We start from the raw sequence: 57,076 nt of genomic DNA, 5'->3' as shown, positions 1-57,076 counted from the left end.
TGCCCAATGCCGTCTCCACGCCGGAATTGAACCTGAAGATGGCCAAGGAAGGCGAAAATCACTCGCTGATCGCCAAACTGCAGGAAACCGCCCAGTTCGACGGCGCCGAGGAAGTCAACACGCTGGACGGCCTGCGCGTGGAATACAAAGACGGCTTCGGCCTGGCGCGCGCCTCCAACACCACGCCGGTGATCGTGCTGCGCTTCGAGGCCGATAACGAAGAAGCGCTGGAGCGCATCAAGGGCGACTTCCGCCGCGTGCTGGCCACCGCCACCGACGCCAAGCTGCCGTTCTGATTCAGCGCCGCCGCTGCGCCGGATTGTGTTAGCTACGCAGACGGCCTCAGGCCGCTGAATGAAGCGATCAGGGGACATGGGCCATCCATGTCCCCGTTGTATTGAAAGGACTTTCATGTACCAACTGGCCGCAAGCCACTTCTCCACCGTGCGCGACTTGCTGCGCTTCGCCGTGTCGCGTTTCAACGAAGCCGAGCTGACCTACGGCCACGGCACCCATAACGCGCACGACGAAGCGGTCTATCTGATCCTGTCCGCGCTGCAGCTGCCGATCGACACCCTGGAGCCGTATCTGGACGCCAAGCTGCTGCCGGAAGAAGTGGAACGCACGCTGGAACTGATCCGCCGCCGCGCCGAAGACAAAGTGCCGGTTGCCTACCTGACCAACGAAGCCTGGCAGGGCGAGTTCAATTTCTACGTCGACGAACGCGTGCTGGTGCCGCGCTCCTTCATCTACGAGCTGCTGGGCGAACCGCTGGCGCCGTGGATCGAACACCCGGAACTGGTGCACCGCGCGCTGGACCTGTGCACCGGCTCCGGCTGCCTGGCCATCCAGCTGGCTCATCACTACCCGGACGCCGAGATCGACGCCGTCGACATTTCGCTGGACGCGCTGGAAGTGGCGGCGATCAACGTTGAGCACTACGGTCTGGAAGACCGGATCAATCTGATCCACACCGACATGTTCGAAGGGCTGGAAGACAAATACGACCTGATCATCTCCAACCCGCCATACGTCGACGCCGAATCGGTGGACGCGCTGCCTGAAGAGTACCTGCACGAACCGGAAATCGCCCTAGGCTCTGGCGAAGACGGCCTGGACGCCACCCGCGAAATCCTGCGCCGCGCGCCGGATTTCCTGAACGAGCGCGGCGTGCTGATGGTGGAAATCGGCCACAACCGCGACATGCTGGAAGAATGCTTCCCCACCCTGCCCTTCATGTGGATGGAAACGCAGAGCGGCGACGGCTTTGTTTTCCTGCTGACGCGCGAAGATTTGGTTTCGGCCAAAATCTAAACAGACCGCAAAGCCGCCAAACTAAAGGGTTTGGCGGCTTTTTTCATTCCATCCCGGTTCGGGCTGGAACAGTGACAACCCAGCTCCCGGCAGATTCCGGCAACGCCGCGCACGATGGCTTGACTAGCCTTGCGCGTGGCGATGTGGCGCACCAGTTTCATGTCCAACTTGATGATGCCCAGCTGGAAATCCGCCAACAGGTTCAAGCCGGCATAACCCGCGCCGAAGTCATCAATGGCGGTCATGAAGCCGATTCGCTGGTATTCACGGAACACCTCGGCCAACCATTTGCCGTCATCCACCCTCTCCCCTTCCACTGTCTCAAAAACGATTCTGTCGATGGGAAAGCCGTACTGCTTGGCTGCCTTCAGGGTAGTGCTGATGCACACCTCTAACCGGTAGATGGCGTTGGGCAGGAAGTTGATGGAAACCTTGCTGGCAATCCCCTGCCTTGCGGCCAGCTCGATAGCCTTCATCCGGCAGGCCTGATCGAACTGGTATCGGTTGGCGGAAATGACCTGGTCCAGCACAAACCTGGCACCCTGGCCCTGAGGGCCGCGGATCAGCGCCTCGCGGGCGAACAGCCGCCTGGCGCGGATGTCGATGATGGGCTGGAAGGCGTAGCTGAACGCGAAGTCAAGCGAATTGCCATTCCGACATGCCCCACAGGCTGGCTCAGCAACCAGATGCTGCGCGTGCCGCCCCTTGTTGATCGCGTCCATCCGTGATCCCGCCATTTGCCAATTGAGCCTTCAGACTGATTTACTGTTTATCATAGGAGGCTCTATTGCACAAAACCGCCCGCGCTGGAACTTGGCAAGACATCGCCATGGGGCAAACCAGCTTCAAAAGCGTAACAAGCAAGCAGCTGGCCGGCCTACAGCAAGCTCAGATCCAGCACGTGATCCGGCCAAATCCGATCACATCGCCAGGAAAGACTGCTCCAGCTGGCGATCGCGCTGCAGGCGCCGCCGGATTCCAGCCAAATAATCGGCCCGGCACTGCCGCAGCATGTAATCACGATAATTATCGCGGCGCAAATCTCCCCAGGCTTGCGCGCGGGATTTCAAGGAGCGGATTTCCGCCGCTTTGATCAACTCATCATTCAAAGGCAGCTGCGCGGCGGTCAGCAAGGTATAGCCGTAGCGTTCCATATAGTCGCGGCACGCGGTTTCGATGATTTCGATCTCGCGCATCGATAATTGCTGCTTGTACTTGTCGGCATGGGCGGCAATCGGCGGGAAATGGTTGGATGACCACAACGATGATAGCTGCGCAATCCTTGCCGCCTCGGTCGAACTGCCGACGTCCAGCATCTGCGGCAAAAAGGCGATGCCGAAGAAATCGCATACTTGGCGCAGCACCGTTTGCTGATCCAGCAGAAAGTCTTCGTAGCGTATCGTCAACACCTTGTCCGGATGCTCAGCCAATAGGCGATCCGCCGCCTTGTACGCCGACAACCAGGTGCGCACATTGAGTTCTGTATCGAAATCGTGAATGATCGCCCGATTGATCGACGCGATCTGGGCGCGCGGATCGCGCACCACGTTCAAGAAACGCATATTCGGAAACAGGCGCAACAGTTCATCAGCGTAGCGGACGCAATCCAGCGACTTATCCATCACCACCCTCGCCTGCTGCTTCTCGCCGGCGCGCAACAACAACTCCCATGCGATGCGGTGGACGCTGCGCGGCTGATCGGCCAGAGATTCGAAAATCTCCACCGGATCGAAAGCGATATCCGGCCATTTCACCATGCTGGCCGCCTGCAAGCCCACCACATCCACCACCAGCTGGAAGTAATTGCGATCCTCAGCCAGGTCGCCGTACAGCGGCAGCAATGGCATCAGATCCACAACATGCAGGGGGTACGGCGAATAGAACTCGCGGCTGAAATTCAGCCGCAGCCGCAACGCGTGACTGCCGCAACGCCGCAATGGAATCATCAATACCGGCAGCGGCCGGCGCGTCTCAGATGAAGTAATCATGTTCAGCCCCTTCTTCCCTGCTCGCAGGTCCGCAACAGCTCAGCACCAAACCAAACAGGCTGCTCACCGACTCTTCCAGCCTAAGCGAGCCGGCATCCAACGCCAGGGCCGGACGCGATGGCGGCTCGTACGGAGCGGAGATGCCGGTGAAATGGGCGACCTGCCCCGCCCTGGCCTTGGCGTAAAGGCCCTTGCAGTCTCGCGCCTCGCAAACGTTCAGCGCAGTGCTGACATAAATCTCGGCAAAATATGGCTCGCCGATGATTTCGCGCGCCATTTCCCTATCGCTGCGGAAAGGAGAAATGCAGGCGCACACCACGATCATGCCGGCCTCGTTCATCAACCGCGCCACCTCCGCCATGCGGCGGATGTTCTCCCGCCGGTCAACGGCGGAAAACCCCAAATCTCGATTCAAGCCATGGCGCAGATTGTCTCCGTCCAGCACGGTCGACGACATGCCGGCATGCACCAGGCGGTCCTCCAGCGCGTAGGCGATGGTGGATTTGCCCGCGCCGCTGAGGCCTGTCAGCCAAAGAGTCAAAGCCGCATGGCCGAACAATCGCTGCCTGTCCGCCAGCCGTATGCGGCCCCGCGTTCTGAAAATATTGGCTGAAAGACTTGTGTTAGGAGAGAGCGTAGTCATGATTGCACCGTTGCCGTGAGCAGGCGCAAAGCAAGGGAAAGGACAAGAACTTTGCAGCAGTCACGCGCCAGATATATTGGTCATAGCGCGAAAGCAGCGGAAAATACCAATGAAAAAGTCCATATCAGTATTTGCACGGATCATTCGATTCATATTTAAGATCAGACCATCATTCATCTGTATTTTTTCAAATCAGATGCATTGAAATCATGCCGGTCCATCCCCCGCAATATAAAAGCGGCGCCCCCCCCAGCCGCGCCGCCATTAAAATTCTTATCCCTGCGCCCACCATCGCCAGGCAGCGATGGCCAGACAAATCTAACAATGCGGCAATGAGGATGCCAGGGCTTTTCGCCGCCTGCTTGGCTGACTCACCGGCCGCCTATCGCCGCGCCTACGCCTTGCGCGCCGCCCGGCGCCGGCGGCGGGCAGAAGCACTCCCTCTGCGCCGCCCCCGCTCCGGACAGACCGCTAAGGCGTCACATGCATGTACGGCGTGGTGCTCAAGGTAGCGGAAATCGCGCAGCCGCCTGCCAAAGGCGCGGATGACAGGCCTATGGTGGTTTCGCTGCCGTTATCGCCTATCGTTCCCGCTACCTGGCTTGGCCCGCATTGACCGCCCAGGATAGGCGTCTTGACGTCGACCATCACGCCGCCGATAGCCAGCTGATTCTGCGCCGTCACTCGCCCCACCCACGGCGCGGCGACAGTGGCGCTAGCCTTGATCATCCGGCATACCGGAATGCCCTTGAACGCGGCGCTGGTGATCAGGATATTGCCGGCGCCATCCACCGTGCCGCTGAACACGGCGTTGCAATCGACATCCACCCCGCCCTTGCTGACCGTGGCCGGCCCCACTGCGGAAAACGGAATGGCCGCGCCGCCAGCGCCCGGCGGCGTAATGGTCACGGCGCCTGCGGATGCGACACAGCCCAATGCCAGCGCCAATGCCGCGCCGGCCTGAATCTTATTGATCTTATTCATCTCGGAATTCCCATCTTATGTTTGTCAGAAGCGAAATCGCGGCCGCACGGCCCCGGCTTCGAAACACAAGGTGCCATGATGAAGGCATGAAATAATTGACCTGGATCAGCCTGCGGCCCAGCCGTCCAAAGCGCCTGGCTTTAAGGCCAGCCTTATCAGGGGCTTGACATGCCGAGCCAGCGACAACATGATCAAGGCATGAAAACTTCTCTCCACCATCGCCACCACCATCACGGCCAGCTCAAGCGCGCCGGGTGGGCGCATGTCGATTGGGAGGAGACGCATTAGCTGACCCATTCCATCCGTCAGCCACCACCAGAAAGGCGCCGCAAGGCGTCTTTTTTTATTTTCCGCGACCATCGCGCATGCAAAGGTAAACATCATGACCATGATCAGAGGCACCCGCATCGTCTGCGGCAGCCAAGCCGCCACCCTTCGCCAACTGGAAAACCGTTTCCGGAGCTGGCTTCATTGACGCAGGCGCGGAAGAAGCCATCCTGCCTGCCTTGTGGGGGCAGGACACCTTCATCGCCAAAACCGGCGGCAGCGAAATACTCGAACAAATGTGGGCCTTCCCGGATCGCAAAGACAGGCCTTGCTGCCTGATACCGGAGGCCACCGCGCTGTTTCAGGAAAGAAGCAAGGAATTTCTGGACGGCCGGCGCGAAGCCAAATTCTTCTACGTCGCCCGCTGTTACCGTTATGAGCGGCCGCAAGCCGGCCGTTATCGGGAATTCACGCAACTGGGCTGCGAGTATCTGAGTGCCGATCCGGCTAAGGCCAGCCGCGTGAGCAGGCAGCTCTGCCAGGGCTTTCTGGACAGCCTGGGGCTGCGCTATCAGCTCGACAGCGCCGCTCGGCGCGGACTCAGCTACTACCTGAACGGCGAGGGATTCGAAATGCGGGTGCCCGAGCTGGGCGCGCAAAAACAGGTGGTGGGCGGCGGCGCCTACCGCGAAGGCGCCGGCTTCGGCATAGGGCTGGAGCGGCTGGCGCTCGCGCTTGAAGCGCAAGGCATCCGGCTTTGAAGTTCAACGGCCGGGCGGCTGCCCGGCCGTGACAGCCGATCAGCCGCCTGTGCCGCCGACGGTCAGCCCGCCGTCTATGCGCAGCGTCGGCTGGCCCACGCCGACCGGCACGCTTTGGCCCTCCTTGCCGCACACGCCGACACCCTGATCCAGCGCCAGGTCGTTGCCTATCATGGAGACGTAATTCAGCACTTCCGGACCGCTGCCAATCAAGGTGGCGCCCTTGACCGGGTAGCTGAGCTTGCCGTTCTCGATGCGCCAGGCCTCGGACGCGGAGAACACGAACTTGCCGCTGGTGATGTCGACCTGGCCGCCTCCGAAATTCACCGCGTACAAGCCATCCTTGACCGAGGCGATGATTTCCTGCGGATCGCGCTGACCAGCCAGCATATAGGTATTGGTCATGCGCGGCATCGGGATGCTGGCATACGATTCGCGGCGGCCGTTGCCGGTGGGCGCCGTCTGCATCAAGCGCGAGTTCATCGCGTCCTGCATATAGCCCTTGAGGATGCCGTCCTCGATCAACACCGTGCGCTGCGTGGCATTGCCTTCGTCGTCGATGGCCAGCGCGCCGCGTCGCCCGCCCATCACGCCGTCGTCCACCACGGTCACGCCTGCTGCAGCTACCCGCTGGCCCACCATGCCGGAGAAGGCCGAAGTGCCCTTGCGATTGAAATCGCCTTCCAGACCGTGGCCGATCGCCTCGTGCAGCAGCACGCCGGGCCAGCCCGGCCCCAGCACCACCGTCATCTGCCCTGCCGGCGCCGGCCGGGCATCCAGGTTAACCAGCGCCTGCTTCACCGCCTCGCGCACATAGCGCTCCACCACAGCGTCGTCGAAATAGGCCAGATCGAAACGACCGCCGCCGCCGGATGAGCCCTGCTCGCGCCGGCCGTTCTGCTCGGCGATCACCATGACCGACAGCCTGACCAGCGGACGCACGTCGGCGGCGCGCACGCCGTCATGGCGCGCGACGTACACTACGTCGTACTCCATGGCGAGGCCGGCCATCACCTGGATCACTCGCGGATCGATGGCCTTGGCCAGCTTCTCCACTTTTTCCAGCAACGCCACCTTGGCCGCGGCCTCCAGGCTGTGGCACGGGTCGATGGACGGATACAGCGACTGCGGCTTGCGCTTCTCTACCGCGCCGGCGCTGCCATCGCCGCCGACACTGCCGATGGCGCGCACCGCTTCCGCGGCGCGGCTCAGCGCGTCCTGATGGATCGCGTCGGAATAGGCGAAGGCCGTCTTGTCGCCGGCGACGGTGCGCACGCCGACGCCCTGGTCGATGCTGAAGCTGCCGGACTTGACGATGCCCTCTTCCAGATGCCAGCCCTCGTTGCGGGTGTACTGAAAGTAGAGGTCGGCATAGTCGATGGCGTGATGGCGCATATGCGACAGCGTGCGCTCCAGCGCGGCCTCATCCAGGCCGTAGGGCTTGAGCAGCAGATCGTTTGCGATGGTGAAGGCGTCTTGCATGGTGTTCTTTCAGCGTATGACCCGGTGCGCCAACGCAGGCAAGCCGCTGCGCACCGAGTGGATCAATTCGGGATCGAGCTCTGCGGTGACCACGCCCTCGCCGCGCGGCAACTCGGCGAGAATGCGCCCCCAGGGGTCGATGATCATGGTGTGGCCATGGGTATGCCGGCCGTTTTCATGCGAGCCGCCCTGGGCCGAAGCCATCAGGTAGCATTGATTCTCTATCGCACGCGCCCTGAGCAAAGCCTCCCAATGGGCTTGCCCGGTCGTGGCGGTGAAGGCCGCCGGCAGGATCAGCAGATCGAACGGCGCCAGCAGGCGGAATAGTTCCGGGAAACGCAGGTCGTAACAGATGCCGAGCGCGATGTCGGCCAGCGGCGTCTCGGCCTTGACCGGGCTCTGGCCGGGGCAGATGGTATTCGATTCGCAATAGCTCTCGCCCTGGCCGGTGAAGCCGAACAGGTGGATTTTGTCGTAACGCGCCGCCACATCTCCCTGCGGGCTGAACAGCAGGCTGCTGTTGTAGACTTTGTCCGCCTCCTCGCAGCGCAGCGGCACCGTGCCGCCCAGCAGCCACAGGCCATGGCGGCGCGCCATGTCGGACAGCGCCCGCTGGATCGGACCATCGCCGAATGGCTCGCGCAGCGCGACTTTGTCGGTATCCTTGGCGCCCATCAGGCAAAAATATTCCGGCAGCACCGCCAGTTGCGCGCCGCGCGCGGCCGCCTCGGCTAACAGCTGGTCAGCCTTGGCCAGATTGGCCTCTAGATTTAGGCCGGACACCATTTGCACCGCTGCGGCGATGAATTTCTGCATCATGGTTTCTTTCCTCTGAGCTTGACTGGGTCGCCGACATTCACCCGCTTCACCTGCGGATCCTTCAGCGATCCTGTCACAGAATATTCCAGCGTGAGTATCTTGCCCACCGGATCCTGCAAAACCTTTTGCGCCGCCAGGGCGGCGATGCCCACCACCGGGTTAAGCAAGGCGGCCCCCGCGGCCAGCGCCACGCTCTCGGCGACGTGCGGCACCACTTTTACCTGCAAAGCCTGCGTCTCGCGGCCCAAGTCCACGCTGCCCGCGATGCCGACCTCGGCCGCCGGGCTTCTCATCTCCACCTTGTCGGAACGGAACACGCCTTCGCGCACGCTGGCCTTGCCTTGCAGCGCGTCGAAGGCGAAACCGTCGCTGAAGACATCGGTGAAGTCCAGCCGAATCCGCCGCGGCAGCGATTGCAGGCTCAACACCCCGAGCAAACGCGCCACGCCGGGGTCCACCTTGGCGAAACGGCCGTTTTTGAAATCCAGTTCCATTTGACCGGACAGATGCGCGGCGTCCAGATCGCTCAAACCGCCCGGCCAGCTCAGCTGCCCAGACAAACTGCCCTGGCCATTGCGGAACACATCGACTTGGCCAAAGCGCTCCAACAGCTTGCCGGCATTCGATACGTCCAACTGAAAACGGGTCTCCACCCGGCCTGCGCCCTGCTCATCCACCCGCGCGCTGCCGGACAGCGTGCCCTCCGGCGCGCTCAGCCGCAAGGGGTCCATCAGCCAGACGCTGCCATTGCGCCGCGCCGTCATGTCCAATTGACCAATCTTGCGGTTCTGCAAGGATAGTTCGCCGATATGCACCTTCATCGCCGGCAACTGCTGCTGGGCGCTTGCGGCGCTTGGCGTCCCCTCGGCGCGCAAAGGCCAGCTCAAGGCCAGGCGCTCCAAATTGGCCTGCAGCAGGCCGGCGCCATCCCCCAACTGATAGCTAGCGGCGCCGTCCGCCTCGCGGGAGCGCAAACCCACGTTCCACAGGCCATTCTGTCCATTGTTCGAAACCTGAGCCTCGGCCTGATGCAACACGAAGCCGGCGAAGCTCAATTCCGGGGTATTGAGCTGCAGCAACAAGGGCAGGCCGAGCGGCTTGTCGCCGCCATGCGCGTCCAGCCGCGACAAACCGCCCCACCACTCGTCCAGCGCCACCTTGGGCAGCTGCGCCCGCACCGCCAGCCCGGAAGGCGGCCATTCGCCCGGCCTGCGGCCCAAGCCCAAGGCGCCCGCCTGCAAATCACCATCATCGCTCAGCCGCAGTTTGCCGGCGAGCGCGCCGCCCAAGTCGAACTCCAGCCGCATACCGCCGCCAAAACGAGCCGGCGCCGGCTGCAACTGCAGTTGCAGCGGCATGGCGCTACTCGCCGTCTTGCCCAACGGCGCGGGCGCATCCAGCGCCACGCCTTGCAAGGTGCTGTCCAGCTGCAGGCTCTCCAGCCCATCGTGCACGACGAAGCGGCCATCAACCTGCATACGGCCGGACACCAGCGGCGCCGCCAACGGCAGATATTGCTGCATCAGCGCCTTGCCGTCCGCCTCGCCGCTCAGCGCGAAGCGCATGCGTTTGTCGGCTCCGGTATGCGCCGTCAGCTTCAACGGTCCGCCAAACGCATGCAGGGTCAGCCCCTTGCTGTCCACGCCGCGCTCGGTGAAGGTCAGCACGCCCTGGGCCCCCTCCAGCGCCGGCAGCGGCAATCTCCTGAACTGCAAGGCGTTGTGCTTGAACTCGAGGTCGCCGCGCACTCGGGTCGACTCATCGCCATCCAAGGGCACGGCCAGTTGCAGCGTCAGGCCGGCCGGCCCTTCCGCCTTGATCTGGCCGGTAAAGCCTCCCAGCCAGCCATCGACCGGACTCTTGGTGGTGAAAGCCAGCATGCGGTCGAGCCGGTCTTCCACCCGGCCATGGATCTGCAGCCACGGCACCTCGGCGCCGAGTTGATCGATGGCCGCCGTCACATCTTGCAGCGGAACGCCCACCGTGGACGCGCGCTTGCCCCCCACCCGCATCGATTCGTTGTGGAAGCGCAGCTTGGCGTCGATATCGTCTATCGTCGGCCAGCCGCTTTCATAAAGCAGCTTGGCTTTTTCGATATCGGCCTCCGCCAAAAACTCGCCGCCATTGCCGCCGGCAAACGGAAATTTTCCCAGATCGCCCTTCAGTTTAAAAGTCAGGTTTTTCGCCACCCCGTCCAGCAGCGCCTTGCTCAGCCAGCTTGTGGTGCGCTCGCCCACCTGATGCGGCAAATAGGAGGGTATGCGCGTCGCTTTGACCGCGTCTATTGTCCCGCTCAGGTCGATCAGGCCGGCGCCATTGCCGGGATAATGGTAGCTGCCGCTGACTTGGCCGTTCAGGTCGGCATTGGCGAAGACCACTTTGCGCAAAGCGATATCGAGTCCTGAGCCCTTCTGCGTCCACTCGACGTCCGCCACCAGCTTGTCAAACGGCAGGCTGTGCCCAAACAGCTCCGGATACACCACTTCGGACTGGCCGGTCTCCAATTGCAGGCGGCCGCCATGCTCGTCGAACGCCACCTTGCCGCTGACGCCGGACACGCCAGGCACGTCGGCGAACGGCTGCCAAGCCAGCTTTTCGAAACGGGACTTCAGCTTGAAGCTGTGCGGCGCTTCCACCGGGCCTTGCCAGCCCACGGTCAGGTCATGCAGCGCGCCGCGCGGCGCGAAGCGGGCGAACAAGGGGTTGCGATCCAGCCCGAGGGCATGGATGAAGGGATTCAGATTGCCGACATCGACATTATCCAGCGTCAACTCTCCGCCGCCTTGCGCGCCGGGACGCCACTCGCCCTTGATGGAGGACTTGTCGAAGGCCAACCCTGTGGCGCTGGCCAAGGTTAAATCACTGGCCGCGATGCGGTAGCTGCCGCCCGACTGCCGCTCCAGCTGCAGCTTGCCCTGCAATTGCGGCAACACCAGCTCGCGCGCGCTGGGAGGCGTGTAGGCCGCGTCTCGCACGCTGACATCGGCCTGCAGGCTGCTGATGGCGCCATCGGAAAACGCCATTTCCAAGGTGCCGTCGCCCTCGCCGCTGCGCAGCACGCCCAGATCGCGCATATAACGCGACCAGACGCTGGCGCGCGCGCCGTTCAGGGCCACGCGCAGCGTCCCGGACCAATCCTGCCAACGGTCGATGTCGTCGCCGCGCCAGCCGGCACTCAGCTCGAAGCCCTTGCCCAGGGTGGCGGCCGGCAAACCGGATAATTGCAGCTTGTGTCCCAGCAGCGTCCGCTCCAGCAACAGCCGGCCTTGCTGCAAATCCAGCCGCGGCAGGCCCAGGCGCTCATCCACCCAGCTCAGGCGGGCATTGCGGATTTCCAGCGAAGGCTGGCGCAATAGCCAGTTGCCGAGAGCGTTGTCGTGCGACGGGCCGCTGCTCAGGTCGAAGCCGTTCAGATAAATCACGCCATTGGGGTCGCGGCGCAACTCCACGGACGGCCCGTCGGCCAGCACCGACAGCCGCGGCTCCCACGCCAGCAAGGAGGTCCACGATGGCTGCACCGTCACGGCGCTCAAAGTCAAGGCCTGGCCGGAAACCGGATTGGCGATGGACACGCCATTCAATTCGAACCGCGGCGCCACGCCGTCCCATTGGCCGGACAGCCTGGCGATGCCGACCTTGTGCCCGAGCGAAGCGGACAGGTTGCTCTCCAGCTGCGGACGGTATTGGTCCAGACGCGGCAGCAGCCAGAAGGTGAAGATGGCAAAAGCTGCGCACAGCACGCTACCGGCGACCGCCAGCGCCGCCGCGAACAGCAAAAGACCGCGCTTCAACAGGCGCAGCACATGAATGTGGGACAACGGCGACAAGGGCTTTTTCAACGAGTGCAAACCGTTACAATGGCATGAGTGAGAGATACGGCGCGAAACCGGCTGCAGCCCGCCCCTGGCGCCGCCGTCACCCGGCCGTGCGCCAAGCCGTCGGAGCTATTATGCCAGCAAACACGAGTGATGCCATTGCCCGCAGTTGCGAGTTTTCCCAGTATTTACACCGTCTGCTGAGCGCCCGCCCCGAGCAAGCCCAGCGTCTGGAACAGAAATGGCGGCAGCCCTTCACCCTGGACGAAATGCAGACTTTCGTCGACTGGCCGGCGCAGACCGCGCCGGAGCAGCAGGCGTCGGCGTTGCGCCAGCTGCGGCAGGCGGTCATGGCGCGCCTCATCTGCCGCGACCTGAACGGCCTGGCCTCGCTGGATGAAGTCATGAGCACCATCAGCCAGCTGGCGGAATTCGCGGTGCGTCAGGCGCTGGCCTGCGCCGCGGCCGCGCTGACGCAATATGGCCAGCCGATAGGCGAAGACAGCGGCGAGCCGCAGCAGCTCATCGTCATCGGCATGGGCAAGCTGGGCGGCGGCGAACTGAACGTCAGCTCGGACATCGACCTGATCTTCATTTACCCTGAAGGCGGCGAAACCAACGGCGCCCGCCGCATCAGCAACCATGAGTACTTCACCCAGCTGGGCAAGCGGCTGATCGCGCTGCTCAACGACATCACGCCGGATGGCCAGGTTTTCCGCGTCGACATGCGCCTGCGCCCCTACGGCGACTCCGGCCCGCTGGTGATGAGCTTCGCCGCGCTGGAAAATTACCTGCTGAGCCAGGGCCGCGAGTGGGAGCGCTACGCCTGGATCAAGGCCAAGGCGCTGACGGGCGACGCAGAGGCGTTGAACCAGTTGGTGCGGCCCTTCGTCTACCGAAAATATCTGGACTACAACGCCTACGGCGCAATGCGCGAACTGCATGCGCAGATTCGCCGCGAAGTGGCGCGGCGCGATATGGCGGACAATATCAAGCTCGGTCCCGGCGGCATCCGCGAAGCCGAATTCATCGCCCAGGTGTTCCAGCTGATCCGCGGCGGCCGCGACCGCACCCTCCAGCTGCGCGGCACCCGCGCCACGCTGGACCGGCTGGCCGCGCTGCGGCTGCTGGAGCCGGACGCGGTGGAGGAGCTGCAGGCTGCCTACGCCTTCTTGCGCAATCTGGAGCATCGCCTGCAGTATCTGGACGACCAGCAGACCCAGACCCTGCCCGCCGCGCCCGATACTCGCCAGAAGATCGCCGCCAGCATGGGCTTTGCCGATTGGCCGGCTTTCGAAGACGCGCTGACAGCGGTCCGCGCCAAGGTCAGCCGCCATTTTGAGCAGGTGTTCATCCTGCCCAGCGAGGACAGCCCGGACCACCCGCTGTCCGAACTATGGCTGGACGTGTCGGAACAGGCGCCGGAACAGAAGCTGGCCGACCTCGGCTATGCCGATCCCCAAGCGGTCGCCCGCCAGCTCAAGGGCCTGGCGCAGAGCCAGCGCTATCTGCAGATGCCGCTGTCCGGCCGCAAGAAGCTGGACGCGCTGATGCCGGCGCTGATCGAGGTGGCCTCGCGCTTCCCCAATGCCGACGACACGCTCTCGCGCATCATCGGCCTGATGGAAGCCATCAGCCGCCGCGCTTCTTACCTGGCGCTGCTCACCGAATACCCGCAGACGCTGCAGCGGCTGGCTTCGCTGTACTCCGCCAGCGCCTGGATATCGGCCTACCTCAGCCGCCATCCCATCCTGCTGGACGAGCTGCTCGACGTGCGCGTGCTGTACGCCGCCCCGGACTGGCCGCAGTTGGCCGCCCAGCTGGAAGCGCAGCTGGATCAGGCCGAAGGAGATGTCGAAGCCAAAATGGACGCGCTGAGGCACTTTCAGCACGCCCAGACCTTCCGCCTGGTGGCGCAGGACCTGGCCGGCATGTGGACCTTGGAAGCGCTGTCCGACGAGCTGTCGCGGCTGGCCGACCTGGTGCTGGACGCCGCTGTGCGCCACGCCTGGAGAGACATCCCCTCGCGCCACACCGACACGCCGCGCTTCGCGGTGATCGGCTACGGCAAGCTGGGCGGCAAGGAGCTGGGCTACGCATCGGACCTCGACATCATCTTCCTGTACGACGACCCCCATCCCGACGCGCCTGACCTGTACTCCCGCCTGGCGCGCAAGCTCTCCACCTGGCTGACCAGCGCCACCGCGGCCGGCGTGCTGTATGACATCGACCTGCGACTGCGCCCCAACGGCGCCAGCGGCTTGCTGGTCAGTTCCATTGCCGCCTTCGGCCAGTACCAGGAAAACCAGGCCTGGGCATGGGAGCACCAGGCGCTGACCCGCGCCCGCTTCGTCGCCGGCGACACGGACATCGGCGCGCAGTTCGAAGCCGAACGCCACGCCATCCTGACCCTGCAACGCGACCCGGCCAAGCTGCGCGATGAAGTTCTGGCCATGCGACAGCGCATGCTGGAAAGCCACCCGGCGCGCGAAGACGATGTCAAGAACGCGCGCGGCGGCATCATAGACGTCGAATTCATCGTGCAGTACCTGATCCTGGCCCACGCCCGCCGCCTGCCTGCCCTCACCGGCAACACCGGCAACATTGCCCTGCTGGCAGTGGCTGCCGAGGCCGGACTGATAGACGCCGGCTTGGCGGAACATGCCCGCGACGCCTACCGTCTGTTCCGCCGCCTGCAGCACGCGGCCCGCCTCAACGACAAGCAAAATGTGGACGTCGTCCCCGAGCTGCAAGCTGCTTACTACAGCGGCAGACAGCTCTGGCAACAGGTTTTCGAGCAAGCGCTCGATTTTTCCTGACAGCCAGTTCACAAAGCCGCGCGCCGCGGTATACACTGGTCCATTCAAATGGCGGACCGCCGCCGGCAAGACAGGGCACCGCGCCCGGACAAAGCACAACACAGGAGAGAACCGAGATGTCGATGGCTGATCGCGACGGATATATCTGGTATGACGGCAAGCTGGTGGACTGGCGCGACGCCACCACCCACGTCCTCACCCACACGCTGCACTACGGCATGGGCGTGTTCGAGGGCGTGCGCGCCTACGAAACCGCCGACGGACCGGCGATCTTCCGCCTGCAGGACCACACCGCCCGCCTGTTCCGCTCCGCCAAGATTCTGGGCATGAACCTGCCGTTCACCCCGGAGCAGATCAACCAGGCCCATCTGGACGTGGTGAAAGCCAACGGCCTGAAGTCCTGCTACTTCCGCCCGATGGCGTTCTACGGTTCAGGCAAGCTGGGCGTGGCGCCGATGAAGAATGACGTGCGAGTAATCGTGGCCGCCTGGCCGTGGGGCGCCTACCTGGGCGACGAGGGCCTGGAGAAAGGCATACGCGTAAAGACCAGTTCCTTCACCCGCCACCACGTCAACATCACCATGTGCAAGGCCAAGGCCAACGGCAATTACATGAACTCCATCTTGGCCAACAACGAGGCCACGGCGGACGGCTACGACGAAGCCCTGCTGCTGGATGTGGATGGCTTCGTGGCAGAAGGCTCCGGCGAAAACATCTTCATCGTTCGCAAGGGCAAGCTATATACTCCGGACCTGACCAGCGCGCTGGAAGGCATCACCCGCGACACAGTGGTGCAAATTGCCAGTGAAATGGGCCTGCAATTGGTGGAAAAGCGCATTACCCGCGACGAAGTCTACAGCGCGGACGAAGCCTTCTTCACCGGCACCGCCGCCGAGGTGACTCCGATCCGCGAACTCGACCGCCGCCCGATAGGCGACGGCGGCCGCGGCCCGATCACCGCCGAAATCCAGAAGCGCTACTTCAGCATCGTCAAGGGCCAGGATGCCGAACACCGGCACTGGCTCACTTACGTAAAATAAGCGGTAGAATCCGCATCTCGCGCGCCAGCAGCAAGCGGCCCTCCGGCCGTCCTGCTGGCGGCGCTTTTGTCGGAAGCCCGCTCGCTGCAACAAGGAACGACCATGGCAGAACTGAAAGAAAACACCGCACGCTACATCGAAGTCACCCAGCACGACCTGCCGCTGCACTGCCCGATGCCGGACATGAAGGCCTGGAACTCCCATCCCCGCGTCTACCTGCCGGTGGCCAAGACCGGCGAGGCGCGCTGTCCCTACTGCGGCACCCAGTACAAGCTGATCGGCCCGGCAGGCCATCACCACTGAGGCCATCGCCCGCATCGACGGCAAAGGGTGTGGCGCGGGCCACCCCTTTTTTGCTTGCCGCCGCCAAACGCAAGCCGCGCTGATCCAGCCGGCTTGCGTTTGGAACCGGAAGCACCCCGCATGAAAAAGAAAATCCTCGTCATCGGCCCGTCCTGGGTCGGCGACAGCGTGATGGCACAACCGCTGTACCGCCGCCTGCACCAGCGCCACCCGCAGCTGGAACTGCATGTGTTCGCGCCGTCCTGGACCCTGCCGCTCTTGGCGCGGATGCCGGAAGTGGCGAAGTCGCATCTGAATCCGTTCGGCCACGGGGCGCTGCGGCTGGCCGAGCGCTGGAAAGTGGCGCGACAGCTGGCGAAGGAAGGCTTCGACCAGGTCATCGTGCTGCCCAACTCGCTGAAATCCGCGCTCATCCCCTTGTTTGCCGGCATTCCGCTGCGCACCGGCTTCCTCGGCGAATCGCGCTACGGCCTGCTTAACGATGCGCGCGAGCTTGACGAACAGGAACTGCCGATGATGGTGGAGCGCTTCTGCGCGCTGGCGGAAGACAAGCGCTCGGCGCTGCCCCGCCCCATTCCCAATCCGCAGCTGAGCACTGATCCGGCCACCCAGCGCCAAGTGGCGGCGCGCCTGGGTCTCGATCTGACGCGCCCGGCCGTCGCCTTCTGCCCCGGCGCGGAATACGGACCGGCCAAACGCTGGCCCGCCCACCACTTCGCCGAGCTGGCGCGCCGCTTCGATGCCGCCGGCTACGCGGTATGGCTGTTCGGCTCAGGCAAGGACAAGGAGATCGGCGACGAAATCGCCCGCCTGTCCGCGGGCAGCGCCATCAACCTGTGCGGCGCGACTGGACTGGAAGAAGCGATAGACCTGATCGGGCTGGCCGCGCTTGCCGTCTGCAACGACTCCGGCCTGATGCACGTCGCCGCGGCGCTCGACAAGCCCCTGGTCGCGCTGTATGGCTCGTCCAGCCCCGACTTCACGCCGCCGCTGTCCGACCGCGCCGCCATCGTATCGCTGAATCTGGACTGCAGCCCCTGCTTCGAGCGCAGCTGTCCGTACGGGCACACCGACTGTCTGGAAAAAATGCAACCCGACATGGTCTGGCAGGCGTCGCAGACTCTGCTGCCGGCTTTGACCGCCCCCCAGGAATGATATGAGCGTAGTGGAAACCCCAAGACCGCCCGAAGAAAACAACCGCCGCATGGCGCTGGTGCGCGCCGCCGCCGTGCTGTTTCGCGACCAGGGCTACGAGCGCACCACCGTGCGCGACCTGGGCAGCGCCGTCGGCATGCAATCCGGCAGCCTGTTCTATCATTTCCGCACCAAGGAAGAGATTCTGGTGGCGGTGATGGCGCTGGGCATTACCAGCACCACCGAGCAACTGGCCGCGGCGCTGGCAGAAGCCAACTCGCTGCGCGACAAGCTGGCCGCCCTGTTTCGCGTGCACCTGAACTCCCTGCTGGGCGACAACCAGGCCGCGCTGGAAGTGATGTTGTACGAATGGCGCAGCGTATCGGAAACCGCCAAGCCCGGACTGATAGTGTTGCGCGACCGCTATGAAGCGCTATGGCAACAAGTGCTGGACGAGGCCGCCGCCGCCGGACTGGTCAAGCAAGATACCCGCCTGCTGCGCCGCACGCTGTTAGGCAGCCTGCACTGGACGGTGCAATGGTACCGCCGCGATGGCGAACTCAGCGTCGATGACCTGGCCAGGCACATGCTGCAGCTAGTGCTAACCGAATAGACCGCAAAAAAATCAAGCTGTCGGTCGAAAAATGTACTAATATCAGCGATATAGGAACACTGTGACTGTAGCCATGGCAAACATCGCCAGCATTGGCAACACGACGACGCAACCACACTATGCCGTGTCGAACACGCGGCAGGTGCAGTCGTCGCTGGACACCGCCCAGCCCGCTGTCCAGCAAGCCACCAGCCAGCCGCAAACGCAGACCGCGGTCCGGCAGAACCCGGACACCGCACGCGTGGAACAGCAACTGCAACAACAGCTGACCAATAGCCGCAGCCAGCAGGCGCTGCAGAGCGCTCAGCAAACGCAACGCGCTCAACAAAACCAGGCGGCGCAAACGGCACAGGCGGAGAATGCCAGCGCCGCGCAGGCCAGGTCTCCTGCTACGCCTCAGGTCAATCCCACCCAGGTGAATAACACTGCAGCGGTTCTGGCGACTAACCCCCAGCCGGCCACCGCCGCCGCCATCGCGCCCGCGGTCAATGGCAATGCCGCCCCGACGGCTGCGCCGGCCGAGAGCAACGCGGCCAATAACAATGGCGCAACCGCCGCCGCCAAGCAAACCACCCGCGCCGCCAACCAACCGGCCCAGACGCAACAGGCAGCTGCGCCGCCCACTCCGGCGCAAATCGCCACCGCGCCAGCTACCTTGGCCACGCAGAGCGTCAGCCGGGCCCAACAGCTGATTGGCAGCGGCAGGCAAGATTTGGCGCAATATCAGGCGACCCAGTCTTTGCTGGAGCCTAGCGTCTCCACCCCCCATATCTCCACCAAGGTCTAAGGCCTCCGGCGATGTGAAATAAAAATCCCCGCGCAGCACGCGGGGCTTTGGCTTTATTGCTCAGCATCAACTGCGGCGGCGGGTGCCCGGCTTGCGCCGCTCAAAGCCATTGCCCTTGCCGCTCTTGCGCTTTTGCGCGTTCTGCACTTGCAGCAAGGCGTCAATGCGTTCCGAGGTGCTTTGCATCAGCAACTGGGCCATCTCGCCATCCGGGAAGGTGTCGGGCATGCGATAGCCCAGCCAAGCGTAAGCGGCATACAGCTTGCAGCTGTCTTCCAGGTATTGCAGCTCGTTGCGGCCGCCGGTGCCCATCATCCGCAGCAGCGGCGCGGCCTTGCCGCGGGCGCGGTGTTCGGCCCAGTCATGCAGGGCGCTCTCCAGCATCGGAATCTTGGTCGAGATCGGGCACAGACTGAAGGTATAGCGGTCAGCCAGGCTCAGGGGCAAGGCGTCCAGCCACTCGGCTTTTTCCATCTGGTCGGACAGATTGGCCGGCAGGAAGAACTCATCGTGCACATTGATGTGCTTGGCAAACAGGCTCAGCAGAGCCTTGAGCCTGACCTCCCCCGTCGCCTGCGAGATGGCTTCCAGGTACTTCAGGCTAGGCGCGACGAAGAAGCCGTTGTTCGGCAGCGGCTCGGCCTTTTGCCGCAGCAGCGCGGCTATCGTCTTATGGGTGAGGCCGTCGAAGCCGGCCACATAGCCGGTTTCATGCTTGCCGAAACGGCCGGCGCGGCCGGCGATCTGCTTGGCCAGCGGGGCGGCGATGACGCCCTCGGCGTAGCCGTCCCACTTGCTGGCGGTGGTGAAGATGATGCGCCGCGCCGGCGTGTTAAGCCCCATGCCGATGGCGTCGGTGGCGACCACCACCTGGGTTTCGCCGGACACGAAGCGTTCGGCCTGCGCCTGGCGCACTTCCGGCGACAGATTGCCGTAGATGGCAGACACCGTCAGCCCCTGCTCTATCACCTTGTCGCGCCAGTTCAGCACCTCGCGCCGAGAGAACGCGATCAGCACATCGCCCGGCTTCAGATTCTTCAAGGACAGCAACGGCGCCTTGTCCATCTGCAGCGCGGTCTTGCGCTCCAGCGTGCGCACTTCCAACGTGCCGCCGACGCGCGCCACCAACGATTCGATCGCCTCGCGCGACTCCGGCGCGCCCACCAGGTAAACGGTCTGCGCTGGCACGCCGCACACGGCCGCGGTCCAGGCCGCGCCGCGGTCCGGATCGTCCAGCAGTTGAATTTCGTCTATCACCGCCACCTCAACCTGGCGCTCCGGATTCAGCATCTCCACCGTGCTGGCGACGTGGGTGGCGTCCGGATGCAGCTTGCGCTGCTCGCCCGTGATCAGGCTGACGGCGATGCCGGCCTCTTGCAGCCGGGTATAGTTCTCCAGCGCCAGCAGGCGCAGCGGCGCCAGGTAGACGCCGCTCTTGGCCTTTTGCAGATGCTCCATCGCCGCGTGGGTCTTGCCGGAATTGGTGGGCCCCAGTACCGCGATGAAATGGCGCTGCATCGCATAGGCCGTGGCGAACGACTCGGGATAGCGCGACAGGTTGACCGCGTCGCGGGTCTTGGCGGCGGCCTTGTCGGCGCTTTGCCGGCTGCGCGCGGCGGCCACCCGGTCCAGCGCGATGGCGCAGCGCACCTTGGCGCGTTCGTACTTGGCCATGAAGGCGCTCAGCGCGCGCAGCGGCTCGATGCCGTCCACCGCGAACACCTCGCGCGCGCAAGCCAATAGTTGCGCCTCCATCTTCAGCCGCGCGGCATCGTTCCAGCGTTCCTTGACCAAAGCCAGCCGGTCTTCCGCCGACAGCTTGCGCCATTTGCCGCTCTTGCCGAGGAAGCCTTCGTCCGGCACCAGGTGATAAGGGATGCGGTGGCCATCCAGCTCCAGTTCGCCATGCACCGACACCGCGTGGCTGCCCTCGGTGGTGACGATGGTGGCGTTGTGTTCCGCCAGATAATCGTCCAGCTGGATCTCGGGCGGCAGCGCTTCGATGGTGTCAGTCATGGCGGCATTCGTTTGCAGGGCTAAAGGCGGGCGATGATAAAGCAGCCGGCGGCGATGCGCCAGCCGCTCAGGCTTGCTATCACCATCCATCAAGACTTCCGTCAATGCAAGCGTGGCTTGATGCGTCGCCAAAAAACAGGCCGCCAACACATGCCGGCGGCCTGCAGTTGCGGTTTTCGATTTCGCTTTATACCAATTCCACCGCCAGCGCGGTGGCTTCGCCGCCGCCTATGCACAGACTGGCCACACCGCGCTTGCCGCCGCGCTGTTTCAGGGCCGACAGCAGCGAGATGACGATGCGGGCGCCGGACGCGCCGATCGGATGGCCCAGGGCGCAGGCGCCGCCATGCACGTTGACCTTGTCGTGCGGCAGTTTCAGGTCGTGCATCGCCGCCATCGTCACCACGGCGAAGGCTTCATTGATCTCGTACAGATCCACCTCGCCAGCCTTCCAGCCGGTCTTGGCCAACAGTTTTTCAATGGCGTGCACCGGAGCGGTAGTGAACCAGCCCGGCTCGTGGGCGAAGCTGCTGTGGCCGACGATGCGGGCGATGGGCTTCAGGCCGCGTTTGGCCGCTTCGGCCGCCGTCATCAGCACCAGCGCGGCGCCGCCGTCGGAAATGGAGCTGGAATTGGCCGGAGTCACGGTGCCGTCCTTCTTGAACGCCGGCTTCAAGGTCGGGATCTTGTCCAGATTGGCCTTCAGCGGCTGCTCGTCGGTGTCAACCACAGTGTCGCCGCCGCGGCCCGGCACCGTCACCGCCGCGATCTCGTCCTTGAACTGGCCGCCCTTGATCGCCTGTTGCGCTCGGGTCAACGAGGCGATGGCGAATTCGTCCTGATCCTGGCGGCTGAAGCCGTATTTCTCGGCGCACTGCTCGGCGAACACGCCCATCAGCGTGCCCTTCTGATACGCGTCTTCCAGGCCGTCCAGGAACATGTGGTCCTTGAGCTCGCCGTGCCCCAGGCGCAGGCCGCCACGGGCCTTAGGCACCAGATACGGCGCGTTGCTCATGCTTTCCATGCCGCCGGCCACCACCACGCTGCCGTTTCCGGCCAACAATTGGTCATGCGCCATCATCAGCGCCTTCATGCCGGAACCGCACATCTTGTTGATGGTGGTGCACGGCGTGGACTGCGGCAGGCCGCCGCCCAGCGCAGCCTGGCGCGCCGGCGCCTGGCCCTGGCCGGCCGGCAGCACGCAGCCCATGATCACTTCGTCCACCTCGCCGGCGGAGACGCCGGCGCGCTCCACCGCGGCGCGGATCGCGGCCGCGCCCAGCTGGCTGGCGGTCAGACCTGACAGCGCGCCCTGGAAGCCGCCCATGGCGGTGCGCGCCATGCCCACGATCACGATTTCCTGTTGTTGCATCACAGCTCCTTTGCTCGATTGTGGCCGTTGTTGCGTTTGCCCAGCGTCTTTTCGCATTGGGCGCGCAACTGGCCGATTTCAGTCAGCACCACCTTGATGTCTTCCATCTGCTCCAACAGCTGCTGCTCCTTGCGCGCCAGGATGCGGATGAATTCCTGCAACTGCGGCGCGTCGTCGTGCGCCGCGTCGTACAGCGCGAACAGCTCGCGTATCTCTTGCAGGGACAGGCCTATGCGTTTGCCGCGCAGGATCAGCATCAGCCGCACGCGGTCGCGCCGGTTGTAGATGCGGCGCTGCCCGGCCCGCGCCGGCTCCAACAGGCCTTGGTCCTCGTAGAAGCGGATGGCGCGGGTGGTGACGTCGAATTCCTGCGCCAATTCCGTGATATTGAAAACCTGCTCGCCCATATGTCTGTACCCCGATTCTTCCTCTGCGGCCACGCGCGCCACAGTCGGCTGCATTTGTGTTCATTGTCTGTTGACGTTGACGTAAACGTCAAGTTATCGTGATCAAAAGTTAGAGCAAACAGTCCAGGAGAAACAGATGAGCCAGAAAATCGGCGTGGTGGGCGCAGGCACCATGGGCAACGGCATCGCCCAGGTCTTCGCGATGAAGGGCTTCGAGGTGGTGCTGGCCGACGTCAACGACGCGACCCTGGTCAAAGGCATGGCCAATATCAATATCAGCCTGCAGCGGATGGCCAAGAAAGAGCTGATCGCCGAAGCCAACATTCCCGGCATCGTCGCTCATATCCGCTCCACAACCAAGCTGGCCGATCTGGCCGGCTGCGATGTGGTGATCGAGGCCGCCACCGAAAACGCCGCCGTCAAGGAACAGATCTTCCGCGACCTGGACGCCGCAGTCGGCGAAAAGTGCATCCTCGCCTCCAACACCTCGTCCATCTCCCTTACCCGCATCGCCAGCTGGGTCAGCCACCCGGAGCGCGTGGTGGGCATGCACTTCATGAACCCGGTGCCGGTGATGCAATTAGTGGAGATCATCCGCGCGCTGCAAACCGGCGACGAAGCCTACCAAACTGTCTTCCACTTATCTCAAGCGCTGGGCAAAACGCCGGTCACGGTGAAGGATGCCGCCGGTTTCGTCTCCAACCGCGTGCTGATGCCGATGATCAACGAGGCCGCCTTCGCGCTGCATGAAAACCTGGCCACCGCAGAGGACATCGACACCGTGATGAAGCTGGGCATGAACCACCCGATCGGCCCCTTGGCGCTGGCCGACCTGATAGGCCTGGACACCTGCCTGTCCATCATGGACATCCTGTACCACGAATTCCGCGACAGCAAATACCGCGCCTGCCCGTTGCTCGCGCAGCTGGTGCAGGCCGGACACCTGGGCCGCAAGAGCGGCAAGGGTTTCTACAGCTACAACTGAGCAGCGCCATCAGCCCGAACAATTAGAGGAGGCAGTGCCATGAGCCAGTCGGTACCCAACATCAAGCTGTTGATAGGCGGCGAATTCGTCGAATCCCAAACCACGGAATGGCGCGACATCGTCAATCCGGCCACCCAGGAAGTGCTGGCGCGCGTGCCGCTGGCCACCGCCGACGAGGTGAACGCCGCCGTCGCCGCCGCCAAGGAAGCGTTCAAGACCTGGAAGAAAACGCCGATCGGCGCCCGCGCCCGCATTTTCCTGAAATACCAGCAGTTGATCCGCGAAAACATGAAGGAATTGGCCGCCATCCTCACCGCCGAACAGGGCAAGACCCTGGCCGACGCCGAAGGCGACATCTTCCGCGGCCTGGAGGTGGTGGAGCACGCCGCCAATATCGGCACCCTGCAGATGGGCGAATACGCCGAAAACGTCGCCGGCGGCGTGGACACCTACACCGTGCAGCAGCCGCTGGGCGTGTGTGCCGGCATCACTCCGTTCAACTTCCCGGCCATGATTCCGCTGTGGATGTTCCCGATGGCCATCGCCACCGGCAATACCTTCGTGCTGAAGCCGTCCGAGCAAGACCCGATGGTGACGATGCGCCTGGTCGAGCTGGCGCTGGAAGCCGGCATTCCCAAGGGCGTGCTCAACGTGGTTCACGGCGCGGCGTCGGTAGTCGACGCCATCTGCGACCACCCCGACATCAAGGCGGTGTCCTTCGTCGGCTCCACCAAGGTGGGCACCCACGTCTACCAGCGCGCCACCCTCAGCGGCAAGCGCGCCCAATGCATGATGGGCGCCAAAAACCACGCCATCGTGCTGCCGGATGCCAATAAGGAGCAGGCGCTGAACCAGCTGACCGGCGCGGCCTTCGGCGCCGCCGGCCAGCGCTGCATGGCGCTCAGCGTGGCGGTGCTGGTAGGCGAGGCCCAGCAGTGGATTCCGGAACTGGTGGCCAAGGCCAAGGGGCTGAAAGTGGGCCCGGGCAAGGACAACCCCGACCTCGGCCCGGTGATCTCCTGCGCCGCGCTGGACCGCGTCAAAAGCCTGATCGCCCGCGGCGTCGAGGAAGGCGCCAAGCTGGAGCTGGACGGCCGCGGCGTGAAAGTCGCCGGTTTCGACAACGGCAACTTCGTCGGCCCCACCATCTTCTCCGGCGTCAAACCCGAGATGGCGATCTACCACCAGGAAATCTTCGGCCCAGTGCTGTGCCTGATGGCCGCCGACACGCTGGATGAAGCCATCGCCATCATCAACGCCAACCCCAACGGCAACGGCACCGCCATCTTCACCCAGAGCGGCGCGGCGGCGCGCAAGTTCCAGGAAGAGATCGACGTCGGCCAAGTGGGCATCAACGTGCCGATCCCGGTGCCGGTGCCGCTGTTCAGCTTCACCGGCAGCCGCGCGTCCAAGCTGGGCGACCTCGGCCCCTACGGCAAGCAGGTGGTGGCCTTCTACACCCAGACCAAGACCGTCACCAGCCGCTGGTTCGACGACGAGGCCAGCAGCGGCAAGGTGCACACCACCATCTCGCTGCGCTGATTTAGCAATGAATTAGCCACGGAAACACACGGAACAACACGGAAAAAACGGCTATCGCTTGGCCCCGAGCGCTAAGTACCACAGCGGGAAAGCAGGGAATTCAGACTTCGACATGGCAGGGGGAAGACTGAACCAACCATCGTTACCGTGCCCTTTCCGTGTGCTTCCGTGGCAAAAAATCAAAGGATTCATCATGGATTTCGCCTTATCCGAAGACCAACTCGCCTTCCAACAAAGCGCCCGTGATTTCGCCGAGCGCGAGCTGGCCCCGCGCGCGGCCGAATGGGATGCCGAGTCCCTCTTCCCGCTGGACGTGATCCGCAAGAGCGGCGACATGGGTTTTCTGGGCCTGTACACGCCGGAAGCTTACGGCGGCCTGGGCCTGTCGCGGCTGGACTCCGCCATCGTGTTCGAGGAGCTGGCCGCCGGCTGCACCTCCACCGCCGCCTACCTGACCATCCACAACATGGTCAGCTGGATGATCGCCAGCTTCGGCAGCCAGCAGCTGGCTGAACAATGGGTGCCGAAAATGGTGACCGGCGAAGTCTTGGGCAGCTACTGTCTGACCGAGCCGGGCGCCGGCTCCGACGCCGCCTCGCTGAAAACCCGCGCTGAGAAAAAGGGCGAGGTCTACGTGCTCAACGGCGGCAAGATGTTCATCTCCGGCGCCGGCAGCACCCAGTTGCTGGTGGTGATGGCCCGCACCGGCGGCCCCGGCCCCAAGGGCATCTCCGCCTTCGTGGTGCCAGCCGACGCGTCGGGCGTCAGCTACGGCAAGAAGGAAAAGAAGATGGGCTGGAATAGCCAGCCCACCCGCGCCATCACCTTCGACAACGTGGAAATCCCGGTAGCCAATCGCCTGGGCGAAGAAGGCCAGGGCTTCGCCTTCGCCATGAAGGGGCTGGACGGCGGCCGCATCAATATCGCCACCTGCGCCGTCGGCACCGCCCAGTCCGCGCTGAACGCCGCGCAGCGCTATGTGCAGGAACGCCAGCAATTCGGCCAGCCGCTGGCGGAATTGCAAACCGTGCAGTTCCGCTTGGCCGACATGCTGACCGAGCTGGTGGCGGCGCGCCAGATGGTGCGCCTGGCCGCCTGGAAGCTGGACAACGCCAGCGCCGACGCCACCGCCTATTGCGCGATGGCAAAGCGCCTGGCCACCGATCTGAGTTTCAATATCGCCAACAACGCGCTGCAGCTGTTCGGCGGCTACGGCTATCTGCAGGACTTCCCGCTGGAGCGCCACGTGCGCGACCTGCGCGTGCACCAGATACTGGAAGGCACCAACGAGGTGATGCGGATGATAGTCGCGCGCAAGCTGCTGCAGGACGGCGCGCTGGAAACGCTGCGTTAATTGATATAGCCACGGAAAAACACGGAAACTTCATCCCGACAGCGCGGCGATCCACAACGCAAAAGCGCATTCATCACAGGCAGACGTGTTGTTGATTTCTTCCGTGCCTTTCCGTGTGCTTCCGTGGCTAAAAAACAAGGACCAGGACATGCAAAGCTACGCCCACCTGAACGTGGAAAAACGCGGCCACACCGCCGTGGTGACGATAGACAATCCGCCGGCCAACACTTGGAACCGCGCCAGCCTGACCGCGCTGAAACAGCTGGTGGCCGATCTCAACGCCGACCGCGACATCTACGCGCTGGTCATCACCGGCCAGGGCGAGAAGTTCTTCTCAGCCGGCGCGGACCTGAATCTGTTCGCCGACGGCGACAAGAAGGTGGCCACCGAGATGACCATGCTGTTCGGCGAGGCCTTCGAGGCGCTGTCCGGCTTCCGCGGCGTCAGCATCGCCGCGCTCAACGGCTACGCCATGGGCGGCGGCCTGGAATGCGCCCTGGCCTGCGACATTCGCATCGCCGAAGAACAAAGCCAGATGGCGCTGCCAGAAGCCGGCGTCGGCCTGCTGCCTTGCGCCGGCGGCACCCAGAACCTGCCGTGGCTGGTGGGCGAAGGCTGGGCCAAGCGCATGATTCTGTGCGGCGAGCGCATCAACGCCGCCACCGCCGAGCGCATCGGCCTGGTGGAGCAGGTGGTGGCCAAGGGCGAGGCGCTGGAAACCGCCATCAAGCTGGCCGAGGGCGTGGCCAAGCAGTCGCCGTCGTCGGTCGGCGTGTGCAAGCAGCTGGTGCAGGCCGCCCGCACCCAGCCGCCGGCTTGGAACCTGATCAAGGAACGCGAGGCCTTCATCAAGCTGTTCGACACCTACGATCAAGGCGAAGGCACGCGCGCCTTCCTGGAAAAGCGCGCGCCGAACTGGAAGAACGCCTGAGCTCAAAACACATGGCCACAAACCCCACGAAAACCGCGAAAGCGGCGAGCCGCGACCCCGGATCAATGGCGGCGGCGGTTCGCCGCCTTCCTGCAGTCTTTCGTGGTTAACAACAGCCTTTCCGGAGCCTCCCCATGCATGACGTGGTGCTGTTTGATGAACTACCTACCGGCGATGGCCATCGCATCGCCATCGCCACCCTCAATGCCGAAAAATCGCTGAACGCGCTGACGCTGGACATGATCCGGCTGCTGGATTCGCGCCTCACCATCTGGGAGCGCGATGCAGGCATCGTCGCCGTGGTGCTGCGCGGCTCAGGCGAGCGCGCCTTCTGCGCCGGCGGCGATGTGCGCAGCCTGCGCGAAAAACTGGTAGCCGAGCCGCACTACCCGCATCCGCACGCGGTGGCTTTCTTCACCGAGGAGTACACGCTCGACTACCGCATCCACCGCTACAGGAAACCCTTGATTGTATGGGGCGGCGGCATCGTCATGGGCGGCGGCCTGGGCCTGATGGCCGGCGCCAGCCACCGCGTGGTCACGCCCGTCACCCGCATCGCGATGCCGGAAATCACCATCGGCCTGTACCCGGACGTGGGCGGCAGCTGGTTCCTGCAACGCATGCCGGCGCACCTGGGCCTGTTCCTGGCCTTGACCGGCGCGCCGCTGAACGCCCACGACGCGCTGATCGCCAATCTGGCCGATCATGTGCTGGCGGCGGATGCCTACCCGGCTTTGCTGGAGGCCCTGCAAGCGGCCAACTGGGGAGACGACGCCCACGCGCGGCCAGCCCTGGTCAGCGCGCTGCTGAACCAGCTGGAAAGCCAGCTCGGCGACGCGCTGCCGGCGTCCAACGTCGAACGCAATCTGCTGGCTGTGCACCGGCTGATGAACAAGGGCGACCTGGCCGCCGTCGCCTCCGCGCTGACTCAAACGGCGTTCGAAGACCCGTGGCTCGCCGACGCCGCCAAGAATTTCGCCCACGGCTGCCCCACCTCCGCCGCCGTCAGCTGGGAAATCCTGAACCGCTCCAAACACATGTCTCTGGCCGAGGCCTTGCGGATGGAGCTGGTGCTGTCGGTCAACTTCTGCGCCCGCTCGGATTTCCCGGAAGGCGTGCGCGCGCTGCTGGTGGACAAAGACCGCAATCCGCATTGGAGCCGCCAGTTGCAGGACATCGACCAGGCCTGGGTGGATGGGCACTTCGAATCGCCATGGCGCGATGGGGACCACCCCCTGGCCGCGCTGAAATAAAACAAACAGAACCAAACAGAGGAGAGCAGCATGGAAAACATCGCCTTCATCGGCCTGGGCAATATGGGCGGCCCGATGGCCGTCAATCTGCTGAACAAGGGCTTCAAGGTCAATGCCTTCGACCTGTCGCCCGAAGCCTTGTCCAAGGTAGCCGCGGCCGGCGGCCGGGCCGCTTCCAGCGCCGCCGACGCGGCCAAGGACGCGGGGGTGGTGATCTCCATGCTGCCTGCAGGCAAACATGTAGCCAACCTGTACCTGGGCGATGAAGGCCTGTTCGCCAAACTGCCCAAGGGCACGCTGGTCATAGACTGCAGCACCATAGACGCCGGCACGGCACGCCAAGTGGCGGAAGCCGCGCAAGCGCGCGGCCTGTCCATGCTGGACGCGCCGGTGTCCGGCGGCACCGCTGGCGCGGCTGCCGGCACCCTGACCTTCATCGTCGGCGGCGCGGCGGAAGACCTCTCCCGCGCCCGCCCGGTGCTGGAAGCGATGGGCAAGAACATCTTCCACGCCGGTGGCGCCGGCGCCGGCCAGACCGCCAAGATCTGCAACAACATGCTGCTGGGCATCCTGATGGCCGGCACCGCCGAGGCCTTGGCGCTGGGCGTCAAAAACGGCCTGGACCCGAAAGTGCTGTCCGAAATCATCAGCAAAAGCTCCGGCCGCAACTGGGCTACCGAACTCTACAACCCCTGGCCCGGCGTGATGGAAAATGCCCCGGCCAGCCGCAACTACGCCGGCGGCTTCATGTCCGAGCTGATGCTGAAGGACCTGGGGCTGGCCGAGGAAACCGCGCTGCAAAGCCACGCCGCCAATCCGCTGGGCGCGCTGGCGCGCAATCTGTATGAAGAACACGTGCACCAGGGCAACGGCAAGCTGGACTTCTCCAGCATCGTCAAATACTTCCATACGGTGAATTGAACAGGTCAAGACCATCACCCCAACACATATGACATGTGATAAATTCGTCATTGTGTCTTTCCAACGGGAGGCCGCGTCAGCAGCCTCCCGTTGCCGCTTGATAAACGGACAATCGCCACAACAAGATGTCTACAAGGATGACCATGTTTCCATTGCACGCTCTGAAGGGCATCGCCGCCGCCACGCTGGCGGCCTGCGCCATGCTGCCCGCCGCCGCATCCGCCGTCGGTTATCAGCAACCGCCGGCCAACATCCTCAAAGTGATGCGCGCGCCGTCGCTGCCCGGCCCCAGCATCAGCCCCACCAAGGACAGCATGCTGCTGGTGGCCTGGCAGGAGTATCCCTCCATCGCCCGCGTGGCCGCGCCTTACCTGAAACTGGCCGGCACCCGCGTCGAGCCGGCCAATCGCAGCAAGCACGACACGCCAGGCGGCTACGGCATCGCCCCGTGCGCCGAAAGCTTCAAGCTGGTGGCCCTCCCCAGCGGCAAGGAAACGGCGATCGCGCTGCCGGCCGGCGCCTGCCCGGATGCGCCGATCTGGTCCGCCGACGGCAAACGCTTCGCCTTCGCCAACACCACCAAGAGTGCGGTAGAAGTCTGGGTCGGCGATGTCGCCAGCGGCCGGATCCGCAAGCTTCCCGGCATCCGCCTGAACCCGATGCTCAACGATGAACTGCAATGGATGCCGGACCAGAAAACCTTGCTGGTCAAGGCCGTGCCGACCAAGCTGGGACCGCCGCCGGTGAAGGATGCAGGCCCGGAAGGGCCCAATGTGCAAGAAGCCGATGGCGAAAAGGGCCAGAGCAGCACCTATGAAACCCGCGATACGCTGAACAGCCCGCACGACGAAGCGCTGTTCGACTACTACGCCGCCTCGCAGCTGCTGCTGGTGGACGCCGCCAGCGGCAAAGCCACGCCGCTTGGCCAATCGGCTCTATACGATGGTGTGGCCCCGGCGCCGGACGGCAAGCACATCCTGGTGTCCAGCGTGCGCAAACCCTATTCCTACGTCACCACTTACCAACGCTTCCCGCATGAAGTGCAGGTATGGAATATTTCCAAGCCTGGCCGCATCGCCATCCACACCGTCGCCTCCCTTCCGTTGGCCGACCGCGTGCCGGTGCATGGCGAGCCGCTGGGCCCGCGCGATTTCTTCTGGCGCGCCACCGAGCCGGCCACCCTGCTCTGGGCCGAGGCGCTGGATGGCGGCGACTGGCAGAACACCGTGCCGGCGCGCGACAAGGTGATGATGCAAAAAGCGCCGTTCACCGCCGCGCCGGTAGAAATTCTGCGCACCACTCAACGTTTCGCCGGCATAGACTGGACCGAGCGCGCCGACACCGCGCTAGTGCATGAGATCGACCTGAACAAACACTGGCGGCAGACCCGCATCGTCAACATCGACGATGCGAAACAGGCGGGCAAACTGCTGTGGGATATGTCCTTCGACAACAAGTACGCCGATCCGGGCAGCCCGGTGCACCGCACCCTGGCCAATGGCGAACGGGTGATCCAACTGGAAGGCGACGCCATCTACCTGGCCGGCGCCGGCGCCTCCCCGCAAGGCAACCGCCCCTTCCTGGACAAGCTGAACCTGAAAACCGGCGAAAGCCAGCGCCTGTTCCGCAGCGACAAATCCGCCTATGAGCGCTTCATCGGCCTGTCCAGCCAAAGCGGCAGCTTCCTGACCTGGCGCCAGACCCCGACCGAGGCGCCCAACGCCTTCCTGCGCAAACTGGGCAGCCCCATCAGCGCCGACAAGGGCGAAGCCGTTTTCTCGTCCACCCCGTCCGTCGTCACCCGCATCGTCGACCCGACGCCGGAGCTGCGCCAGATCAAGAAGCGGCTGGTCAAATACAAGCGCGCCGACGGGCTGGAACTGTCGTTCACGCTGTATACGCCACCCGGCTACCAGGAAGGCACCCGCATCCCGGCCATCCTCAATGCCTACCCGCTGGACTACGCCGACGCCGCCAGCGCCGGCCAGGTCAGCGGTTCGCAGCAGACTTTCACCCGCCTGTACCAGTACAAATACCTGTTGCTGGCCGGCTACGCCGTCATCGACCAGGCCTCTTTCCCGGTGGTGGGCGACCCGAAAGCCGCCTACGACAGCTATCTGGACCAGCTGAAGATGGATGCCGAGGCCGCCGTGAATGAGGCGGTGAAACTGGGCGTGGTGGATCCGGACCGCGTGGCCGTCACCGGCCACAGCCATGGCGCGCTGATGACGGCCAACCTGCTGGCGCATACCGACCTGTTCCGCGCCGGCGCGGCCACCAGCGGCTCGTACAACAAGACGCTGACGCCGTTTGGCTTCCAGAGCGAGCGCCGCTCGGTATGGGAAGCGCCCGATGTCTATCGCAAGGTGTCCACCTTCTTCTACGCCGACAAGCTGAAAGCGCCGATTCTGATCGTCCACGGCACCGACGACGCCAACCCCGGCACCACCCCGCTGCAGGCTTCCAAGTTCTTCGAGGCCATCCGCGGCAACGGCGGCACCACGCGTCTGGTGATGCTGCCGCACGAGCCGCACTGGTACGCCGCGCGCGAATCCAACGAGCAACTGGTGTACGAAATGCTCAACTGGTTCGACAAGTACGTGAAAAACGCCCCGCCGCGCGCGCAGAAGACCGCGCAAGCCGGGCAGGGCGCAGCGCAACAGCAGTAATCGAGTGACGCGCCCATCCGGGCCGAGTCCATCAGACGATGGGCGCGGCCCGTTTCCATTTCCAGTCTCGAGACTTTCCAGCATCCGGCCTGCACATCGTCGCGATGGACAAAGCCATGGCGCAGATAATGCGCGCGCAAAGCCGGTCTGGCGGCGTCGCAATCCAGCCCCACATAGCGCAAACCCTGCGCCGCAGCCATATCAAGCGTATGGCGAACCATGGCCGCCACCACACCCTGCCCGGCAAAGTTGCGGCGCACGGCGATGCGGTGCAGGAACACCGACTCCCCCGCCGCCGCATCTGGCCAAAACAAGGGATCGTCATATTGAATTTTGACCACGCCCAGCCTCTCGCCGGCCCTCTCGATATAATGAAACCAGCCTGCCGCCACGTCCGCCGCCATCCGCTCGACAGCCATCTCCTCCGGCAGCCACATTTCGCGTCCGCCCGCGCGCAGCCACGCCGCGGCTTCGGAAAGAATATCGGCGACGCATTGCGTCTCATCCGGCCGGGCCCGCAACAGACACAGGCCGCCGCTTGCCGCGCGGTAGCGGACAAACTCTATGTCATCGACCAAGCAGCCGCCCACGGTATCGTTATCCGGCAACACCTGGCCACGGACAAAGCCGGCTCGCTCCAGCACCCGCATCGAGGCCTCGTTGCCCCACGTCACCGTCGCGCGTTGCTCATGCACGCCTTGCCCTGACAGATGGCCAGCCAAGGCCAATACCGCCTCTCTGGCGTAGCCCTGCCCTCAATATTCCGGCCCGAAGCAATAACCCACATTCACGGCGACGCCATCGGCGCGGACATCCGCATCCAGCGCGCCCAGCCAAGCGCCGTCCCCCGCTCGTTGCGCGGCCCAGCCGGAAAAATACTCCTCGCGCTCGCCTGTCCCCTGCAGCCTAAACTCGCCCCAGCGGCGCGCCAAGGCTGAAACGGACTCCGACTGACGCATCGAAATCCAGTCGTAAATCCGCGCTTGCCGCAGCAAGGGAAATAACGCTTCGGCATGCTCTGGCCCCAGCGGCCATAAGCGCAAGTGAGGCGTGGCGATGGGCGCGGCCTCGCCCTCTCGGTTCCAAACTCTCATATCGCTCCTTCAATCTGGCGGGTACCCCGCGCCGCGGGGTAATCCGCCGCCATCGACATACAACAGGCCCGGCAGGCCGGGCCTGCCCCTAGCGACGCCGCGCCGCCTTGTTGCGCGCCTTCCATTCCCGGCGTTGCTGCTGGCGTTGCAGCGGGCTCTGCTCCAACCTCCGCGTCTCACGCAACAGCTTGTGGTAATTGCGCAGCCGATCTGCGTCTACCCCGGCCCTCACCGCGCAGCCAGGCTCCTCCAGGTGGCGGCAATCGCGGAATTGACAACGATCCGCCAGCTCGACGATGTCGGTGAAGCTGCATGCCAATGCCCGCTCGTCTAGCGGCGCTTGCAGGCCGCGCACGCCGGGCGTGTCGATGATGCAGGCGCCGCCCGGACATGGCAGCAAGGTGCGCGCCGTCGTGGTATGGCGGCCTCGGCTATCGTCGTTCCTGACATCGCCCACGGTCTGGATCGCCTCGCCCAGCAGCGCGTTGCTGAGCGTGGACTTGCCAGCGCCGGACGAGCCCAGCAGCACCAGGGTCTGCCCCTCGCCCAGCCAGGGGGCAAGCGCCTCGCGGCAGCTCGGGTCATTGCCGTTCAGCGCCAGGATGGGTGGCGCGGGGCGCAGGCGACGCTCCAATTCCGCGACCCTATCTGCGGTGTCGGCGCACAGGTCTGCCTTACTCAACACCACCACCGGCGCGACGCCGGCGGACGCCGCCAGACCCAAATAGCGCTCCAGGCGGCGCGGGTTGTAGTCGCCGTCCAGGCCCATCACCAGCAACGCGGTGTCGACGTTGGACGCGTAGACCTGGCGCGCGCCTTCTTCATTAAAGCGCGCCAATTGATTGAACGGCTCCAGTCGGTCGATCAGCCGCCACGGCCCTTCCGCCCGCGGCTGGCACAGCGCCCAATCGCCTACCGCCAGCTCGCCATGCACATGGTGCAAAGCCTGGGCCTGCCATTCGGACTCGCCGTCATGCCCCCAAATGCAATCGCGCTGCACGCGGCAGACGCGGACCAGTTGTCTATCTTGATCGCCGGCCAAGACCAGCGCTTGCTGCAGCAATAGCGGCGTCAGGCCGATAGCGGCCAGGCGCGAGAAATCGAAATTCAGCATCAGAACTCCTGCGAACGCTCGCAAGCCGACACTGCCCGGCAGCGCCAGGCTTGATTGAGCTTTAAGAAAAGAAAGAGGAAATCAGCCTGGCGGACAGGCGGATGTCACCGCGCGGATGCGGTAGAAGGGAACAAGCGGGGAACGGTCGCCGAACGGCGACGATGGACTAGCGTGGAAAACGATTCAAGCGATGCTGCCGCATCCGGAAACCGCTACGCCGACTTGCCCTTGCGCGTCAATGTCGAATCTATCCATCTTGCAGTCTCCTTGCGTAGTATGATCGGAAGCCTTCAGCATGCCATAAGCAAATCAATATGTCATTTGATATTGTCGGCTATCGTCTCAGTTAAAACAAAACCCGCGCCGTCATGCAACGGGGCGGGTTGAGCGCGAAGGCAGGCAAGCTTCCTTATACGGCAGTCGGCTCCTTCATCAGCAAGGTAATCATGCTGGCCACTTTGCGCTTCAGCTCGCGGCGGTCCACCACCATGTCCACGGCGCCCTTATCCAGCAGGAACTCCGCGCGCTGGAAGCCTTCCGGCAAGGTCTCGCGCACAGTCTGCTCGATCACGCGGGCGCCGGCGAAGCCGATGCGCGCCTTGGGCTCGGCCATCACCACATCGCCCAGGAAGGCGAACGAGGCCGATACGCCGCCCATGGTCGGGTCGGTCAGCACGGAGATGAACGGCAGCTTGTGGTCGGACAACAGTTGCAGCGCGGCGCTGGTCTTGGCCATCTGCATCAGCGAATTCAAGCCCTCCTGCATCCGCGCGCCGCCGGAAGCGGCCACGCAGATGAACGGCGCCTTGGCCTCCACGGCCGCGCGCACGCCGCGCACGAAGCGCTCGCCCACCACCGAGCCCATGGAGCCGCCGATGAACCGGAATTCGAACGCGGCCACCACGGCTGGCAGGGAGTGTATGCTGCCTTGCAGCACCACCAGCGCGTCGTCCTCGCCGGTATCGCTCTTGGCCGCGCTCAGGCGGTCGGGATACTTCTTGCTGTCCTTGAACTTGAGGATGTCCACCGGCTTGACTTCCTCGCCCACCTCGCGGCGGCCTTCCTCATCCAGCAGCAGGTTCAGGCGCTGACGCGCCGTCAGCGGATGGTGATGGCTGCATTTGGGGCAGACCTGCAGATTGCTTTCCAGGTCGGTGTAATACAATACGGCTTCACATTCCGGGCACTTGCTCCAAAGCCCCTCGGGCACCGCGGAAGGCTTGTCGGCGCGGTTTTCGCGCTTGATCTTCGGCGGGAGGAGCTTATTCAACCAGCTCATGCTGACTCCTTGAATCTAAATGCGCGGGACGGTTCCCTGCGCATGAACGGGGGCGATGGCCCCCGTCGATGTTCTAGCGGATGGCGGCCTTTAGTTCGGCCACCAGACGAGTTAACTGCTCTTTGGCAGTTTCGGGTGTCGCCGCCTCAATTTCCTGTACCAGCCTGCTGCCCACCACCACGGCGTCGGCAGCGGTGGAAATGGCCTTGGCAGTCGCGGCGTCGCGAATCCCGAAGCCTACGCCTATCGGCAGCGGCAATTGTTGTCTGAGGGCAGCAATTTTACGCGCTACGTCGTCAATGTCCAGATGTCCCGCGCCGGTGACGCCCTTCAGCGACACATAATAAACGTATCCGCGCGCCAGTTTGGCGATTTCCGCCACCCGCGCCGGCGGCGTGGTGGGCGCGATCAGGAACACCGTATCCAGTCCTTGGGCATCCAGCGCCGCCTGCAGATCGACCGCCTCTTCCGGCGGACAATCCACCGTCAGCACGCCGTCCACGCCAGCGGCCTTGGCGCGCTTGGCAAATTCGGTATAGCCCATCGCGCACAAGGGGTTCAGGTAGCCCATCAGCACAACGGGCGTCACCTCATCGGAACGGCGGAACTCGGCCACCATTTCCAGCACATGGCGCAACCCCACCTTGTGCGACAACGCGCGCTCGGAGGCACGCTGGATCACCGGGCCATCGGCCATCGGATCGGAAAACGGCACGCCCAGCTCGATGATGTCGGCACCGCCTTCCACCAGGCCGTGCATCAGCGACACGGTCAGGCCGGGATGCGGATCGCCGGCGGTGATGAAGGGAATCAGGGCTTTTTTGCCCGCCAGCTCGGCAAAGCGTTTTTCTATGCGTGACATGCGGCGCTCTCCTTACAGAGTAATGCCGGAGAGACCGGCAACGGTATTGATGTCCTTGTCGCCGCGGCCGGACAGGTTGACCAGGATCACCTGATCCTTGCCCATGCTCGGCGCCACCTTGGCGGCCCAGGCCAGCGCGTGGCTGGACTCCAGCGCCGGGATGATGCCTTCCAGATGACAGCAGTCGTGGAAGGCCCGCAGCGCCTCGTCATCATTGATCGCCACGTATTCGGCGCGGCCAATGTCTTTCAGATAGCTGTGCTCCGGGCCGACGCCCGGATAATCGAGGCCTGCCGACACCGAATGCGTCTCGATGATCTGGCCATCCTCGTCTTGCATCAGATAGCTCTTGGCGCCGTGCAGCACGCCCACTTTGGCATCCGAGCTGAGCGGCGCAGCATGCTTGCCGCTGGCGATGCCGTGCCCGCCAGCCTCTACGCCCACCATGCGCACGCCCGGCACGTCGATGTACGGGTGGAACATGCCGATGGCGTTGGAGCCGCCGCCGACGCACGCCACCACCACATCGGGCTGGCGGCCGATCACTTCCGGCATCTGCACCTTGGCTTCTTCGCCGATCACCGACACGAAGTCGCGCACCAGCATCGGGTACGGATGCGGGCCGGCAGCCGTGCCCAGGATGTAGAAAGTGGAATCGACATTGGTCACCCAGTCGCGCATCGCTTCGTTCAACGCGTCCTTCAGCGTCTTGGAGCCGGATTCCACCGGCACCACGGTGGCGCCCAGCAGCTTCATGCGGAACACATTGGGCGACTGGCGCTTGACATCCTCCGCGCCCATGTACACCACGCATTCCATGCCGTAGCGCGCGGCGACGGTGGCGGTGGCCACGCCGTGCTGGCCGGCGCCGGTTTCGGCGATGACGCGCTTCTTGCCCATGCGGCGCGCCAGCAGCGCCTGTCCGATGGCGTTGTTGATCTTGTGCGCGCCGGTGTGATTCAGGTCTTCGCGCTTCATCCAGATCTGCGCGCCGCCCAATTGCTCGGACCAGCGCTTGGCGTGGTAGACCGGACTGGGACGACCCACGTAATGCTTCAGTTCATGGCGAAACTCATGCCAGAACGTCGGATCGGCCTTCACGCGAGCGTATTCTTCTTTCAACTGGTCCAGCGCCACCATCAAGGTTTCGGCGACATAGACACCGCCATAAGGGCCGAAATGGCCCTGCGCATCCGGAAAATCATACCGATCCATGTCTTGCTCCTGATATGAAGGCCGCCATTCTGGCAGCATCTTTGATTCCCTTGGCCGCCTCCACACCGCTGGAGACGTCCACCGCCGCCGGCTTCACCCGGCGCACGGCTTCTTCGATATTGTGTTCGTCCAGGCCGCCGGACAGGATCAACGGCAAAGGCAGATCGTCCGGCAGCAGGGTCCAGTCAAACGTCGCGCCGGTGCCGCCGTGCGCGCCCTCGACAAAGGCGTCGGTGAGCAAGCCGCGCGCATCCGGGTAGGCCGCGGCCCATTGCCGCAGATCGACACCCGGCTTCACCCGCACGGCTTTCAGATACGGACGGAGGAACGAGCGGCAGAATTCGGCGCTCTCCTCGCCATGAAACTGCAGCACATCGACGGCGCAGGCGCTCAGCACCTGCTCCACCCATTCGCGCGCGGGGTTGACGAACAAGGCCACCACGCTGACGAAAGGCGGCAGCGCCGCGATCACCGCGCGCGCCTGCTCAATGGACACATTGCGCGGGCTCTTGTCGTAAAACACCAACCCGATGGCGTCGGCGCCCAGGCGGGCCGCTTCCGCGCCGTGTTCCGGCTGGGTGATGCCGCAGATCTTGATTCTGACCACTGTCTTTTCTCTGTTAGCTGCTAGCGCAGTTTCAAGCGCCCGGCCTCGCATTGCGACGGCAGGCCAAACGTCTCCGGATAGCCTACGCCGGTCAGGTACAGGCCATCCGGCATGAAGGTGGGCGGCGCGCAAGTGCGGTCGCGCGCTTCCAGCAGCGACTGCATGCCCGCCGCGTCCAAAGCCCCCTTGCCCACGTACAGCAGCGCGCCCACCAAATTGCGCACCATATGGTGCAGGAAGGCATCGGCAACGAGGTCGAAGCGGAGCAGTCCGCCATCTTCTACGATATCCAGCCGCTGCAAATCCTTCACCGGCGACTTGGCCTGGCACTCGGAAGCGCGGAAACTCGAAAAATCATGCCGGCCGAGCAGACGCTGCGCCGCCTCGCGCATCGCATCGACATCCAGCGCCTGATGATACCAGCCCACCTTGCCCGCCAGCAGGCAGGAGCGTACCGGGTGCGTCAGCAAAAAATAGCTGTAGCTGCGGGAAAAAGCGGAAAACCGGGCATGGAAGCCATCGTCCACCTCCCGCGCCCACACCACGGCGATTTCCGGCGGCAGCAAGGCATTGACGCCGCGCACCCAGGCATTCAGCGGGCGACTGGCGTCGGTGTCGAAATGCGCCACCTGCATCGCCGCGTGCACGCCGGCGTCGGTGCGTCCGGCGGCCACCGTGGAGATGTCGCGGTTGCCCGCGATCCGGCCCAAGGCCTGATTCAAGATGTCCTGTACCGTATTGCCGTGCGGCTGACTTTGCCAGCCGGCAAACGCCCGGCCGTCATACTCGATGCCGAGCGCGATTCTCATACCCAATCATCCATTCGTTCCCCGGCCTCGCGCGCCACTGCCGCCAGCGAGACCGTAAAACCCCCACTTTATCCTATCCAGGCAGGTTTGCGCCACGCCCCGCCCCCCAGAAAAACGAATGGCACCGCCATCCAGGCCGGTGCCATTGCCGACAAAACCGCCAAACTGCGCTTACCTGCCGTGCTGCGCCTCCCGCATCAGTGTCTCGGCCGTTTCCTTGTCGCCCATTTCCATGTACAGCTTGGCCAGTTCCATTTTCTCCATATCCACATCCGGCGTCGCAATGGGCGGCGTCGGCTTGGCGGCCGTTGCCGCAGGCTTGGCGGCTGGTGCAGGAGCGGCAGCCTGCGGCGGAGGCGCTGCCAGCTCAGGGGCGGCAGCCGGCGCGCGCGGAACAGCCGCTGGAGCCGTCTCCGCCTGAGGCTTGACCGCGGCGGCAGGCTCGGCCGCCATGCCAAACAAAGCATGGCCCGGCACCGTGCTCCGCCCCAGCTCGCAGATGCGTTGCCACATTGTGCTGTCTGGATTGAACATGTCCTTGGCCGACATCGCCTCCTGCAGGAAGGCGTCCTTGTCGGGCTTGGACGCCAGCACCTCCAGCAACTTGAAGCGCAGATCCTGCCGCATCGGCTCCTTTTCCAAACCTGCGCGAAGCACTGCCACGGCCTGGTCGGAGCGGTCGTATGCCAAATACACCTCGGCCTCGGCCATCACGTCCACCGCGCCCAGATCGGCGCCATCATCCTTTTTCAACGAACTCATCAAGCCCGCCAACGGCCCCAGCGCCAGACGCGAGCTCCCTCCCGCAGACGCTTCGCCTGCATCCTCCTCCTGCTTGCCTTGCCTCTTGCGGCGGATCAACAGCAAGGCCACCAGGCCGAGCGCCGCCGCCGCGCCGCCCAGCTTGATCTGTACGTCGCGGTCGCCCAAGACGGAAAGCGCGTCATCCACCACGCTTTCCGTGGCCGGCTTCGGCGTCAGCGGATGCGACGGCGTCGTGGGCGCTGGCGCATTGACCGGAGCAGGAGTCGGCGCCGGCGCCGGGTGCGGCATGGGTTGAGTGGCCGCATCGGCCGCCTTCGGCATCGAAGACACCGCCTTCACTACCGGCTGCGGCTTCGCCGCTGCGCTCTTGGCCGGCGCCATGGCGGCAGCCGAGGCCGCAGCGCTCTTGTTTTGCGCGGAGGGCATGGCAGGCTTGACGCTCGCCTCGTGCTTGGCTGCCTGCGCAGCGGCGGCCGCTTGCGCCGCCATCGGCATGGAGGCCGCGGCCTTCGCCTTGCCTTGCTGCAAGGATCGTATCTTCTCTTCCAATGCGCGGGTGCGCTCCTCGGTCTCCTTCAAGGCCTGCTCCTGGAAGTGCAGGCGATCGCGCATCTTTTGCTCTGCGGCCAAAACGGCCGGCGACGAAGCAGGCCGGGCGATGGCGGCGGGCCTGGCCGCGCTGGCCTCCTGTTTCGCCATGGACTTGGCTTCGGTCGACACGCCCTTTCCGGCCTGATCGGCCTGTCGCCCCTGATCCAGCAATTTGGCCATGGCGCCAGGCGACGCCGGCGGCTGAGCCTGCTCCGACGCGTCCTTGCGAGCCGGGTCCCGCATTTTCCATTCGGCCGGATAGCGTAAATCCGCCCCCGCCAGCAGGCGGTTGGCGTCGCCCCGGATGAAGGCGTCCGGGTTATCCTTCAACAGGCGGGCGGCCACATCCTCTCCCTTGGCGTGGCCATGCATGCGCGAGGCGATGGCGGACAGCGTATCCCCCTTCACCACTTTGTAGGACTTGGCCGATTCGGCCGCCTGCGGGGCGTGATCCGCGGCTTTGGCTTGAGCGCCGGCCGCTCCCGCTCCTTCCAAAGCCAACACATAGGATTTCTGCGCCTTGACGCTGCCGGCCGCCACCTCGACCCGGAACGCCAATTGCGGCAGGGTGATGGGCACCGACGAAGCCAGCGTCAACATGCGCCGGCCATCGGCGGATCGCTCATGCTGATACGAGATGGAGGACACCTGTCGCAGCAATTCCTTGACCTGGCCGCTCTGGGAGGTATCGGCGTAGATAGCCACCTGCAACTGCTCCGCCTTGTCGAATACGCCGCCCAGCAAGGGCAGTTCCGCCATCAAGGGTTCGCCCAATCGAGAATTGACGCGTATGTCGCCAAGCCCGGCGCCATCCAGTCGCGACCCCTGATCCGGTGTTGCCGCATGATGCTTGCCGTCGTCGTTGGCCGGAGGCGGAGCCTTGCGGCGCGGACCATCGCGCTTGTAATCGACCTCGAACTCACGGACCAGCCTGCCATCGGGCCAACCCACTTCCACGGCGAAGCGCAGCAAGGGCTCGCCGAAGCTCGATGGCCCCTTGACCAGCACTTTCTGCAAGTGGCCGTCGCTTCCGCGAACCAAGCTGAATCGCAGCGTCGGCGCGGAGCCGCTGTAAGCCGAAAGCAATGGATAATTATTGCGGTCGGCCAGGTTGACCTGGGCAAAATCCTGTATGTCCTCATTGACTACCGGGATTTCGGCGGAAAACGCCTCGCCATCGGCCGACAGCACATGAATGGGCCCCAGGCCCGCCTGCGCTGCGGATGCGCTCCCCAGTCCCGCCAGCAGCAGGGCCAAACTCGCCATGCGTAAATTTGCAGCCATCTTGGACGTTCCCAACCTTTTGCCTGTTCTGTTTTTAAACGGACCCGCCGCCGCGGCCCCTCTCGCCCTACGCGCGGACGAGCTTAGCATTCGTTGCAATTAAACCTTATAGCAGTTTCGATTGGCAATCTTAGGTGACTTTCCAATCGCCAAGGTCATCAATATTAAAATAGGCATAAAAAACGCCGCCGCAAATCCATAAAACCGCGAAACGCTTTTTATGCGTAGCCGATATCAGCAGGCGTGTCGCGCCCTGATGGCCATCTAGTTATGCGCCATCGGCGCGCATACGGCATGAAAAATGGCCGCCTGCGCGAAATCGGGCAAGAGCGGCCATTTGCGGCGGCGGATGACTCTCAGGCTCAGCTGCTGATTTTGTCCAGCAAGGCCTGGGCCTCGTCTTTTAACGCCCCCTGCGCCTCGCTCAATAAATCCTGCAGCACTTCGCGGGCGCCTTCGCGGTCGCCCATGTCGAGATATACCTTGGCTAGATCCAATTTGGTGGACAAGGGGTCATCCAGCACAGACATGCCTTCGGCCTGCGCGCCGGCGGCGGGCGGGGCCTCGGCAGGCGTTTCCGCCAGCATGTCCGCATACAGGGACTCCAGCCCTTCCGCCTCCTCTGCCGGCCCCTCCTCCGCTTTGGGCGGCTCGGCCTGCACGGCATCAAGGTTGAAGTCGAAGTCCAGCAAATTGCCTTCCGGGGCTGCCGGCTTGGCGGCCTCCGCCGTCGGCTCCGGCGGCAGCATGGCTTCCAGATCGAAGTCCAGCACGTTAGGCTCTTCCTCGCGCTTGGGTTCGCCTGCCGGCAGATCGAACAATGCGGCCAGGGGATCGGCCTCGGGCGCGGGCGCCGCTTCCGCCGCTTCGGCGACGGCAGCCTCGCCATCGGGAGCGAACAACTCTTTATCCAGATCAATCGCCTCTTCAGGAGCGGCCGGCGCCGGCATGGCCGGCATGGCGTCGTCGCCCGATTGATACAAAGGATTTTCCGGATCGATGGCCCGCCCCAGCGTGACCGTCTTGGCCCACATCGCGCCGCGGCCGTCAAATGCCGCTTGCATTTCCCGCGCCAAGCGTTCGAAGCTCGCGGTATCGGGCCGCGCGGCATACACCTCCATCAGCTTCATCCGCACTTCGTGGCGCGACGGGTCCTTCAACAGCGCGTCCTTGAGAATTTCCTCGGCCTGCTGATCGCGGCCATAGGCGATATACACCTCCGCCTCGGCCACCGGGTCCACCTCGGCGGCGTCAATCGCGCCGGCTGCCTGAGTGAAGTTGCTCATGAAGGAGTTGGAGCCGCCAGCGGCAGTTGCGCCGGCCCCCATCACGGTGGCGCGCCCCAAAGCGGCTCCCGCAGCGGCGTCACGCGCGCCGGCGCGGCGCCTGGCGACCATCACGCCCAACAATCCCAACAAGCCGACGACTGCGACGCCGCCGCCGATCAGCGGCAGATTTTCCATCACGCGGCTCATCAAAGACGGCTGCGGCGGCGGTGGAGGCGGCGCAAGATGGACGGGCTTGCGCTTGGGCGCCGGATGCGGTTCGGCCGGCTTTTCCATCGGTTTGGGCGCGCTGGCGACTGGCGACGGGACGGGCGAACTGGCTGGCGCGGCCATAGGGGCCGGCGCCATCGCCGCGGCAGATGCCGTCTTGGCGGGCGGAATCACGCCGGCGGCCTGCAATGATTTCAGTTGCTGCTCCAGCGCCGTGATGCGCGCCGTGGCATCCTGCAGCGCTTTTTCCTTGGCATTGATCTGTTGCTGCAAGTCATTGAGTTTGGCGCTGTCGGCGCCGTCTCCCGGCACCAGCTTGAGCACGTCGCCGCCCGCCTTGCCGCCCGATGCGGCCGATTGCGCCTGCGGCTGCGACGCCGCGCTCGCGACCGGGCCGAGGATGCTGCTGACCTGCTCGGCCGACAGCGCCTTGATCTTGCGCGCGCCCGGCACTTTCAGAACCGAACCCGGCTTGGGATGGTCGACATCTCCCTGATCAAAGGCGTCAGGATTGGCCTGGGCCAGCGCCGCCATCGTCTGGCGCACGCTGGCGCCGCGCGGTTTGACTTTCAAGGCCAGCGAACGCAAGGTGGCGCCCTGCTTGACCTTCAGCTCGGTGGGAACGGCCGGCGCCTGTCTGGCCGGCGCGGGGGATTGGTAGCGGGAGGCCTGGTCGCTGTCGGCATAGCTGGGCACATCCTGCACGATGTTCTGCCCGCCGGGATTGTAGTTCGCCGGGTCCAGCAACACGGTGTACTCCCGCACCGAGCGGCCGGACGGCGCGCGCGCCTCGACGACGAAACGCAGGTAGGGATCATTGATGGGGCGGGTGGAACTGACGCGGATCGTCGCGCCATTGGCGCGTGGATTCAGCGCGAAGCGCAGCGTCGACAGCGAGGAGGCATAGTCGACGTTCAATGCCTGAAAGGTTTCGATGCCGGCGAGGCCCACGCGGACGGCGTCCATTTCGCCTGGCGTCACCCCGGTCATTTCGATGTCCGCCCTCAGAAGCTCCCCCAGATTGGAGCGGACATAAATCTTCCCCAATCCGGCCCAGGCGCACGCGGAACACGCCAGACCGATCAAAAGCATGCCAAGCTTGATTTTTCGCTGATTTCTCACTGTCTACCTTCCGGCATTGTCGCATTTATGTGATTTTATTGGCGCGAGCCCGCCTCCGGGATGGCGGGCAACTGCTGCAATCTTAGGCTCTGGCAGCAAGTTTAGCCAGATGTCACAACAGCCGCGCCCTGCGCCTGCCCTGGATGAGATTACATCAGCGTGCTCTGCCCGGCCAGAATCTCCGCGATGCGCACGCAGTGGATGGCCGCGCCGGCTTTCACGTTGTCAGCCGACAGCCACAAGCTTAACACGTTGCCATGGCGGCGCAGCCGGCTGATCCAGATCCCTTCGTTGCCCGTCGCTTCCATCGGCGTGATGTAGCCGCCGTGCTGTTCGCGGCCGACCACCTGCAATCCTGCTGCCTTGAGCCGATTTTGCACTTGTTCGAGGTCAAACTCTTTATGCAATTCGACTTGAACTGCCCAGGAATGGCCAAAAAACACCGGCACGCGCGCGCAGGTCACTTCCAGCTGTTGCGGCTGCAAATTCAGCAGGCGGGCAGTTTCATCGCGCACCGAACGCTCTTCTTCCGAATCGCCATCGGCGTCGACCTCGCCGATTTGCGGCAGCACGTTGAAGGCGATGCGCTTGGCGTAGACATTGACCTCGGCGTCGCGCTGCGTAAACAGCGCAGTGGTCTGGTCGGCCATTTCCTCCATCGCCTTCTGGCCGCTGCCGGAAACCGCCTGGTAGGTGGATACCGTGACGCGCGCGATGCCCAGCGGCAGCAGCGGCGCCAGGGCCAGGGCCAGCGGCGTCACCGTGCAATTGGGCACGGCCACCAGCGGCGCGCGGCCCAGGTCTTGCAGCTCGGCGGCGTTGATCGCCGGCGCCACCAGCGGCACGCCGGCATCGTGGCGGAAAGCGGAGCTGAAATCCACCACCGCCGCGCCGGCGTCGCGCGCCTGCGGCACGTATTGGCGCGAGACCTCGCCGCCGGCGGCGAAGATGGCCAGACCGACGTTCTCGAAATTGAACTCGTCCACCGGATGCACGTCCAGCTCCAGATTGCCCAGCGACACGGTGCTGCCGTCCTGCTCGGCGCTGTCCACCGCGAACACGCGGGCGGCCGGGAAATTGCGTTCGGCCAGCAGTTCCAGCACGGCCTGGCCCACCAGGCTGGCGGCGCCCACTACGGCGATTTGCAGAGAAGTCGACATATCTTGTTCCTATCGTTACCGCCGACGGCGCGGACCGCCGGCATTGCAATGCGAAAAGGGCACCGAAGTGCCCTTGAATTCTGTCAGCCCCGGCAAGCGCCGGAGCGAGGCTTGGCGCCTATTCTACCCGTCAGCGCGCGATCAGGATACGCAGCATGCGGCGCAGCGGCTCGGCCGCGCCCCACAGCAGCTGGTCGCCGATCACGAAGGCGGACAAGTACTCGCCGCCCATGTTCAGCTTGCGCACGCGGCCGACGCCGACTTCCAGCCCGCCGGTGATGGCCGCCGGGGTCAGCTCCTTGACCGAGATGTCGCGATCGTTCGGCACCCACTTCACCCAGTCGTTGCCGGACTTGATGATGGCTTCGATCTCGTCAAGCGGCAGATCCTGCTTCAGCTTCACAGTCAGCGCCAGGCTGTGGCAGCGCATGGCGCCGATGCGCACGCACAGGCCATCCACCGGAATCACGCTGGCGGTGCCGAGAATCTTGTTGACTTCGGCCTGGCCCTTCCACTCTTCCTTGGACTGGCCGTTGTCCAGCTGCTTGTCTATCCAGGGGATCAGGCCGCCGGCCAAGGGCGCGCCGAAGAACTCGGTCGGCACGTCTTCGCGGATGGCCTGTGCCACTTTGCGGTCGATGTCCAGAATGGCGGAAGACGGCGTGGCCAATTCACCTGCCACGGCGGCGTGGATCACGCCCATGCCCTTGAGCAGTTCGCGCATGTGGTTGGCGCCGCCGCCGGAAGCCGCTTGGTAGGTCATGGACGACACCCAATCGACCAGGCCTTCGCGGAACAGGCCGTTCATGCCCATCAGCATGATGGAGTTGGTGCAGTTGCCGCCGATGTAATTCTTGACGCCCTTCGCCAGCCCCTGCTCGATCAGGCCCTGGTTGACCGGATCCAGCACGATGATGGAGTCCGCTTCCATCCGCAACGTGGAGGCCGCGTCGATCCAGTAGCCGTTCCAGCCGGCCGCGCGCAGCTTGCCGTAGACTTCGGTGGTGTAATCGCCTCCCTGGCAGGTGACGATCACGTCCATCGCCTTCAGTTCCTCGATATTGGCGGCGTCTTTCAAGACCGGCACTTCGCGGCCGATGTCCGGCGCCTTGCCGCCGACATTGGAGGTGGTGAAGAACACCGGTTCGTCGATGGCGGCGAAGTCGTTTTCTTCGCGCATGCGTTGCATCAGCACGGAACCCACCATGCCGCGCCAGCCTACAAAGCCTACTCTCACTGTAAATCTCCCGAGTCTGTCCTAAGTCTGATTCGTGAATCGCGCCCCGTCTTGCGCGGAGCGGCGATGAAAATTTTGTTACCTCATTGTGCAGCGCGCCACCGCGTCAGGCAATGGGGTAAATAGCTTTTATTGTGAAGGTAGGCAGAACAATCGATTCAAGAAAACTCAACCACGCTGGCCGCGCCAGTCGCGCCGTGAAACTCGACTTCGCCAAGCCCGGCCCTCCGCGCGTACAGACGCATCCGCCGCGCGCTAGGCCAATGGCGCATCGCTCAAAACAGAGTAAGCCAACCCATCCAGCGTGAACGAGGCCACTTCTCGCATTCCCAGTCTCAAATGGGCGGTCAGCGACGCCGTGTTGTCCTCGCGTATGAATAATATCGCCTCGCGTCCGGGCAAGGCTTGCCGCAAAGACGCATAAAGCTTGCGCGGCAAGCCCGTGCCGCGTGCGGTCTGCGCCACGCACACCGGGCCATACACATAAGCGCCGGGGCTGCCAGACCAGGCCCGGAGCATGGCTTGCACGGGCGGCGCGTCCGCCAAACGATGGGCGTCGGTACTGAACAGCACGCCGACCACCTTGTCTTCGCGCACGGCAACCACCGTGCAGATGGCCGCGCTGAGCATGGCCGCCACTTTTTCCGTGGGAAATTCGCCGGTCAGGGAGCCGCCCTGCGAAGGCGCGTTCTCCTGCAGCAGTTGCGCAATGCCCTCAAGATCCGCAAGCGTTGCCAGACGGATGACATGCATGAAGCTTCTCCAGCAATTTAGCGCCGCTAAAAATACCTGTTTAGAGAACCCGACCCAAGGCGCGCCGACGCGGGCAGCGCAAACCGTACGGCAAGGAGGGGCAACCCGCGGGGTCAGGGATTTTGTTCACCGGTTTTACAGGGCGGCCACCACCGCGTCGCCCATGCCGGAGCAACTGACCTTCTCGCAGCCGGCTTCAAAGATATCTCCGGTGCGATAGCCCTGCGCCAGCACCTTCTTCACCGCGCTCTCCACGCGTTGCGCGGCGGCTTCTTCGCCAAAGCTGTAGCGCAGCATCATCGCGGCGGACAGGATGGTGGCCAGCGGATTGGCCAGGTTCTGGCCGGCGATGTCCGGCGCCGAGCCGTGGCTGGGCTCGTACAGGCCCTTGTTGTTCTGATCCAGCGAGGCGGACGGCAACATGCCGATGGAGCCGGTCAGCATCGAGGCCTCGTCGGACAGGATGTCGCCGAAGATATTGCCGGTGACCATCACGTCGAACTGCTTGGGGTTGCGCACCAGCTGCATGGCGGCGTTGTCCACGTACATGTGGCTGAGCTCCACCTGCGGATACTCGCGCGCCACGTCTATCATGATCTCTTTCCAGAACTCGGTGGTTTCCAGCACATTGGCCTTGTCCACCGAGCAGAGCTTTTTATTGCGCTTCATGGCGATGCCGAAGGCGACATGGGCGATGCGGCGCACTTCGCTCTCGCTGTAGCGCATGGTGTTGTAGGCCTCGCGCTCGCCCAGCTCGTTGACGGCGATGCCGCGCGGCTGGCCGAAGTAGATGTCGCCGGTCAGCTCGCGGACGATCATGATGTCCAGCCCCGCCACCACTTCCGGCTTCAGCGTCGAGGCGTTGGCCAGCTCCGGATACAGAATGGCCGGCCGCAGATTGGCGAACAGGCCCAGGTCCTTGCGGATGGCCAACAGCCCGCGCTCAGGCCGCAGCGGACGCTCCAGCTTGTCGTATTGCGGGCCGCCGACGGCGCCCAGCAGCACGGCGTCGGCTTCGCGCGCCAGTTTCTGCGTGGCCTCGGGATACGGCACGCCATACTGGTCGTAAGCGGCGCCGCCCAGCGGCGCATGCTCGGTTTCGATCTTCAGACCGTCGCGACGCAGCACCTCCAGCACGCGTTCGGCCTGGGCGATGATTTCGGGGCCGATGCCGTCTCCCGGCAGAATGGCGATCTTCATGGTTTCTTCCTTATTTCCGTTTATCTTCTTCGCGCCGGGTCAAGCGATCCACCAGCGCCTTTTCGCAACATTTGAATACGATGTAGGCAGCCATCGCGGCATAGCCGGACAACAGCAATTCGCCCAGCTGGCGCAGCGCGCCGTCCATCGCCGCCTGCCAACCCGCTTCCAGCCACACCTTCAGATTCAGCTGCAGCAGCAAGGCCAGATTGATGGTGCCAAGCCCGAACAGCAGAAAGCTCAGTCCCAACAGCAGAAAACAGGCTACAGGATGGCGATGGAGCCACGCCATGCCGCCCCTACCGCCGCGCTTGGCCGCGTCGCTCATTTTGCGCTCAGGCGAACAGCCAGGGCTGTTCGGCGCGGCGTTTGGCTTCAAAAGCCCGGATATCGTCCGCGTGCCGCAAGGTCAGGCCGATTTCGTCCAGGCCGCCCAGCAGGCACTGTTTGCGGTGCTCGGTGATGTCGAACAGGAAGGCCTGGCCGGACGGCGTGCGCACGGTCTGCGCCGCCAGGTCCACCGTCAGGCTATAGCCCGGCGCGGCTTCGCATTCGCGGAACAGCTGATCCACGATGTCCGCCGCCAGCACGATAGGCAGCAGGCCGTTCTTGTAGCAGTTGTTGAAGAAGATGTCGGCGAAGCTGGGCGCGATCACCACGCGGAAGCCTTGGTCGTCCAGCGCCCACGGCGCATGCTCGCGGCTGGAGCCGCAGCCGAAGTTTTCCCGCGCCAGCAGGATTTGCGCGCCCTGATAGCGCGGCTGGTTCAGCACGAAGTCCGGATTCAGCGGCCGCTGGCTGTTGTCCATGCCAGGTTCGCCGTGATCCAGATAGCGCCACTCGTCGAACAGATTGGGGCCGAAGCCGGACCGCTTGATCGACTTCAAAAACTGCTTGGGGATGATGGCGTCGGTATCGACATTGGCGCGGTCCAACGGACAGACCAAGCCCTGCAAGGTGGTGAATGCTTTCATATTGCGCTCCCTGTTCAGGATGGCGCGGGGTTAGTCGGCGGTGCGCTTGATCGCTTCGCCGCCTTTTTCCACCGCGTTGCCGATCGCCTTGCCAGCCTTCTGCAGCCCATGCTCCACGGCCTGCCCGCCTTCCTTGGCGTCGGTCTTGATGCCTTGCACGGTGTTGCAGCCGCCCAGCAGCAGGACCAGGCTCAGCCAGACTATCGGTTTGTTCATGATGCGATGCTCCATATTGCGATGGACAGCCTTTCTGTCCGACAGGATTGAATCAGACATCCATTCTACCCTGTCGCCGCCGGCGGTCCACCGCCGCCGCTCACTGCGCCGCCAGCCGCCTCACATCGACGAAATGGCCGGCCACCGCCGCCGCCGCCGCCATCGCGGGGCTCACCAGATGGGTGCGCCCGCCCTGGCCCTGGCGGCCTTCGAAATTGCGATTGGACGTGGAGGCGCAGCGCTCGCCCGGCAGCAGCCGGTCGGCGTTCATCGCCAAACACATCGAACAGCCCGGCTCGCGCCATTCAAAGCCGGCGGCGGTGAAAATCTTGTCCAAGCCCTCGGCCTCGGCCTGCGCCTTGACCAGGCCGGAGCCCGGAACCACCAGCACCTGCTTGACGCTGGCGGCCTTCTGCCGGCCCTTGGCCACCGCGGCGGCTTCGCGCAAGTCCTCGATGCGGCTGTTGGTACAGGAGCCGATGAACACCACGTCCACCGGGATCTGGTCTATCGGGGTATCCGCCTGCAGGCCCATATAGGCCAGCGCGCGCTCGATGCCGGCCTTTTTCACCGGATCGCTTTCGCGCGCCGGATTGGGCACCTTGCCGCCCACGCCCACCACCATTTCCGGCGAAGTGCCCCAGGTGACTTGAGGCTGGATCTCGGCCGCCTGCAGGACGATGACCTCGTCGAAATGCGCGCCGTCGTCGGAATGCAGCGTGCGCCAGTAAGCCACGGCCGCGTCCCACTGCTCGGCCTTCGGCGCGTACGGACGTCCCTTCACGTATTCAATGGTCTTGTCGTCCACCGCCACCAAGCCGGAACGCGCGCCGCCTTCGATCGCCATATTGCACAGCGTCATGCGGCCTTCCATGCTCAGGCTGCGGATGGCCTCGCCGCCAAACTCGATGGCGTAGCCGGTGCCGCCGGCGGTGCCGATCTTGCCGATGATGGCCAGCGCCACGTCCTTGGCGGTGACGCCCGCGCCCAGCTGGCCATCCACCCTCACCAGCATGTTCTTGGACTTCTTGGCCACCAGACACTGGGTAGCCATCACATGCTCCACTTCGGAGGTGCCGATGCCATGCGCCAGCGCGCCGAAAGCGCCATGGGTGGAGGTGTGGCTGTCGCCGCACACCACGGTCATGCCCGGCAGCGTGGCGCCCTGCTCCGGCCCCATCACATGGACGATGCCCTGGCCCTTGTCTTTGAATGGAAAGTAGGCCAGCGCGCCGAATGCCTTGATATTGGCGTCCAGCGTTTCCACCTGCTGGCGCGAGATCGGGTCCTTGATGCCTTCATCCCAGTGGTCGGTCGGCGTATTGTGGTCGGCGGTGGACACCACTGAATCCACGCGCCACAGCTTGCGGCCGGCCAGCTTCAAGCCTTCGAAGGCCTGCGGGCTGGTCACTTCGTGCACCAGGTGGCGGTCGATATACAACAGCGCCGTGCCATCGGCTTCCTGTCGCACTACATGGCTGTTCCACAATTTGTCGTACAAGGTTTGCGCGGTCATGTTGCGGCTCCTCGGGTCGTCGTTGCACACATCTTTGACCAGCTTTGATCCTGTTACAAGATAAGCCGTTATACTGGTATAAAAACCAACAGGATCGTCATATGGAATCATCCTCGTCCACGCCGCTTGGCGCCTTTCTGCGCGCCCACCGCGAACGGCTGACGCCGCAACAGGCTGGCCTGCCCAGCGGCCCGCGCCGCCGCGCCAAAGGCTTGCGGCGCGAGGAAGTGGCGCAACTGGCCGGCATCAGCCCCACCTGGCTCACCTGGCTGGAACAGGGCCGCACCGAGTCGGTGTCGGCCCATACCCTGAGCCGGCTGGCGGCCGCACTGCAATTATCCGGCGCGGAAACCGACTATTTGTTCGACCTGGCCGGGCTGAAGAACCCCAAGGACAAACGCGCCGAGGCCAACCCGCAAGCGCGGGAAATCCTGGCAACCATGTTGCCGCACATCGCCATCCCGGCCTATGTGCTGGACCGCCATTGGCGGGCCGTTGCCTGGAACGCGGCGGCGGAACAGTTGTTTTGCGGCTGGCTGGGCAATCCGGAAGCCAGCCGCAGCCAACTCGACTTCATCTTCCTGACGCCGGAGGCGAAGACCTTCATCGACAACTGGCCGGAACGGGCGCGGCGCATCGTGGCGGAGCTGCGGGCAGACCTGGGCCAGCAACTGGATGATGTGGAAACGGCGGCCATGCTGGAGAGGCTGCGCCGGGAAAGTGCGGACTTCGAATGTTTCTGGCAGCAACAGGATGTGCTGGAACGCGAAGGCGGCGAACGCGCCTTCCATCATCCGGCGCTTGGCCGACTGCACAAGCGCCAGATCACGTTGCGGCCGGCCAATGCCCCGGAACTGAAGCTGGTGATGTTGCTATGACATTGATGTATCATATTGCACTCATTCGCCCGCAAGGCACGCGGCGTCTGGCAATGTGAAAAAGGAAAACCATGTCATCTGCAAAGAAGTGGCTGCTCACCGTATCCCTCAGCATGCTGGCAAGCAGCGCAATGGCCGACAGTCTATCCCCGCAAGAAGAGCAGGCCTTACAACAAATCCACCAGTTCTACAGCAAGCAGATCGGCCGCGCGCCGACGCCACAAGAGGAGCAAGCCATGTTGCAGCAATGGCGGGCCAGCATGCTCAATGTCTCCGTCAAAGCGGCACAAATCAATGCCATGGCAGGCGGACAGATATCCCTTGAAAGCACATCCGCCGGCTCTGGCTCTATAACGCCACCCAACTCAAATGAGCAAACCGTGGCCAAGCAATTGGCCGCTCTGGGCAAACCCAAAACCGGCATCAGCATTGTTCAGGCACGAGATGGACTCAAAATCGATGGTAGCAGCTATCTTGATCCCTCAGGCACCATCCGCAATTATGCCTTCGACAGCTTGACCGGAGACATTACCTACTCGGTTCAATCCGGCCCACAACTGGTCTACAAATATCTGCGCGCCGGCAGCCCTGCCGAGCCCATCACCATCGCTACCGCCCAGCCTGCTGGCGGCATATGGCAAGTCACCACTGCAAGCGGCAAGCAAATCAGCGGCAACACCGTCACCCCCATTGCGAAGGGAGTCATGGTATCCCGCGGCAGCTCAGCCTTCCGCTATGTACCAGGCTGGGGCGTCAAGTCCGTATCCATCCCGGACGGCTGGGAAATGGCGCAATTCCAACGCGGCAATGTGGGTGCAACCAATTTCGTGCTATTGGAAATAGCAATACGTTCATGATGGCGGCTTAGGCGATATTTTCTCAACCGTCAAAAGCATGGGCGCGCTGGTGGGCCTGAACAAAAAAGAAGATTATGCCCTGTTCAATCTGGAAAACAGCAAGCTCTATCCGCTCAATATCCAAGTTGATGGCAAGATGCGCAGTGTCATGTCCAATTGCCGTCAAAAAAACGCTCTAGTCAACGAGTGCAGCACGATGACCAGTTATGAGTCGCTCTACAGCGACTTGGGCCCGAACTTTGGCCATTACTACTGGAAAGTCGGCTGGTACAACACCCCGCAAGGCCCGATTGCCATAACAATGGAGAACGGCATCAATGATGTTTACGTGCTGGACCTGAATACGGGCAAGAAAGTCTCCGCCTTCCATAGGGGCATGGGCATCACCTCGCTAGCGATGGCTCAACAGGGGGATGGCCGCGTCAGAATGAATGCCAACTGGATGTTTGAAGACCACATAATCGAAGACGCCCATAAGCACTTGGCGGAACAAACAGACATCAACAGCGCCCAGACAGAGCAGTAAAAGATCACAAGGCCGGCGGCCCCAGGTGTTCCTGCAGCAGCCGCCAGCCTTGCGCATCCTTGATCAAGGTGCAGCTGCCTCGGCCATGCCCTTCGGCTGGCTGGCCATCCACCTGCCCGCGCCAGGAAAATGCATAGACACAAGCGGCGAAGCTTTCTCCGACATGCGTCCAATGCAGATCGGCGATGCGGTAGTCTTCGCCGCGTATCCACTCGAAGGTCTGGCGGATGCCCTCGCACACCGCCGCCTTGCCTTTGAAGGTGCCCTCGGAAAACACGAAACAGACGTCCTCGTGCAGCCATGGCGCCGCTTGGCGCCAGTCATGGGTGGCCAACGCCCGCTTGTAAGCATCCAAGGCCTGTTGCGGAGTGTCAGCGCGATTCATCGAACTCCCCGATGCGGAGGCTTGAGCCAACGCAGGCACACAAACACGCCTACCAAAGCCGCCGCGGCCGACATGGCAAAGGTTGGCAGCACCCCGCCATGCGGCCAGATCAAGCCGCCTATCAGCCCGCCGCCGCTGCCGCCCACGCCAAACGAGGCGATGATGTACAGTCCCTGCGCCCGGCCGTGATGCTGCTCGGCGAACAGGCGGTTGATCAGGCCTATGGCCGAAGCATGATGCAGGGCATAGGTCAACGCATGCAGCGCCTGGGCAAAGGCGGCGATCGCCGGCGAGGCCAGGCAGGTGGCGATCAGGCCGAAGCGCAGCACCGCGGCGACTAGCGATGTCAGCATCAGCGCCTCCAGACCGAAACGGCGCATGATGCGCGGCATCAGCATGAACACGCCGATTTCCACGATCACGCCCAACGCCCACAGCATGCCCACCGCGCCCTTGTCGTAGCCAAAGTCCTTCAAACCCAGCGAGTAAAAGGTGTAATAAGGGCCATGGGCGAAGGCCTGCAGAAAACAGCAAGCAAACAGGGCAATCACCATCGGCTTTTTCAGTGTGTCCCATATCGGGCCGGCCTGTTTGGATCGACTCTGCGTCACCACATCAGGCACTTTGAAAGCCGTCAGCGCCACGCCTACCAACAAGGCCGAGACTATCCATGGCGTGGCGGCGATGCCCATCCAGTCCAACAGATAGCCGCCGGTCATCGCCAGGCAGACGAAGCCGATCGACCCCCATACTCGCACCCGGCTGTAACGGCCGGGATTGTCGCGAGTGAGATAGGCGGTGCTGGCCTCCACCAGCGGCAGCGCCGCCGCCCAGAAGAAGTGCGACACCGCCAGGCAGACGAATATCCACCAAAAGCCGTTATGCAGGCCCACCAGGCAAAAACTGGCGGCGGACAGCACGGACGTGGTAATGATGATGTTGCGGCGGCGGCCGCTTTTGTCGGCCAACCATCCCCAGAAACCCGGAGCGACAATCCGGGCAAACGTGGACAGGGCCATCAGGATGGAAATCTGCCAGGCGCTGAACGACAGCGACTCCAGATACAGGCCCCAGAACGGGCTGAACATGCCCTGGAAAGTAAAATAGGTGAAGTAAAACCCGGCGAACGGCAACAGCGACTGCATTTTTTATCTTTCTAGTGGTTCCATGCCTGGCGCCATCCGGCGCCAGGCCGGACTGGCGCCGGACATACGGCTAATACGACGACTTGAAACGCGTGATCTCGCGCCGCGCCTTCTTGGTGGGCCGGCCTTCGCCATGCGGGAAGCTGGCATGCTCGGCCTTCAGCAGCAGCACCCGCTCCGCGCGCGCCGCGACCGACGCCTCGTCTTCGCGGTACATCAGCACGGCTTCCTTGGTCGGCCGGCGCTGCGTGGCCAGCTGCAGCACTTCCACCTTGTACTCCAGCTGATTGATGCGCAGGAAAAGCTGGTCACCCTCTTTCACCACGCGCGACGCCTTGACCCGCTCGCCGTTGACCAGCACCGGCCCCAGCTCCAGCGCCTCATGCGCCAGCTGGCGGGTCTTGAAAAAGCGCGCCGCCCACAGCCACTTGTCCAGACGGACCTTGCCGTCATCGTGCTCTTGCTGCGCCATCACGCCACCTTCCAGCCGGCCGAGACATGGCCGTGCAATTCGAGTCGCAGTTCATCGCCGGACACGATGCGCGCCACGCCTTCCGGCGTGCCGGTGAAGATCAGGTCGCCATCGGACAGGCCATACAGGCGGGACAGATAGCTGATCTGCTCCGCCAGCGAGAACAGCATCAGCCCGGTGTCGCCGTGCTGCCGCAATTGGCCGTTGACGCGCAGATCGAATGTCAGCCGCTGCGGATCGCCCACGCTAGCGGCCGGCACCAGCGTAGACACGCAGGCCGCGCCGCGAAAGCCCTTGGCCTTGGTCCACGGATGCCCCTTGCTCTTGGCCTCGCCCTGCACGTCGCGCGCGGTCAGGTCCAGCCCTATGCCGTAGCCGGCGACATGGCTCAGCGCCCGTTCCGGCGCGATGTCGTCGCCGCCCTTGCCGATCAGCGCCACCAGCTCGCATTCATGATGCACATCGCGCGAATACTCCGGCAGCCGGATAAGAGACGATTCGTCCAGCAATGAGGACGTGGGCTTCAGAAAAACCAGCGGCTCGCTTTCCACCGCATTGCCCAATTCCGCGGCATGCGCGGCGTAATTGCGGCCGATGCAGAAAATATTGCCCACCCGAACAGGCTGTAAACCAAGTTTTACACTTGCCATTGCAATTCCTCATGACTTGTTCGGTCAATTATCCCACAGCGAGATGCAAAAGCCATACTTTGGCGCAGTAGGCGCTTTGGCACTCTTGTGCATTGCAACAACAGAAGCCGTCGATTTCCCGCCAAGCACTGCTTTTAACAGCCGCATGGCGTGAAAATGTCATGCGATCCTGTTACAGTTTGCAGGTACATCTGCTTGACTATGCATTCCAGACAGACAGATTCAGACAGGCTTCGATAACGATTTAAGTACGTATCAGGAGATTCATCTTGTCCCAGAATAACACCGCCTCGCTGGAAGATTTTTTCGCCGGGCTTTCCGCGGCCAACCAGCAATGGATGCAGCAGTTTGTCAATTCCCTGTCGCTCGGCCAGGGCCAGTCCGATGCCTCCCATCCGCTGACCGGCGCCTGGTCGCAGCTGATGAGCCAGACCAATCAGCTCTTGCAGCTGCAATCCAGCCTCTACCAACAGCAATTGGGCTTGTGGACGCAATTCCTCGGCCAAACCGCCGGCAACGACGCTTCCGCGCCGCCAGCCAAGCCGAGCGACCGCCGCTTCGCCTCGCCGGAGTGGGATGAGCATCCGTTCTACAGCTTTCTCAAGCAGAGCTATCTGCAAACCTCCAAGTGGATGATGGAGCTGGTGGAC

At 63.8% G+C, this 57,076-nt stretch carries 51 protein-coding genes and 2 pseudogenes (1 of these 53 cut by a window edge); 20 read left to right on the top strand and 33 right to left on the bottom strand.

The window, feature by feature from the left end; genetic code table 11:
• Together BI343_RS02190 and prmB are read left to right on the top strand one after the other, a co-directional pair.
• Positions 1 to 296, top strand: partial view of a phosphomannomutase/phosphoglucomutase gene (locus tag BI343_RS02190; RefSeq protein ID WP_071108480.1) — the 3' end only. 1,081 nt of this gene lie to the left of the window's left edge; 296 of the gene's 1,377 nt are visible here — the last part of the coding sequence; the start codon falls outside the window, past its left edge; its stop codon occupies positions 294 to 296.
• Positions 297 to 411: 115 nt separating this feature from the next.
• Positions 412 to 1,314, top strand: coding sequence for a 50S ribosomal protein L3 N(5)-glutamine methyltransferase (gene prmB, locus BI343_RS02185; protein ID WP_071108479.1), 903 nt, complete (start codon positions 412 to 414; stop codon positions 1,312 to 1,314).
• Here prmB and BI343_RS02180 read toward each other — a convergent pair.
• The 5 genes from BI343_RS02180 to BI343_RS02160 all read right to left on the bottom strand — a co-directional run bounded on the left by BI343_RS02180 (position 1,311) and on the right by BI343_RS02160 (position 5,319).
• A complete protein-coding gene (locus BI343_RS02180) occupies positions 1,311 to 2,036 on the bottom strand; it encodes an EAL domain-containing protein (protein WP_083340756.1) in 726 nt (241 codons plus the stop codon). The genes prmB and BI343_RS02180 overlap by 4 nt on opposite strands.
• 198 nt (positions 2,037 to 2,234) lie before the next feature.
• Entirely contained in the window at positions 2,235 to 3,302 is a 1,068-nt protein-coding gene (locus BI343_RS02175) for a sulfotransferase family protein (RefSeq protein ID WP_071108478.1), read from the bottom strand.
• Complete coding sequence (gene cysC / locus BI343_RS02170) at positions 3,286 to 3,945, bottom strand: adenylyl-sulfate kinase (RefSeq protein WP_071108477.1); 660 nt, start codon at positions 3,943 to 3,945, stop codon at positions 3,286 to 3,288. The genes BI343_RS02175 and cysC overlap by 17 nt, the downstream gene beginning before the upstream one ends.
• Positions 3,946 to 4,416: 471 nt before the next feature.
• On the bottom strand, positions 4,417 to 4,929 hold the full coding sequence (locus BI343_RS02165) for a hypothetical protein (RefSeq protein ID WP_052246747.1): 513 nt from the start codon (positions 4,927 to 4,929) through the stop codon (positions 4,417 to 4,419).
• 105 nt (positions 4,930 to 5,034) lie between these two features.
• Positions 5,035 to 5,319, bottom strand: a complete 285-nt coding sequence (locus BI343_RS02160; protein WP_139165612.1) for a hypothetical protein — start codon at positions 5,317 to 5,319, stop codon at positions 5,035 to 5,037.
• Between the two features lie 80 nt (positions 5,320 to 5,399).
• Here BI343_RS02160 and BI343_RS02155 point away from each other — a divergent pair, with 80 nt between their 5' ends.
• Positions 5,400 to 5,957 (top strand): ATP phosphoribosyltransferase regulatory subunit, encoded by a 558-nt coding sequence (locus BI343_RS02155; protein WP_083340755.1) that lies wholly within the window; start codon positions 5,400 to 5,402, stop codon positions 5,955 to 5,957.
• Between the two features lie 39 nt (positions 5,958 to 5,996).
• Here the strand turns inward: BI343_RS02155 and tldD are convergent, their stop codons facing one another.
• From tldD to BI343_RS02140, 3 genes are read right to left on the bottom strand one after another with little or no spacing between them, the layout of a single operon-like run.
• Positions 5,997 to 7,439, bottom strand: coding sequence for a metalloprotease TldD (gene tldD / locus BI343_RS02150; protein ID WP_071108474.1), 1,443 nt, complete (start codon positions 7,437 to 7,439; stop codon positions 5,997 to 5,999).
• 9 nt (positions 7,440 to 7,448) lie between these two features.
• Positions 7,449 to 8,258 (bottom strand): carbon-nitrogen hydrolase family protein, encoded by an 810-nt coding sequence (locus BI343_RS02145; protein ID WP_071108473.1) that lies wholly within the window; start codon positions 8,256 to 8,258, stop codon positions 7,449 to 7,451.
• Positions 8,255 to 12,085 carry a YhdP family protein gene (locus BI343_RS02140; protein ID WP_071108472.1) on the bottom strand — a complete coding sequence of 1,277 codons (3,831 nt, stop codon included), beginning with the start codon at positions 12,083 to 12,085 and terminating at the stop codon, positions 8,255 to 8,257. Before BI343_RS02140 ends, BI343_RS02145 begins: the two co-directional genes overlap by 4 nt.
• Before the next feature lie 122 nt (positions 12,086 to 12,207).
• On the opposite strand from BI343_RS02140, the gene glnE reads away from it, so the two are divergent.
• The 6 genes from glnE (at position 12,208) to BI343_RS02110 (ending at position 18,769) form a co-directional block, all read left to right on the top strand.
• Positions 12,208 to 14,892, top strand: coding sequence for a bifunctional [glutamate--ammonia ligase]-adenylyl-L-tyrosine phosphorylase/[glutamate--ammonia-ligase] adenylyltransferase (gene glnE, locus BI343_RS02135; protein WP_071108471.1), 2,685 nt, complete (start codon positions 12,208 to 12,210; stop codon positions 14,890 to 14,892).
• A 116-nt stretch (positions 14,893 to 15,008) separates the two neighbouring features.
• Positions 15,009 to 15,932 carry a branched-chain amino acid transaminase gene (locus BI343_RS02130; RefSeq protein WP_043624708.1) on the top strand — a complete coding sequence of 308 codons (924 nt, stop codon included), beginning with the start codon at positions 15,009 to 15,011 and terminating at the stop codon, positions 15,930 to 15,932.
• Positions 15,933 to 16,034: 102 nt separating this feature from the next.
• Positions 16,035 to 16,235: a zinc-finger domain-containing protein gene (locus tag BI343_RS02125; RefSeq protein ID WP_071108470.1), complete on the top strand. Its 201-nt coding sequence runs from the start codon at positions 16,035 to 16,037 to the stop codon at positions 16,233 to 16,235.
• Between the two features lie 120 nt (positions 16,236 to 16,355).
• On the top strand, positions 16,356 to 17,390 hold the full coding sequence (gene waaF / locus BI343_RS02120; protein ID WP_071108469.1) for a lipopolysaccharide heptosyltransferase II: 1,035 nt from the start codon (positions 16,356 to 16,358) through the stop codon (positions 17,388 to 17,390).
• A gap of 1 nt (position 17,391) precedes the next feature.
• Entirely contained in the window at positions 17,392 to 17,982 is a 591-nt protein-coding gene (locus BI343_RS02115; protein WP_071108468.1) for a TetR/AcrR family transcriptional regulator, read from the top strand.
• A gap of 73 nt (positions 17,983 to 18,055) precedes the next feature.
• Positions 18,056 to 18,769, top strand: a complete 714-nt coding sequence (locus BI343_RS02110; protein ID WP_071108467.1) for a hypothetical protein — start codon at positions 18,056 to 18,058, stop codon at positions 18,767 to 18,769.
• A gap of 66 nt (positions 18,770 to 18,835) precedes the next feature.
• Here the strand turns inward: BI343_RS02110 and BI343_RS02105 are convergent, their stop codons facing one another.
• The 3 genes from BI343_RS02105 to BI343_RS02095 all read right to left on the bottom strand — a co-directional run bounded on the left by BI343_RS02105 (position 18,836) and on the right by BI343_RS02095 (position 22,618).
• Positions 18,836 to 20,785, bottom strand: a complete 1,950-nt coding sequence (locus tag BI343_RS02105) for a helicase-related protein (RefSeq protein WP_071108611.1) — start codon at positions 20,783 to 20,785, stop codon at positions 18,836 to 18,838.
• Between the two features lie 187 nt (positions 20,786 to 20,972).
• Positions 20,973 to 22,157, bottom strand: a complete 1,185-nt coding sequence (locus BI343_RS02100) for an acetyl-CoA C-acyltransferase (protein ID WP_071108466.1) — start codon at positions 22,155 to 22,157, stop codon at positions 20,973 to 20,975.
• A complete protein-coding gene (locus BI343_RS02095) occupies positions 22,157 to 22,618 on the bottom strand; it encodes a MerR family transcriptional regulator (RefSeq protein WP_223253494.1) in 462 nt (153 codons plus the stop codon). The genes BI343_RS02100 and BI343_RS02095 overlap by 1 nt, the downstream gene beginning before the upstream one ends.
• An 82-nt stretch (positions 22,619 to 22,700) precedes the next feature.
• Here BI343_RS02095 and BI343_RS02090 point away from each other — a divergent pair, with 82 nt between their 5' ends.
• From BI343_RS02090 to BI343_RS02060, 7 genes are all read left to right on the top strand, one after another.
• Positions 22,701 to 23,549, top strand: coding sequence for a 3-hydroxybutyryl-CoA dehydrogenase (locus tag BI343_RS02090; RefSeq protein WP_071108464.1), 849 nt, complete (start codon positions 22,701 to 22,703; stop codon positions 23,547 to 23,549).
• A 39-nt stretch (positions 23,550 to 23,588) separates the two neighbouring features.
• On the top strand, positions 23,589 to 25,091 hold the full coding sequence (locus tag BI343_RS02085) for a CoA-acylating methylmalonate-semialdehyde dehydrogenase (protein WP_071108463.1): 1,503 nt from the start codon (positions 23,589 to 23,591) through the stop codon (positions 25,089 to 25,091).
• Between the two features lie 193 nt (positions 25,092 to 25,284).
• Positions 25,285 to 26,445: an acyl-CoA dehydrogenase family protein gene (locus BI343_RS02080; protein ID WP_071108462.1), complete on the top strand. Its 1,161-nt coding sequence runs from the start codon at positions 25,285 to 25,287 to the stop codon at positions 26,443 to 26,445.
• Positions 26,446 to 26,593: 148 nt separating this feature from the next.
• Positions 26,594 to 27,376 carry an enoyl-CoA hydratase gene (locus BI343_RS02075; protein ID WP_071108610.1) on the top strand — a complete coding sequence of 261 codons (783 nt, stop codon included), beginning with the start codon at positions 26,594 to 26,596 and terminating at the stop codon, positions 27,374 to 27,376.
• A 134-nt stretch (positions 27,377 to 27,510) separates the two neighbouring features.
• Positions 27,511 to 28,629 carry an enoyl-CoA hydratase/isomerase family protein gene (locus BI343_RS02070; protein ID WP_071108461.1) on the top strand — a complete coding sequence of 373 codons (1,119 nt, stop codon included), beginning with the start codon at positions 27,511 to 27,513 and terminating at the stop codon, positions 28,627 to 28,629.
• 30 nt (positions 28,630 to 28,659) lie between these two features.
• Positions 28,660 to 29,550: a 3-hydroxyisobutyrate dehydrogenase gene (mmsB, locus tag BI343_RS02065; RefSeq protein WP_071108460.1), complete on the top strand. Its 891-nt coding sequence runs from the start codon at positions 28,660 to 28,662 to the stop codon at positions 29,548 to 29,550.
• 143 nt (positions 29,551 to 29,693) lie between these two features.
• Positions 29,694 to 32,219: an alpha/beta hydrolase family protein gene (locus BI343_RS02060; RefSeq protein WP_139165611.1), complete on the top strand. Its 2,526-nt coding sequence runs from the start codon at positions 29,694 to 29,696 to the stop codon at positions 32,217 to 32,219.
• Between the two features lie 170 nt (positions 32,220 to 32,389).
• On the opposite strand, the pseudogene BI343_RS20710 reads toward BI343_RS02060, so the two are convergent.
• The 18 genes and pseudogenes from BI343_RS20710 to leuC all read right to left on the bottom strand — a co-directional run.
• Positions 32,390 to 32,914: pseudogene (locus BI343_RS20710) on the bottom strand (GNAT family N-acetyltransferase); the annotation flags it as partial.
• 60 nt (positions 32,915 to 32,974) lie between these two features.
• Positions 32,975 to 33,313, bottom strand: a complete 339-nt coding sequence (locus BI343_RS02050) for a GNAT family N-acetyltransferase (RefSeq protein WP_071108457.1) — start codon at positions 33,311 to 33,313, stop codon at positions 32,975 to 32,977.
• An 88-nt stretch (positions 33,314 to 33,401) separates the two neighbouring features.
• On the bottom strand, positions 33,402 to 34,427 hold the full coding sequence (rsgA, locus tag BI343_RS02045) for a ribosome small subunit-dependent GTPase A (RefSeq protein ID WP_071108456.1): 1,026 nt from the start codon (positions 34,425 to 34,427) through the stop codon (positions 33,402 to 33,404).
• Positions 34,428 to 34,836: 409 nt separating this feature from the next.
• The gene (gene accD / locus BI343_RS02040; protein WP_071108455.1) at positions 34,837 to 35,706 is read right to left on the bottom strand and encodes an acetyl-CoA carboxylase, carboxyltransferase subunit beta; all 870 of its coding nucleotides are present in this window, start codon (positions 35,704 to 35,706) and stop codon (positions 34,837 to 34,839) included.
• 73 nt (positions 35,707 to 35,779) lie between these two features.
• Positions 35,780 to 36,568 (bottom strand): tryptophan synthase subunit alpha, encoded by a 789-nt coding sequence (gene trpA, locus BI343_RS02035; RefSeq protein WP_043624670.1) that lies wholly within the window; start codon positions 36,566 to 36,568, stop codon positions 35,780 to 35,782.
• A 12-nt stretch (positions 36,569 to 36,580) separates the two neighbouring features.
• Entirely contained in the window at positions 36,581 to 37,783 is a 1,203-nt protein-coding gene (gene trpB / locus BI343_RS02030) for a tryptophan synthase subunit beta (protein WP_071108454.1), read from the bottom strand.
• Complete coding sequence (locus tag BI343_RS02025) at positions 37,770 to 38,441, bottom strand: phosphoribosylanthranilate isomerase (protein ID WP_071108453.1); 672 nt, start codon at positions 38,439 to 38,441, stop codon at positions 37,770 to 37,772. Before BI343_RS02025 ends, trpB begins: the two co-directional genes overlap by 14 nt.
• A complete protein-coding gene (gene truA / locus BI343_RS02020; RefSeq protein WP_043624661.1) occupies positions 38,411 to 39,199 on the bottom strand; it encodes a tRNA pseudouridine(38-40) synthase TruA in 789 nt (262 codons plus the stop codon). The genes BI343_RS02025 and truA overlap by 31 nt, the downstream gene beginning before the upstream one ends.
• Before the next feature lie 171 nt (positions 39,200 to 39,370).
• On the bottom strand, positions 39,371 to 41,821 hold the full coding sequence (locus BI343_RS19915; protein WP_071108452.1) for a type IV pilus assembly protein FimV: 2,451 nt from the start codon (positions 41,819 to 41,821) through the stop codon (positions 39,371 to 39,373).
• 380 nt (positions 41,822 to 42,201) lie between these two features.
• Positions 42,202 to 44,427 (bottom strand): motility hub landmark protein FimV, encoded by a 2,226-nt coding sequence (locus BI343_RS02010; protein WP_479686410.1) that lies wholly within the window; start codon positions 44,425 to 44,427, stop codon positions 42,202 to 42,204.
• A 179-nt stretch (positions 44,428 to 44,606) separates the two neighbouring features.
• Positions 44,607 to 45,617, bottom strand: a complete 1,011-nt coding sequence (locus BI343_RS02005; protein WP_071108451.1) for an aspartate-semialdehyde dehydrogenase — start codon at positions 45,615 to 45,617, stop codon at positions 44,607 to 44,609.
• A 130-nt stretch (positions 45,618 to 45,747) separates the two neighbouring features.
• Positions 45,748 to 46,854 (bottom strand): aspartate-semialdehyde dehydrogenase, encoded by a 1,107-nt coding sequence (asd, locus tag BI343_RS02000; protein ID WP_083340752.1) that lies wholly within the window; start codon positions 46,852 to 46,854, stop codon positions 45,748 to 45,750.
• A gap of 255 nt (positions 46,855 to 47,109) precedes the next feature.
• Positions 47,110 to 47,607: a GNAT family N-acetyltransferase gene (locus BI343_RS01995; RefSeq protein ID WP_071108449.1), complete on the bottom strand. Its 498-nt coding sequence runs from the start codon at positions 47,605 to 47,607 to the stop codon at positions 47,110 to 47,112.
• A gap of 135 nt (positions 47,608 to 47,742) precedes the next feature.
• Positions 47,743 to 48,807: a 3-isopropylmalate dehydrogenase gene (leuB, locus tag BI343_RS01990; RefSeq protein WP_071108448.1), complete on the bottom strand. Its 1,065-nt coding sequence runs from the start codon at positions 48,805 to 48,807 to the stop codon at positions 47,743 to 47,745.
• A 10-nt stretch (positions 48,808 to 48,817) separates the two neighbouring features.
• A complete protein-coding gene (locus tag BI343_RS01985) occupies positions 48,818 to 49,135 on the bottom strand; it encodes a hypothetical protein (protein ID WP_071108447.1) in 318 nt (105 codons plus the stop codon).
• Between the two features lie 7 nt (positions 49,136 to 49,142).
• A complete protein-coding gene (gene leuD, locus BI343_RS01980) occupies positions 49,143 to 49,781 on the bottom strand; it encodes a 3-isopropylmalate dehydratase small subunit (protein ID WP_071108446.1) in 639 nt (212 codons plus the stop codon).
• 30 nt (positions 49,782 to 49,811) lie between these two features.
• Positions 49,812 to 49,997, bottom strand: coding sequence for an entericidin EcnAB (locus BI343_RS01975; RefSeq protein ID WP_043624736.1), 186 nt, complete (start codon positions 49,995 to 49,997; stop codon positions 49,812 to 49,814).
• 100 nt (positions 49,998 to 50,097) lie between these two features.
• A complete protein-coding gene (gene leuC, locus BI343_RS01970; protein WP_071108445.1) occupies positions 50,098 to 51,513 on the bottom strand; it encodes a 3-isopropylmalate dehydratase large subunit in 1,416 nt (471 codons plus the stop codon).
• Between the two features lie 101 nt (positions 51,514 to 51,614).
• On the opposite strand from leuC, the gene BI343_RS01965 reads away from it, so the two are divergent.
• From BI343_RS01965 to BI343_RS01955, 3 genes are all read left to right on the top strand, one after another.
• A complete protein-coding gene (locus tag BI343_RS01965; protein WP_071108444.1) occupies positions 51,615 to 52,391 on the top strand; it encodes a helix-turn-helix transcriptional regulator in 777 nt (258 codons plus the stop codon).
• A gap of 71 nt (positions 52,392 to 52,462) precedes the next feature.
• Positions 52,463 to 53,248, top strand: a complete 786-nt coding sequence (locus BI343_RS01960) for a hypothetical protein (protein ID WP_139165608.1) — start codon at positions 52,463 to 52,465, stop codon at positions 53,246 to 53,248.
• 37 nt (positions 53,249 to 53,285) lie between these two features.
• On the top strand, positions 53,286 to 53,774 hold the full coding sequence (locus tag BI343_RS01955) for a hypothetical protein (RefSeq protein ID WP_071108442.1): 489 nt from the start codon (positions 53,286 to 53,288) through the stop codon (positions 53,772 to 53,774).
• 4 nt (positions 53,775 to 53,778) lie between these two features.
• On the opposite strand, the gene BI343_RS01950 is transcribed toward BI343_RS01955, so the two are convergent.
• From BI343_RS01950 to BI343_RS01935, 4 genes are all read right to left on the bottom strand, one after another.
• A complete protein-coding gene (locus BI343_RS01950; RefSeq protein ID WP_071108441.1) occupies positions 53,779 to 54,159 on the bottom strand; it encodes a nuclear transport factor 2 family protein in 381 nt (126 codons plus the stop codon).
• On the bottom strand, positions 54,156 to 55,304 hold the full coding sequence (locus BI343_RS01945) for an MFS transporter (protein ID WP_071108440.1): 1,149 nt from the start codon (positions 55,302 to 55,304) through the stop codon (positions 54,156 to 54,158). The genes BI343_RS01950 and BI343_RS01945 overlap by 4 nt, the downstream gene beginning before the upstream one ends.
• A gap of 70 nt (positions 55,305 to 55,374) precedes the next feature.
• A complete protein-coding gene (locus tag BI343_RS01940; RefSeq protein ID WP_071108439.1) occupies positions 55,375 to 55,776 on the bottom strand; it encodes an RNA-binding S4 domain-containing protein in 402 nt (133 codons plus the stop codon).
• The gene (locus BI343_RS01935; protein ID WP_071108438.1) at positions 55,776 to 56,426 is read right to left on the bottom strand and encodes a fumarylacetoacetate hydrolase family protein; all 651 of its coding nucleotides are present in this window, start codon (positions 56,424 to 56,426) and stop codon (positions 55,776 to 55,778) included. The genes BI343_RS01940 and BI343_RS01935 overlap by 1 nt, the downstream gene beginning before the upstream one ends.
• Positions 56,427 to 56,695: 269 nt before the next feature.
• Between BI343_RS01935 and BI343_RS01930 the strand changes: the two are divergent.
• Positions 56,696 to 57,076, top strand: a pseudogene (locus tag BI343_RS01930) (class I poly(R)-hydroxyalkanoic acid synthase); the annotation flags it as partial.

Source organism: Chromobacterium amazonense, assembly GCF_001855565.1.
Lineage (GTDB): Bacteria > Pseudomonadota > Gammaproteobacteria > Burkholderiales > Chromobacteriaceae > Chromobacterium > Chromobacterium amazonense.
This window is presented reverse-complemented; position numbering and strand designations above follow the sequence as displayed.

Coding starts and splice junctions, on each gene's coding strand:
- BI343_RS02165 (WP_052246747.1), bottom strand. CDS start 4,929: ATGAATAAGATCAATAAGATTCAGGCCGGCGCGGCATTGGCGCTGGCA.
- leuC (WP_071108445.1), bottom strand. CDS start 51,513: ATGACCGCGCAAACCTTGTACGACAAATTGTGGAACAGCCATGTAGTG.
- BI343_RS02125 (WP_071108470.1), top strand. CDS start 16,035: ATGGCAGAACTGAAAGAAAACACCGCACGCTACATCGAAGTCACCCAG.
- BI343_RS02115 (WP_071108468.1), top strand. CDS start 17,392: ATGAGCGTAGTGGAAACCCCAAGACCGCCCGAAGAAAACAACCGCCGC.
- tldD (WP_071108474.1), bottom strand. CDS start 7,439: ATGCAAGACGCCTTCACCATCGCAAACGATCTGCTGCTCAAGCCCTAC.
- BI343_RS02010 (WP_479686410.1), bottom strand. CDS start 44,427: ATGCTTTTGATCGGTCTGGCGTGTTCCGCGTGCGCCTGGGCCGGATTG.
- BI343_RS02080 (WP_071108462.1), top strand. CDS start 25,285: ATGGATTTCGCCTTATCCGAAGACCAACTCGCCTTCCAACAAAGCGCC.
- leuB (WP_071108448.1), bottom strand. CDS start 48,807: ATGAAGATCGCCATTCTGCCGGGAGACGGCATCGGCCCCGAAATCATC.
- glnE (WP_071108471.1), top strand. CDS start 12,208: ATGCCAGCAAACACGAGTGATGCCATTGCCCGCAGTTGCGAGTTTTCC.
- leuD (WP_071108446.1), bottom strand. CDS start 49,781: ATGAAAGCATTCACCACCTTGCAGGGCTTGGTCTGTCCGTTGGACCGC.
- BI343_RS01940 (WP_071108439.1), bottom strand. CDS start 55,776: ATGGCGCAGCAAGAGCACGATGACGGCAAGGTCCGTCTGGACAAGTGG.
- BI343_RS02025 (WP_071108453.1), bottom strand. CDS start 38,441: ATGCGAGGCCGGGCGCTTGAAACTGCGCTAGCAGCTAACAGAGAAAAG.
- BI343_RS01975 (WP_043624736.1), bottom strand. CDS start 49,997: ATGAACAAACCGATAGTCTGGCTGAGCCTGGTCCTGCTGCTGGGCGGC.
- BI343_RS01935 (WP_071108438.1), bottom strand. CDS start 56,426: ATGGCAAGTGTAAAACTTGGTTTACAGCCTGTTCGGGTGGGCAATATT.
- BI343_RS02085 (WP_071108463.1), top strand. CDS start 23,589: ATGAGCCAGTCGGTACCCAACATCAAGCTGTTGATAGGCGGCGAATTC.
- BI343_RS02075 (WP_071108610.1), top strand. CDS start 26,594: ATGCAAAGCTACGCCCACCTGAACGTGGAAAAACGCGGCCACACCGCC.
- BI343_RS02160 (WP_139165612.1), bottom strand. CDS start 5,319: ATGGTCATGATGTTTACCTTTGCATGCGCGATGGTCGCGGAAAATAAA.
- trpB (WP_071108454.1), bottom strand. CDS start 37,783: ATGGATCGGTATGATTTTCCGGATGCGCAGGGCCATTTCGGCCCTTAT.
- BI343_RS02090 (WP_071108464.1), top strand. CDS start 22,701: ATGAGCCAGAAAATCGGCGTGGTGGGCGCAGGCACCATGGGCAACGGC.
- BI343_RS02175 (WP_071108478.1), bottom strand. CDS start 3,302: ATGATTACTTCATCTGAGACGCGCCGGCCGCTGCCGGTATTGATGATT.
- truA (WP_043624661.1), bottom strand. CDS start 39,199: ATGAGAATCGCGCTCGGCATCGAGTATGACGGCCGGGCGTTTGCCGGC.
- BI343_RS02060 (WP_139165611.1), top strand. CDS start 29,694: ATGTTTCCATTGCACGCTCTGAAGGGCATCGCCGCCGCCACGCTGGCG.
- BI343_RS19915 (WP_071108452.1), bottom strand. CDS start 41,821: ATGGCGAGTTTGGCCCTGCTGCTGGCGGGACTGGGGAGCGCATCCGCA.
- BI343_RS02110 (WP_071108467.1), top strand. CDS start 18,056: ATGGCAAACATCGCCAGCATTGGCAACACGACGACGCAACCACACTAT.
- BI343_RS01965 (WP_071108444.1), top strand. CDS start 51,615: ATGGAATCATCCTCGTCCACGCCGCTTGGCGCCTTTCTGCGCGCCCAC.
- waaF (WP_071108469.1), top strand. CDS start 16,356: ATGAAAAAGAAAATCCTCGTCATCGGCCCGTCCTGGGTCGGCGACAGC.
- mmsB (WP_071108460.1), top strand. CDS start 28,660: ATGGAAAACATCGCCTTCATCGGCCTGGGCAATATGGGCGGCCCGATG.
- BI343_RS02130 (WP_043624708.1), top strand. CDS start 15,009: ATGTCGATGGCTGATCGCGACGGATATATCTGGTATGACGGCAAGCTG.
- BI343_RS02050 (WP_071108457.1), bottom strand. CDS start 33,313: ATGAGAGTTTGGAACCGAGAGGGCGAGGCCGCGCCCATCGCCACGCCT.
- trpA (WP_043624670.1), bottom strand. CDS start 36,568: ATGTCACGCATAGAAAAACGCTTTGCCGAGCTGGCGGGCAAAAAAGCC.
- BI343_RS02095 (WP_223253494.1), bottom strand. CDS start 22,618: ATGCAGCCGACTGTGGCGCGCGTGGCCGCAGAGGAAGAATCGGGGTAC.
- accD (WP_071108455.1), bottom strand. CDS start 35,706: ATGAGCTGGTTGAATAAGCTCCTCCCGCCGAAGATCAAGCGCGAAAAC.
- BI343_RS02005 (WP_071108451.1), bottom strand. CDS start 45,617: ATGTCGACTTCTCTGCAAATCGCCGTAGTGGGCGCCGCCAGCCTGGTG.
- BI343_RS01950 (WP_071108441.1), bottom strand. CDS start 54,159: ATGAATCGCGCTGACACTCCGCAACAGGCCTTGGATGCTTACAAGCGG.
- BI343_RS01960 (WP_139165608.1), top strand. CDS start 52,463: ATGTCATCTGCAAAGAAGTGGCTGCTCACCGTATCCCTCAGCATGCTG.
- prmB (WP_071108479.1), top strand. CDS start 412: ATGTACCAACTGGCCGCAAGCCACTTCTCCACCGTGCGCGACTTGCTG.
- BI343_RS02145 (WP_071108473.1), bottom strand. CDS start 8,258: ATGATGCAGAAATTCATCGCCGCAGCGGTGCAAATGGTGTCCGGCCTA.
- BI343_RS02180 (WP_083340756.1), bottom strand. CDS start 2,036: ATGGACGCGATCAACAAGGGGCGGCACGCGCAGCATCTGGTTGCTGAG.
- BI343_RS01995 (WP_071108449.1), bottom strand. CDS start 47,607: ATGCATGTCATCCGTCTGGCAACGCTTGCGGATCTTGAGGGCATTGCG.
- BI343_RS01985 (WP_071108447.1), bottom strand. CDS start 49,135: ATGAGCGACGCGGCCAAGCGCGGCGGTAGGGGCGGCATGGCGTGGCTC.
- BI343_RS01955 (WP_071108442.1), top strand. CDS start 53,286: ATGGGCGCGCTGGTGGGCCTGAACAAAAAAGAAGATTATGCCCTGTTC.
- BI343_RS02105 (WP_071108611.1), bottom strand. CDS start 20,785: ATGACTGACACCATCGAAGCGCTGCCGCCCGAGATCCAGCTGGACGAT.
- rsgA (WP_071108456.1), bottom strand. CDS start 34,427: ATGCTGAATTTCGATTTCTCGCGCCTGGCCGCTATCGGCCTGACGCCG.
- BI343_RS02100 (WP_071108466.1), bottom strand. CDS start 22,157: ATGCAACAACAGGAAATCGTGATCGTGGGCATGGCGCGCACCGCCATG.
- BI343_RS01945 (WP_071108440.1), bottom strand. CDS start 55,304: ATGCAGTCGCTGTTGCCGTTCGCCGGGTTTTACTTCACCTATTTTACT.
- cysC (WP_071108477.1), bottom strand. CDS start 3,945: ATGACTACGCTCTCTCCTAACACAAGTCTTTCAGCCAATATTTTCAGA.
- BI343_RS02070 (WP_071108461.1), top strand. CDS start 27,511: ATGCATGACGTGGTGCTGTTTGATGAACTACCTACCGGCGATGGCCAT.